The sequence below is a fragment of the Dactylosporangium sp. NPDC000521 genome, assembly GCF_042898305.1.
In the GTDB taxonomy this organism is placed as follows: Bacteria; Actinomycetota; Actinomycetes; order Mycobacteriales; family Micromonosporaceae; genus Dactylosporangium.
The window spans coordinates 878,383-936,053 of record NZ_JBIAYW010000001.1; the positions used below are offsets into that span (position 1 = coordinate 878,383).

Sequence of the window (57,671 nt, forward strand, 5' to 3'; positions counted from 1 at the left end):
CCACGACGACCGTGGCGGGCCTTCCGCGTCCTGCGAAGGACTGCGCGGGAACTGCGCGGGAACTGCTGTGCGAGACCCGGTTTACGTGTGCGGGGCCCAGAACCCGGCGAGGGAGCTGGTCGCCGGGTCGTCGGAGCCCAGCAGCGGCGACCACGGGTCCGTGCCCGCCGGGACGTGCGTGCCGTCGTACGCGGCCAGGTCCGCCGGGCTCGCCGGGTCCGTGGTCACGGCCGGGTCGTACGCGGCCGCCGTGTGGTCGGGGCCGCCGAGGACGTCGGCGTCGGTCCACGGGAACCCGTCGACAGGCTCGGGTGGGCTGTCCAGGTGCAGCTCCTCCGGGAACGTGTGCCCGGGCCAGCCGTCGGTGTCGCTGTGCAGGTCCGGGTCGCTGCCGAACGGCTCCGCCCCGCCGTCCGCGTCGACGTCCACCTCGGTGTGGTGGTCGGCGAGGGGTTCGAACTCGGCGTGCTGGGCCGGGTCGCCGTCCGCCCCCTCGAAGTGGGCGTCCGAGGCGTCCGAGGTGTCCTCATGGTGGACGGACTGGTCGTAGTCGTCGGCGGCGTGCTCGGTGCCGAGCGGCTCCTCCAGGTCGTCGGCGCTGTGGCTGTCGTGCCCGTCGCCGAGTGCGGTGTAGTCGTCGTGCCCGTCGAACCCGGGGTCGCCGAACGTGTGACCGTCACCGAACCCCTGCTCGAAGCCGTGTTCGAAGCCGCTGCCGGTGTGGCCGCCGCTGAGGTCGGCGGTGTCACCGGTGTCCGGTTCGTCCCCGGACTCCGACCATTCCCAGTGCCCGTCCATGATCCAACCCCCTTACGCTTCGGCCGGTGCGTCGGCCGCGTCCGCGGGTGCGTTCGGCGTCAGTGCCCGTACCCGCACGAGGACCTCGTCAACCTGTTTGATGCGGGCGCGCAGCGCTTCCCGTTCCGTGTTCAGCGCCGCCTTGCGCTTCGCGCGTTCCGCCTTGTCCTCCGCGAGGGACTTGTCGATGTTGGCGATGTGCGCGTCGAGCTGCTTGAGCCGCCGTTCGATCGCCTCGTCGAGGGCGAGGGTCAGCGCGTACTGCAGGTCCGTGAACCGGTGCATGATCTCGTCGGACAGCGCGGCCCGGGCTTCGCCGAGGACCTCCCGCAGCCAGGTGCGGGTCTGCTGCTTGTCGGTCATGCTCTTCCGCTTGAAGATCATGTACGCGCCGGCGGCGAGGCCGAGGCCGATACCGATGACGGGGATGACGAGCCCGGCACCGGCGACGCCGGCGAGACCGATCGCGCCGGCACCGGCCATCGCGCCGCGGCCGGCCATCATCGCCATACCGGCCGACGACATGACGACCATGGCGCCGTCGCCGCCGCCGCCGTCCCGGCGGGGTTTCGTGCCGAGCGCGTGCCGCAGCTTCGCGTTGAGCTGCCGCAGCACGTGCTGCAGCTCGTTGGGGTGGAACACCTGCGCGAGGACCCGCTCACCGACCTTGCGGAACCGGAACTCCAGGTCGTGGGAGAGGCGCACCGACAGCGCGTACAGGGCCTTGTCGACCTCCGCGGGCAGCTCGCTGATGTCGCTGCGGCCCCCCTTGTCGATCTTCTCCATGAACTGTTCCTGCAGCTGCGTCATGTACGAGCGCAGCCTGGTGGTCGCCTCGACGCGGGCCCGCTGCGTCTCGGTGGACAGGGCGAGGGACCACTGCCGGGACTCGGTGCGTTTGCGGGTCGCGACCTGCGCGCGTTCCTCCTTGGCCCGTTCGGCGTCCTTCGGGTCCGGGTCGGTCGCCTTCATCCGGTCGCCGAGCTCCTGGTCGATGCGGATGTACTCGGACCGCACGGACCGCAGCACGTTCGCCTGCTGCAGCAGGTGCCCCTTCTTCGCCAGGTCGATCAGCGCGTGCTGCAGCTCCGCGATCCGCGACTCGCGGATCAGCTCCCCCGCGGACTCCTTCGGCAGTGTCATCGCCAGCTCCGCGAGCCGCGCGGACACCGGGAACCAGGGCGCGGACCCGAACCGGGGCGCGTGCGTCTGCAGCTGCCCCTTGTTGTCGGCGAGGATCGTGCGCCACCCCGGGTACGCGTCGACCTTCGTCAACGCGAACAGCACGAAGTTGACCTTCTTGCTGGCCTCGATGAGGAAGTTCATCTCCGGCTTGGAGAACGGTGAGGACGAGTCGACGACGAACAGCAGCGCGGTGGCGCGTTCGACGGCGTCCATCGCGACCTCGGCGTGCATCGAGTCGAGGCCGCCGGTGCCGGGCGTGTCGGTCAGCGTCAGGTACTGCAGCAGCGGCGCCGAGTGGTGCACCTCGATCCGCCGCGGCGGGCGCATCCCGTCGGGGAGCCGGCCGAGGACGGTGCCCCAGTCGCGCAGGTCACCGAGGTTGATCGGGATCGGGTCCTCCCGGCCCGGCACGTACGCGCGGGCGCCGTGCTGCGGGTTGTGGGTGAACTCCAGGTAGGAGGCGGTGGCGACGGCCGCGTCGACCGGCGACAGGTTCGGCACGCCCATCAGCATGTTCGTGAGGCTGCTCTTGCCGCGTTTCGTCTCACCGACCACGACGATGCGGGGCCGCTGCACTTCGCGGCGGCGTTCGGTGTCGACGTCCGCGGCCGCGTCCGGGTCGATCTTGCGCAGGTAGGCGAGGGACCCGTCGACGCCGGCCTTCAGCAGCTTGCCGAGCGCCGCCTCGGGGCTCGGGGGTTTCGGCTTGCCGTTCGCGGGAGGCGCCGCGTTCTCGGTCGACGTCATCGTGGCTGCTCCCTGTGCTGGTTGTTCTGCGGGACGGTCGGGTGGGCGCCGGTCGGCCCGCCCGGGTTCCGGGCCGCCTGGTACACGGTGACGATCGGGGCGCGCAGCACCCGCCCGTCCCGGTCGAGGTAGCCGGGGACCTCGACGGCGGCGATCGACCCGATCAGCGCCGGGTCGTTGCTGGGGGCGGCGCCGCCGGCTTCGTGGTGTGCCGGGTCGAACCGGACCCCGGTCGGTTCGAGGGTGGTGACGCCGGCCTCCTGCAGGGCGGCGCCGAGCCGGTCGCCGAGCGCTTTGGACGTGACCCGGTCCCGGACGTAGATGCACGCCTGCACCAGCGCCCGCCGGTCCTGGTCGGCGGGTCCGGCACCGTTGGGGACGGCGACGGGGACCTGCACCTGCCGGGGGCCGCGGGAGGACAGCAGCAGGAGCAGCAGCAGCGCCGCACCGACGAGCAACGCCCCGACGAACGCGGTCGCCGCCGCGGTCACCCCGAACGTCTCCCGGGTCGTGCACGCCGGGGTCGCTGCCTGCACGACCTGCGCCGCGTGGGTCGTCGGCTGCTGTTTCGGCGGCTGCTCGGGGGCGCCACCGCCGCCGCCGATGGAGTCACCGATGCCGGCGCCGCCGTTCGCGGTCGTCGGCGCCGGCGGCGGCGCGGTCGTGGCGGCCGTCTGCGCCGGCACCGCCGGGCAGTCGGGGCCGCCGCTGAGCAGACCGGTCGCGACGCCGGTGAGCACGGCGACGATCAGGGCAACAGCCACGGCGACGAGGCGCAGGCTGTTGTTGGACGAGAGCATTCCCGGCTCCTGGGGGTAGGTGCCTTCAGTTGACACGGGCTTGGCCACGGATACGTTGGGACAGCAGGTAGAAGCCGCGGTGCGCGACGAGCGCGACCCGCGACTGGGACGGGCTGGCACCGGCGACGGCGTAGGCGCGCCAGCGGGTCGCGGCGTCCAACGCGGCGCGGACCATCTGGTCACGGTCGGAGCCCTGCAGGTTCAGGATCCAGCCGGGGTCGTTGGACAGGGCGAGGCGGGTCAGTTCGCCTTCCATCTGGTCGGGCAGGTCCACGGCGCCGGTCGTGACGAGCTGCGCGACTTCGAGCAGGCGCAGCCGGTGCGACTCCGGCTGCTGCAGGACCCGTTCGATCGCGTCGCGGAGCAGTTCCCGGTCGTGGGGCCGTTCGGCGTGGCTGGCGATCTTCTCCAGGCTCGACAGCGCCCACCCGGCCTTGATCGCGTCGGTGCGCCACCGGAACGCGTGGTCGAGGGTCTGCCGCAGCCGCGGGAACCCGGACGCCTGGAACAGCATCCGGACGAGCTCACCGGTGGCGAGGTTCGGCTTGTTCACCAGCTGCGCGATCGCGAACGAGATCCCGTACAGGTCCAGCAGCCGCAGCAGCCGCTCCCGCGACTCGCGGGTGATGCCGCATTCACGGGTCGTGAACAGGTCGACGGAGGCGAGCAGCACGGTCCGTTCGCCCTGCGGGAGCGCGGCGAGCTGCCGCAGCGCCTCGCAGTCCGCCGCGGTCAGCCGGCCGGCTTCGGTCGTCTCGGCGAGCAGCCCGACCACGGGGACGACGTCGGACACCACCCGGCGCAGCACCTTCGACTGGTCGCCGGCGAGCGGCGCGACGATCGGCCACGGGTCCTGCCCGCCGCCGGCGAGCTTGTCGACCTTGTTGAACAGGCCGAGGGAGTTGATCGGGTTGCTGGACAGCCGGGCGGAGATCGACCGGAACGCCTCCAGCGCCTGCACGTCGTCCTCACGCACCGACTGCGTGAACACGTAGATGATCGCTTCCGCGCCGGACAGGGCGCCGGCGGAGTCGGAGTCGAGGTCGTCGTCGATCGGCGCCTCGGAGAACAGGAACCGGCGTGCCTGGTCCGACACGGCCGTGTTCGCGCTGGACAGGCCGGGCGTGTCGACGACGGTGAGGTCCCGCAGGTGGTCGCTGGTGAGGGTCACGTCCACGTACGCGACCTCGTGGCGGGCGACGCCGAGCCGCTGCGGGATCATGCCGGCCTCGTCCAGCGGCAGGCTGACCCGGGCGCCGTTGCGTTTCACGACGTCGACCCGGTCGGACGTGCCGTACCGGAACTGGGTCACGATGCGGGTGCACTCGCCGACCTCGGTCGGGGCGACCCGGCGGCCGATGAGCGCGTTGACGAGCGTCGACTTGCCCGATTTGAGCCGGCCCGCGATCGCGACCCGCAGCGGCTCACCGAGCCGCCGGCGCACGTCGACGACCTGTGCCTGGGCGCCGCCGCCGAGCCGGTTGCCGACCTCGGCGCACAGGTCCGCGACCCGGGAGCTGAGTGGTCCTGGAGCCACGCCCGTCAGCCCTGGACCACGGTGCGGCCGGGCACGAGCCCTGAACCGGGCGCGGATACGTCGCCGGGGAGACTGATCACCGACTGCGCGAGGCCGGTGTGTTCAGCCAGAATGCCGACGTACCCTCGGGGTTCCAAGGGGTGGTCCTCGCTCATTACTCGCTCCCGGGTGGAATCAGAACCGTCATGTCACGCACGTACGGCACACACATTACGAATATCCTGCGCGCGCAGGATCCCATGTTCGTGCCACGAATGGAGGCGAGAAGTGCCTGAGGCACCGACTGACGAGCCAGTCGCCGGTGTACCGGCCGCGATCCCGGCTGCGGTGCCGGCCGGGATGTCGGCTGGGCGGGCGACGGTGGGTGCCGCCGTGTGGCCGCCCGCCGACCTGGTCGCGGCGGCGGTCGACGCCCTGCGTAACCCCGGTCTGGTGGTCATCGCGGGCGCGCCCGGCACGGGCCGCTCCACGGTGCTGAAACGGCTCGGTGAGACGTTCCGCGGCACCGTGTTCGCCGGTGGTGCCCTCGCGATGCTGCGTGGTGTGCCCGCGTTGCCGCTGTCACGGGCGGTGCGGGTGCGACTGCCGTCACATGAGGCGCCGCTGCTCGCCGAGGCCGTCCGTTCCCGGGTCCGTCACGGTCTGCTGCTGCTCGACGACCTGCAGTGGGCGGATCCGTTGACGGTGGCGGCGTTGCCCGCGATCGCCGAGCACTGTCGGATAGCCGTCACGTTACGTACGCCGCACCGGCTGCCCGGCGACGCCGAACAGGTCCTGCGGGCCGCGGCTGCTGCGTGGCTGAACGTGCCGGCGATGCCCGCGGACGCCGCCGCCGCGCTCGTCAGGCAGATCGCGCCCGGCGCCACCACCGCCGTCGTCGCCGACGTCGTGCGCCGCGCCGGTGGGGTCCCGCTCGCCGTGACCGCGATCGCGAAGCACGTCGCGCAGGGCGGCACCCCCCTCGACTCCGACAAGGGTCTCGCGTACACGGTCGCCGGTGCCCTCGCCGACCTCAACCGTCCCGCCCGCACCGCGATGGCCGCGCTCGGCCTGCTCGGCCGGCCGGTCACCGCGACCGTCCTCGGTGAGGGCATCACGGAGCTCACCGCGACCGGTCTCGTCGAGGTCGACGCCGCCGGGATCGCCGCGCCCGTGTCCCCGTACACGGCGGAGGTCGCCGCCGGTCTCCTCGAGCCTGCGGAGCGGGTCGCGTTGCACCGGCGGCTCGCCGGTCTGGTCCCGCCGCGGGAGGCGGCCCGGCATCTCGCCGCCGCCGGCGCGCACAGCGACGCGTACCAGGTCGCGGTCCGCGCCGCCCGGACGGCCGCGTCGACGGGTGAACGCGCGGAGCTGCTGCTGCTCGCCTGTGACCTGCCCGGTGTGACCCCGGCCGCGGACGTGCGCCTGGACGCGGCCCGGGCGGCGCTCGCCGCCGGCCGGCCCGGCTCGTGCCTGCGGGTCCTGCCCGCCGACGCCGTCGCCGACCCCGCGGTCGGGGCGGTCGGCGCCGTCCTGCGCGGTGAGGCCCTGCTGCAGCAGGGCAACGCCGTGGCCGCCGCAGACGCCGTCACCACCGTCGGCGACGGCGAACCCGGTGAGGTCGTCAGCGCCCGCGACCGGATCCGGCTCCTCGCGACCCTGGCCCGGGACCCGGACGCGGCGCTGACCCGCGCCGAGGAGCTGCTGCACGTCCACGGTGACGCGCCCGCCCATCCGGGGCTGCGGGCGGCGATCGCCGCCGTCCGCGCCGGCACCCGCCGCCCCGGCTGGGAGTACGGTCTCGCGTCGGCGGCGTCCGCGGCCGGGCAGGCCGGTGACGTCCTCGCCGCCCGCTGGTCGGCGTGGCTGCTCGTGGAGACCCTCACCGCCGACGCCAGGCTCACCGAGGCGTCCAGCGCCGCCGCCGCGGCGGCCGCGGCGTGCGCCGGTGACCTCGCCTACTCGTGGCAGACCCGGTTCATCGCCGCGCAGCTGTGGTGCGACGCGCTGCGCGGCGACGAGATCGACGAGGTCGTCCGCCGTGCCGGTGACCTCACCGACCGGACCCTCCCGGCGGTCGCCCGCGGCTACGCGGTCGCCGCCGCCAGCCTCGCCGAGGCCGACGGCGGGCTCCTCGCGCCCGCGCGGGCGCGGCTGGACGCGCTCACCGGCCGTCCGTCGTCGACCGGGCCGGTCCTGGACTGGGTGACGCGGGAGGCGGCGTGGCTGGACGGGCAGCCGGACCATGCGATCGGCCGCGCCGGTGACGTGCCCGCGCCGCCGCTCGTGGACGGGCTGCGCCGCATCACCGCCCGGTGGGCCGCGTACGACGCCGGCGACACGGCGTTCGACGGAGGGTTCGGCGGCGTGTCCGGCAGCGGTGACCGGCCCCTCGCCGCGGTCGCGACGACCCTGGACGCGTGGAAGGCCCCGGACCTGTTCGCCACCGCCGCAGCCGCCTGGCACGACCTCGCCCGCCGGGAGGAGGTCCGGTGCCTGCTCGCCCAGGGCACCCTCGAGGAGGACGCGGAACGGGCCGTGCCGCCGCTGCTGGAGGCCGAACGGCTCGCCGAGGAGGCCGGGCTCGTCGTGCTGCTCGGCCGGACCCGCCGGGCGTTGCGCCGCCACGCGATCCGCCGCGACACCCGCGGCCGCCGCGCCGGCGACGACCTCACCGACCGGGAACGTGACGTGCTGCGGCTCGTCGCGAACGGCGAACCGACCCGCCGGATCGCCGGGCAGCTCGGCATCTCCCGGGAGACCGTGGAAACCCACATCCGCTCCGGCATGCGGAAACTCGGCGCCCGCACCCGCACCGAAGCCGCCGCACTCGCAATCGAGGAACTTGGATGAGTATCGGTGTGCTCTTGTGCGGTGCCGCCCACGCACCGCATCGTTGGCGGATGACACCCGCTGCACCGCCCCGACCGGCCGGCCACGCGACTGGTCACGCGACTGGTCACGTGAACGGTCAGGGCCGCTGATGGCGGGCGACCCCGCTCACGCACCCCGCTACGTCGTCGCGTCCGGCGGCGACGCCACCACCGTGCTGCGCCGGCTCGCCCGCGCCGGCTGGAGCACCCGGGAAGGGTTCGCGCTCACCGACCAGGCGTGGGACGTGTCCGACGCGCGGCTCGCCCTCTACGGCCGGGTCGCGGAGGCCGACACCGCCGAGCTGGCGCTGCTCGCCGCGGCCCGCGGCGCCGGGATCGTCGCCATCTGCGACGCCGGCGGCGACATCGGCCGGGCGCTGCTCGCCGACCTCGCCCGGATCGGCCCGGTCAGCACCGACCCGGACGTGGACCTCGGCACCGGCCCCGAACCCGGCACCGGCGGCCCGCAGCTCGCCCCGGAGCAGCGGGCACTGCTGGACCGGCTCGCCGGCGGTGAGACGATCGCGGCCGCCGCCGCGGCGGAGTTCCTGTCGCTGCGGACCGCGAACCGGCGCATCGCGGAGGCCCGGGAGGCGCTCGGGGTCCGCACCACCCGCGAGGCGGTCCTCGCGTACCTGCGGATCAAACGCGAAGGCGGCTGACACCAGCACACACACAGAAGGGCCCGCCACGGACATCCGTGACGGGCCCTCGTTCTGTCGGTCTGCGGGTCAGTTGAACGCGGTCATCAGCAGGATCACGAACAGCACCGCCACGATCACGAGCACGACGACGATGACCGCGACCCAGTTCCGCTCGCCCTCGTCCGGCTGCGGCGCGGGCGCCGGCGCCGGGCGGGTCACCTGCGGCGGGAACGGACCCGGCCGCGCCGGCTGCTGCTGGACCGGCGCCGGCGACACCGGCGGACGGAACGGCTGCTGCTGCACGGGCGGCGGTGCCTGCCGCGTCAGCTGCACCGGAGGCTGCTGGACCGGCGGCTGCTGCCGCACCAACTGCACGGGCGGCGGTGCCTGCCGCGTCAGCTGCACCGGCGGCTGCTGCCGGACGAGCTGCACCGGCGGCGGCTGCATCGGCGGGCGGTTCATCCCCGGGGACACCGGCACCGCCGACACCGGCCGCTGCTGCTGAGGCTGCTGCGGCGGCGGAGGCGTCGTCGTGCGTGGCATCCCGGACGCGCGGGCCGGCGCCGACGGCGCCCCGATGCACAACGCGCCCTCCACGACGACGGTCTCCGGCTGCTCCAGGGTCGTCGGCGCCACCCCCAGCTCCGTGTGGATCAGGTGCGCCGCGAGCGGGATCCGGGACGACCCGCCGACGAGGAAGATCCCGACGAGGTCCTTCGGCTGCAGCCGCGCGGACTCGATCGCCCGCCGCAGACACGACACGGTCCGCTCCAGGTACGGCTTGACGAGCCCTTCCAGCTCCTCCCGCGTCAGGTGCGCGTCCACCTCCAGCGACGGCAGGTGGATGTCCGTCGACGCGGTCCGCGACAGCATCTCCTTCGCGCCGCGGACGTCCTCGTACAGCAGCCGCCGCTGCCGGCGCGCGTTCGCGTCGGACGGGTTCGCGATCGACGCCCACTTCTGCGCGTGGCTTTCGGAGTACACCTTGCCGAGGTGCTCGACGATCGCGTGGTCGAAGTCGAGGCCACCGACGTCGGGCAGGCCGTCCTCGGCGAGGACCTCGAACCCGGCCTGGGTGCGCCGCACGACGGTCGCGTCGAACGTCCCACCACCGAGGTCGTAGATCGCCAGGGACCGACCGACCGGCACCGCCGACCCGAGGACCGCCGTGAAGTACGACGCGGCACCGACCGGCTCCGCGATCAGCCGCGGGTTGCCGAGCCCGGAGATACGGGCCGCCTCGACCAGCGCCGACCGGCGCCGCTCACCCCACCGCGCCGGGTGCGTCATCCGCACCTCGTCCGGGGCGGCGCCGAGCTGCCGGCGGGCCTCGGTGTTGACCAGCGACAGCACGTGCGCGAACAGTCGCGGCACCGGCATCGGATGGTCACCGATGAACACCTCACCGTCGTCGATGCGACGCTTCGGGTTCGGTTCGAACCGGGCCGGGTCGAGGCGCGCGTTGCGCTCGGCATCCCGGCCGACCAGCACTTTCCCGTCGGTGTTGAAGTACAGAGCAGAGGGCAGCAAAGGAGAACCGTCGAACAGCAGCGGCCGCATCCGAGAGTCCGGGGTCCGGACCATCGCGACCGTGTTCGACGTGCCGAAGTCGATGCCGAGCACGCGCATGTGCGTCACCCTACCCGTACAGATCCACACTCCGCGTCGCCCGGCAAGCCTGCCGACAGTCTCGTGTCAGCACGAGGACAGCAACAGGTAACCCGCCGTTACGCAACCGCACCGGAAGATCACCGCATACTGTCGGCGTGGCCTATCTTGACCTGCCCGGACCGCTCGGATTCGCGCACCGCGGCGGCGCCGCCGCCGGTGACGAGAACACGACAGCGGCGTTCGCCCGCGCCGTCGACCTCGGCTACCGGTACATCGAGACCGACACCCACGCCACCGCCGACGGCGTCCCCGTCGTCTTCCACGACGACACGCTGCACCGCATGCTCGGCCGCCCGGGCCGCGTCGCCGACGTCACCTGGGCCGACCTGGCGTCGGTCCGGGTCGGCGGCGCCGCCGCCGTCCCCCGCCTCGACGACGTCCTCGAGGAATGGCCGGACATCCGGTTCAACATCGACTGCAAGACCGACGCGGCGGTCACCCCGACCGTCGACGCGGTCCGCCGCGCCGGCGCCGAGGACCGGGTGCTGCTCGCGTCGTTCTCCTCGGCCCGACTCACCCGCATCCGCCGCGAAGCCGGCCCGCGCGTGGCGACGTCGGTGGGGATGCGGGAGGTCACCGCCCTGTGGGCCGGGTCCATGACCGGCCGGCCCGTCCGGGTCGCCGGCGGTGTCGTCGCCGTGCAGATCCCGCCCCGGTACGGCCGGCTCACCCTCGCCCGTCCCCGCTTCATCGACTACCTGCACCGCCTCGGCCTGCACGTGCACCTGTGGACGATCGACGACCCCGCACAGATCGGGCACTTCCTGGACCTCGGCGTTGATGGCATCATGACCGATCACATCGAGGTGCTCCGCGACGTCTACCACGCCCGCGGCATCTGGAACCCCGCGTCGTAGGAGAGGCCCCCCGTGTCAGCTGTCGACACACCCGAGGCACCGCAGCTCAGCACGAAACGTGAACGGGTCGGCTGGTACTTCTACGACTGGGCGAACTCCGCGTTCTCCACCACCGTCGTCACCGTGTTCCTCGGCCCGTACCTGACGTCGATCGCGGAGAACGCCGCCGGCTGCGACGGCGACGCCTGCGACACCGCCGTCATCCACCCCCTCGGCATCGCGATCGCCCCCGGCGCATTGTTCCCGTACACGGTGAGCCTGTCGGTGTTCCTGACCGTGTTCGTGCTCCCCGTCGTCGGCGCGATCGCGGACCGCTCCCCCCGCAAGAAGCAGCTCCTCGCCCTGTTCGCCTACATCGGCGCGGCCGCGACCGCCGGCATGCTGTTCCTCACCGGCGACCGGTACCTGCTCGGCGCCGGCCTGTTCCTCACCGCGAACATCGCGTTCGGCGCGTCCGTCGTCGTCTACAACTCGTTCCTGCCGCAGATCTCCTCCGAGGAGGACCGCGACCGCGTGTCCAGCTTCGGCTGGGCGTTCGGGTACCTCGGCGGTGGCCTGCTGCTGCTGATCAACGTCATCGCCGTCCTCCAGAAGGACGCCCTCGGCATGTCCACCGGCGACATCGCCCGGTACAGCATCGTGTCCGCCGGCCTGTGGTGGGCCGGGTTCACCACGATCCCGCTGCTCACCCTCCGCAACCGGCCGCTGCTGGAGGCACCGCCGAAGGGCGTGAACCTCCTCACCGACGGATTCCGGCAGCTGTGGCACACCCTGAAGTCGTTGAAGGCGTACCCGCTCACCCTGTTCTTCCTCGTCGCGTACCTCATCTACAACGACGGCATCCAGACCGTGATCGCCCTCGCATCCCAGTACGGCACGAAAGAGCTCCAGCTGTCCGACGACGTCCTCGTCCCGACGATCCTCATGGTGCAGTTCCTCGCGTTCGCCGGGGCGCTGCTGCTCGGCTGGCTCGCCAACCGGTACGGGGCGTGGAAAACCCTCCTCGGCAGCCTCGTCCTCTGGACGGTGATCATCGTCATCGCGTACTTCCTGCCGGCGAAGCAGCCGCTGCTGTTCGTCGCGCTCGGCGGCGGCATCGGCCTCGTCCTCGGCGGCAGCCAGGCACTGTCCCGGTCGCTGTTCTCGCAGCTGATCCCGAAGGGCCGCGAAGGCGAGTACTTCGGCATCTACGAGATCTCCGACAAGGGCACCAGCTGGCTCGGGCCGCTGCTGTTCGGCCTCGCCTACGACACGACCCGCTCCTACCGGGTCGCGATCATCTCACTGCTGGTGTTCTTCGTCGCCGGGTTCATCGCCCTGCTCGCCGTCCCGATCCGCAAGGCCATCGAACAAGCCGGGAACACCCCACCGGCCCGCCTGTAACCACCCCGCCACCTGCACTACATTCACTTCCGTGCGATTCCGGCTCCTCGGCCCCCTCGCCGTCACCGTCGCCGACCGGCCGGTCGACGTGCCCGGCGGCCGGGACCGGGTGCTGCTGACGATGCTGCTGCTGCACCCGGGCCGGGTCGTCACCGTCGACCAGCTCGTCGACGCCGTCTGGGGCGACACCGCACCGGCGACCGCGCGGGCGCAGCTGCAGACGTGCGTGTCCCGGCTGCGCCGGCTCCTGCCGGACCTGATCCACACCGACACCGCCGGGTACCGCGCCACCGTCACCGACGACGACCTCGACACCGCCACGTTCACCGCGCTCGCCGCCGCCGGCCGTGCCGCCGCCGCGGCCGGGGACCTGCCGGAAGCGAGGACGCGGCTGCGGGCCGCCCTGGACCTGTGGCGCGGCCCGGCACTCGCCGGCGTCGACAGCGCCGCGGTCCGCGCGTACGCGGTCGCGTTCGACGAACGCCGCGACGCCGCCCTGGAGGACTGCGTCGACGTGGAGCTGCGCCTCGGCCTGCACGCGTCGCTGATCGGGCAGCTGACCGGGCTGGTGGAGCAGCACCCGCTGCGGGAACGGCTGACGGGGCAGCTGATGACGGCCCTGACCCGCGCCGGCCGGACCGCGGACGCGCTCGCCGTGTACCGGCGGCTGCGGGACACCCTCGACGACGAGCTGGGCCTGCCGCCGAGCGAGGCGCTGCAGCGCCTCCACGAGGATCTGCTGCGATCCTCTCCGGACGAGGTCCGCGCCGCCGCGCCGCCGCCGGTTCAGCCGGCGGCGGCGCGGCCGTGGACGCTGCCCCGGGACGTCGCCGACTACTCCGGCCGCGACGAGGTCGTCGCCGCCCTCGTCGCCGCCGGTCGTGATCACCGTCGACGGGATGGCCGGCGTCGGCAAGACCAGCCTCGCCGTCCACGTCGCGCACCGCGTCGCCGGCGGCTACCCCGACGGGCGGCTGCTACTGGACCTGCGCGCCCACAGCGACCGGCCGCCGCTGCCACCGCACGAAGCCCTCGGCAGGCTCCTCACCCACCTCGGCGCCGCCCGTATCCCCGACGACCCCGACGACCGCGCCGCCCGGTGGCGCACCGAAACCGCCGGCCGGCGGCTCCTCATCGTCCTCGACGACGCCGCCGACGCCGCGCAGGTGACCCAGCTGCTGCCCGGCGCGTCGGCGTCGCTGGTCATCGTCACCAGCCGGCGCCGCCTCGCCGGCCTCGACGGGGTCCGGCCGGTGTCCCTGGACGTGCTCACCCCGGCCGAGTCGCACCGGCTCATCACCGGGGTCGTCGGTGCCCGGGCCGCCGCCGACCCGGCCGCGACCGCTGACGTCGCCGACCTGTGCGGGCACCTGCCGCTCGCGCTGCGGCTCGCCGCGGCCCGGCTCGCGCACCGCCCGTCGTGGAGCGTCGCCGACCTCGCCGACCGGCTCCGCCGCGCGCACCCCGCCCCCGTCGGCCTCGCCGTCGACGGCCGGTCCCCGCACGCCGCGTTCGAGCTGTCGTACCGGCAGCTGCCGCCGGCCGCGCAGCGGCTGTTCCGGCTCCTCGGCCTGCACCCCGCCGGGGAACTGTCCCTGCGCGCCGCCGCCACGATCGCCGGCACCGACACCGACGTCGCTGAGGACCTGCTCGCCCACCTCGTCGACGCGCACCTGCTCAACGAACCCGTCGCCGGCCGGTTCCGCTTCCACGACCTGCTCCGCGAGTACGCCGCCCACCTCGCCGCGACCGACCCGGAACGTGACCCGGCGATCACCCGGATGCTCGACTTCTACCTGCACACCACCGCCGCCGCGACGAACGTGTGGGAGAACATCCCTGACCGGCACCCGATCGACTTCACCGACGTCGGCCCGCACGTCCCCACATTCACCGGCGTGATCGACACCCGGGCGTGGCTGGACGTCGAATGGGTCAACGTCGCCGCCGTCACGCACCTCGCCGACCGGCTCCACCGGCACCGGCACACCGTCCTGCTCACCCGCGCCCTGTGGGCGTACCTGTTCCGCAACTCGATCAACGACGTGTCCCTGGACCTGCACCGCCGCGCCCTCACCGCCGCCGAAGCCCTCCACGACCCGGACCTCGTCGCGATGGTCCACAACTACCTCGCGTCCGCGCAGGGCCGCAGCGGCCACCTCACCGCCGCCGCCGAGCACCTGCAACGCGTCATCGATGACCCCCGGTGGGGCGCCCGCGCCAATGTGAATCTCGCCCTCGTGTACCTCCACGGCGGCCGGCTGCGCGAGGCCCTCACCCTCACCGAACGGGCCCTCGCCACCAGCGAGGACTGGGAGCAGGTCACCTACCGGTCGACGCCGCTGGCCAGGGTGCTGCGGCTGCTCGGCCGCTACGACGAGTCGGTCCACGTCGCGCAACGGTTCCTCGCCTGGTTCCGCAGCAGCGGCGGTGGCGGCAGCACCTGGCCGGCCGCCGTCGGCGCGATCGAGCTCGGCGCGGCCCGCGCCCGCCAAGGCCGGCACCGGCAGGCGGTGCTGGTGTTGTCCTGGGCGCGGCGGCAGCTCGGCTACGGCACCGGTTCCGGCACCGGCATGGAGATCGAGGCCCGCGCCGTCATGGGCGCCAGCCTCGTCGCCCTCGGCGACCAGGACCGTGGCCTGCAACTGCTGCGCAGCGCGCACGACGACGACCAGCACCTCAACCCGACCACCGCAGGCTTCGCCGGCAACACCTACGGCGAGGTGCTGCGCACGATCGGCCGGCCGGCCGACGCCGAATCCGTCCACGGGTGGGTCCTGGACCAGGCGACCCGCACCCAGCACCGGTACGAACAGGCCCGCGCCCACCGGGGCCTCGGCATGTGCAGCAGTGACCCGGACGTCGCCCGGGAACACCTGACGGAGGCGCTGCGCCTGTTCGACGCGATGGGCACCCCCGAACGGCACGAGGTCCGCGCCACCCTCCAGCGGCTGGGTGGCCCGCCACCGGCCCAGTAGGCTGCCTCCCCGTGACGTCCTCCACCCACACCCTCGACGAAGACCCGTCCGCGTGCGTCGCCGCCGGTGACAGCCGGCTGCGCCGCGGCGGCTCCCTGAAGTTCTTCTACGGCCCGATGGACTGCGGCAAGTCGACCCTCGCCCTGCAGATGGACTACAACCACGCCCGGCAGGGCCGCCGCGGCCTGGTCCTCACCACCATCGACCGGGCCGGCCCGGGCCGCCTCTCCACCCGCATCGGCCTCGGCAAGGAAGCCGTCGACGTCGGCGCCGACCTCGACATCCGCGGCCTCGTCCGGCAACGGTGGGCGCAGGGCATCCGCGTCGACTACCTCATCTGCGACGAGGCGAGCTTCTACACCGTCGCCCAGATCGAGCAGCTCGCCGACCTCGTCGACACCTCCGACGTCGACGTGTACGCGTTCGGGCTCGCCACCGACTTCCGCACCAGCCTGTTCCCGGCGGCGCAGCGGCTGTTCGAACTCGCCGACGAGGTGACCCGGGTGCAGGTGGAGGTGCTGTGCTGGTGCGGCCGGCCGGGGCTGCTCAACGCCCGGGTCGTCAACGGCGGCATCGCCCGCGAAGGCGACCAGGTCGTCATCGGCGACACCGACACCGACCAGGGCTCTCCTGAGGTCACCGACGTCCGCTACCAGGTGCTGTGCCGCCGCCACCACCGCGTCGGCGACCTCGGCCCGGCCGCCCGAGCCGAGGGCCAGCTCCGGCTCGTCTGAGCATCCCCCTGGAGCGTCCCTGACCACTCTCCCCCCGACGATTACCGGACGGTAACCTTCGGGGTATGACGCGTTTCGTGCAGACCGGGCCGGCGTTGCGGGACCCGTACACCAGCGACTGGCAGCTGCAGGGCTGGCTGGACCGGCTCCTCGGCCCCGACGGGCACGCCGCCGCGAAGGCCCGCCTCGCCGCCGTGTCCGCCGACGTCCTCGGCCCGCTCCGCGCCGCCCACCACGACGCCGAAACCCACCCGCCGACCCTCACCCGGTTCGACCCGTGGGGCGCCCGCATCGACCGCGTCGACACCGCCGCCGGCTGGCAGACCCTCCGCGCGTCCGCGGCCCGGCACGCGGTCGTCGCCCTGCCGTACACCAGCGACGCCCGCACCACGTGGGGCGCCGGCACCCGCGTCGTGCAGCACGCCCTGCTGCACCTGTGGGGGCCGGAGTCCGCGACGTTCTCCTGCCCGGTCGCGATGGCCGACGGCGCCGCCGCCCTCCTCACCGCCGCCGACCCCACGTCACCGTGGCTGGCCCGCCTCACCAGCACCGACCCGGACGTCGCCGTCACCAGCGGCCAGTGGATGACCGAGTCGCAGGGCGGCTCCGACATCGCCCGCTCCACGACCACCGCCCGCCACGTCGACGGCCGGTGGGTCCTGACCGGCGACAAATGGTTCTGCTCCGCGATCGACTCGGCGATGGCGATCGCCCTCGCCCGCCCCGAAGGCGCCGGCCCCGGCAGCCGGAACCTCGCACCGTTCCTCGTGCCCCGCTACGCCCCCGGCAGCGACCTGCCCGCCGACGGCCTGCAGGTCCTCCGGCTGAAGGACAAGCTCGGCACCCGCGCCGTCCCGACCGGCGAGGTCCGCCTCGACGACGTCACCGCGATCCCCGTCGGCGACCCGGCCGTCCCCGGCCTCGCCCGCATGATGACCCTGGTCGTCGTCACCCGCCTGCACAACGCCGCGGCCGCCGCCGGCGGGATGCGCCGCGGCCTGGAGTACGCCCTCAGCCACGCCACGAACCGGCAGGTTGCCGGCGGGCCCCTCGCCGGCAACCCGCTGCACCGCGCCACCCTCGGCGGCCTCGCCGTCGACGCCGCCGGCGCCTACGCCCTCGCCGCGCACGCGTTCTCCCTCCTCGGCACCGCCACCTCCGACCCTGCCGGCGCCACTGCCGGCGCCTCGGCTGCTTCGGCTGCTTCGGCGGCTGAGGAGCTGCGGCTCGTCGCGCCGCTCGCGAAACTCCTCACCGGCCGGCTCGCCGTCGCCTCCGCCAGCGAATACCTGGAGGCGTTCGGCGGCGCCGGCTACGTCGAGGACACCGGCATCCCCAGGCTGCTGCGCGACGCGCAGGTCCTGCCGATCTGGGAAGGCACCACCAACGTCCTGTCCGTCGACGTGCTCCGCGCCCTCACGGCCGGCGACGGCGCCCGGCCGCTGCTGCACCGCGCGGAGGTCGCCGCCGACGCCGCCGCGCCCCGGCTCGCCGGCGTCACCGACACGGTCATCGCCGCGACCCGCCGCCTCGCCACCGACGTGGAGACCGCCGCCGCCGACCCCCGCAGCGCCCGGGTCGTCGCCGGCGCGCGGGAACTGGCGCTGCGGCTCGGCAACACCCTCACCGCCGCGCTGCTGCTCGAGCACGCCGCGTGGGCCGCGGAACGCGGCGACGACCGGCCGGGACTGCTGGCGTCGCTGTGGACCCTGCGCCGGCTCGGCGGCGCGGACGTGTCAGCGGACCTGCACACCCACTTCGACCAGCTCATCTGACCCGTCCAACCGCAGCTTCAGGCTCAGGCTCAGCTGATGTGCGCGTCCGGCCACACGATGCGGTGCTTGCGCGGGGCGCCGCGCAACCGGGCCGGCACCCCACCCGCCGACGCCACCACGGCGGTCCCCGCGTGCACACCACCACGAGCGGCGTAGAACCGCTGCGCCGCCGTGTTCTGCTCGAGCACCCACAGGTACAGCTTCGGCGACGCCGCCTGCTCGCGGACGGCGCCGGCGGCGGCCCGCAGCAGGCGGGTGCCGACACCACCGTGCCGGCGGGCGTCCGCGACGTGCAGGTTGTCGACGAGACTGCCCCACTCCACGTCGTCGTCCAGCTTCACGTGCACGAACCCGACCAGCTCACCGTCGTCGTCCGCGACGAACGTCACCGTCCCGCCACGGGCCGCGAACCGGTCCCGCCACACCGACAACCGGTCCGCGACCACATCACCGTCCAGGAACGCGTCGCTGTACGCACCCCGGTAATGCCGCCGCCAGCTGTCCGCGTGCAACCTCGCGATCCCGTCCACGTCGCCGTCCGTCGCCACCCGGATCCTCACGAACCGCCGTCTCCCCGCCGGGCCCGCGCCGCCGCGATCATGTACGCCGGGTCCCGGTCCAGGTTGTGCCGGTCCCGGTCATACCGGCGGGTCGTCCGCGGATCCGCGTGCCCCATCGCGTCCTGCACATCCTCGAGCGGGACACCCTCGTCCCGGGCCGCGGTCGCGAACGCGTGCCGCAGCGAATGCGGCGACAGCCGCTCCCACGCCGGCACCCCCGCCTCCCTCGCCAGCCGCCGCACCAGCCGGAACACCGCGTGCCGGTCCACCCGCGCCCCGGTCGCCGTCGTGAACAGCGGCCCCTCCCCGCCCGTACCGACGCCGACATAACCATCCAGAGCGGCCGTCACCGCCGGGGTCAGCGCCCGCCGGCGCGGCTTGCCGCCCTTCCCCACGAACCGGACCGTGCGGTGGCCACGCTCCACACCGAGGTCCGCATGGTCCAACGCGACGACCTCACCGACCCGCAACCCCAGATCCGCCAGCAACGCCAGGATCGCCAGGTCCCGCGCCGCCGTCACCCCCGTCTGCCGCGCCGCCGCCGCCAGGATCGCGTCGACCTCACCCGCGGACAACCCCACCGTCGAGGACGTGTCCCGGTCGATCCGCGGCCGGTCCGCACCCCCGACCGGGTTCACCTGCACCGCCTGCAGCCGCAGCAGAAACCCGTACCAGCTCGACAACGCCGACAGCTTCCGCGCCACGCTCGCCGGCGCCAGCAGCTTCCCCGTCCGCGCGTCCACCGTCGACTCCAGATCCCGCGCATACGCGTTCACCTGCAGAAACGACACCCGCAACGGGTCCAGGTCACGACCGGCGCACCAGCCGAGGAACTGGTGCACGTCCCGCCGGTACGCCGCCCGCGTGTGCGCCGACAACCGCCGGTTCGCCAGCCACGCCTCGGTGAAGTCCCCCGACGCCCGCTCCAGCTCGAGCGGCCGGTGCCCAGGCTGCGGCGGTACGGGCCGCGCCGTTCCAGGCTGCGGCTCTACAGGGTCGGCCGCCACACCGTCGTCCGTTTCACCGGCGTGTCCTCCAGCGTCTGCGGCACCGGCACGTCATACACGGCGACGAGCTCCAGATGCTCCTTCGGCAGGTACGCCCGCCCCGGATCCCCGACCAGGCACGCCGCGCCCCGCCGCGTGACCCGCCGCAGGAAGTCCAGGACCTGACCGGTCATCTCCCGGCTGTAGAACACGTCCCCCGCCAGGACGACGTCCGCGTCACCACCGTCACCCGGCAGCACATCCTCCAACCTGGCGTCGACCGTCACGTCGTTCGCGGCCGCGTTCACCGCCATCGCCGTCACCGCCAGCGGGTCGATCTCCACCGCCGTCACGTGCGCCGCACCGGCCTTCACCGCAGCGATCGCGACGAGCCCCGACCCCGCCGCCACATCCAGGACCCGCTTCCCCGCAACAAGGTGCGGATTGTCCAGAATGTACCGGGCGAGCGCCTGACCACCCGCCCACGCGAACGCCCAGAACGGCGGCGGCAACTGCACCCCACCAGCGAACTTCTCCGTGTACTGCCACAGCTCGATCGCCTCATCCGCCAACCGCAACCGGACCTCCGGCACGAGCGGGACCGGGGCGAGGCTGGTGTGCGCCAGAACGAATGCGGTGGACATCGGCTCGGACCCTATGTCACTCGCACGTGCGACGCCCCGCCGGGTCCGACCTCGGTACCGTCACCACCATGGGGGCAGGACCATGGGTCATCCTCGGCACGGCAGTCGTCGTGCTGGTCCTCATCACGCTCTACGTCGCCTCGATGCGCCGCTGACTATCGTCGACCCGGTGACCCTCCCACACATCACCGACGCACAACGCCGCGCCCGCCTGTACTGGCGGCACGGCTTCACCGCCCCCGACCCGGTCGGCGCCGCCACCGACCTCGTCGCACTCCACGCCACCGACCCGGCAACCGTGCACCTCACCGTCGCCGCCCGCACACACAGCACGGTCACCACGATCGAAGACGCGCTCTACGAACAACGGACCCTCCTGCGGATGCTCGGCATGCGCCGCACCATGTACGTCGTCCCCACCACCACCGCACCCGTCATCCACGCCGCAGCGTCCCTCACCATCGCCGCCGAACAACGCCGGCTCCTCACCAAACACCTGACCCAGTGCGGCGCCGGCGACGCCGAATTCCTCACCGACGTCGAAACCGCCACATACGCCGCGCTCGCCGCCCGCGGCGGCGCCGCCACCGCCGCCCAGCTCGCCACCGACGAACCCCGCCTCCGCACCGTGCTCGAATTCCCGCAGGGCAACCAATACATCACCAGCCGCGTCCTGCTCCTCCTCGCCGCCCAGGGCCGCATCATCCGCGGCCGCCCCACCGGCACCTGGACCAGCACCCAGTACACCTGGCACACCCTCGACAGCTGGACCCCCACCCTCGAACCGCTCGACCCCGCCACCGCCCGCACCGAACTCGCCCGGCTATGGCTCGCCCGCTACGGACCCGGCACCCTCAACGACCTCAAATGGTGGACCGGCTGGACCATGACCCACACCCGCGCCGCCGTCAACGCCCTCGACACCTGCACCGTCACCCTCGACGACGGCAGCACCGGCATCGTCCTCGCCGACGACACCGACCCAGTCCCCGAACCCGACCGGTGGGTCGCGCTCCTCCCCGCCCTCGACCCGACCATGATGGGCTGGGCCGGCCGCGACTTCTACCTCGGCCCCCACGCACCCGCCCTCTTCGACCGCACCGGCAACCCCGGCCCCACCATCTGGATCGACGGCCGTGTCGTCGGCGGCTGGGCCCAAACCCCCACCGGACACATCGCCACCGAACTCCTCGAACCCGTCGACGCCACCGGAGTCCGCGACACCGCCGACCAGCTCGCCGACTGGATCGGCGACATCCGCGTCACACCCAGGTTCCGCACACCACTCGAACGGCGCCTCACCGAAACTGTCACACCACCCCGATAACCTGACTGTCGTGTCCCGGATCACCGTCGTCGGCGCCAGACAGAACAACCTGCGCGACATCACCGTCGACATCCCCAAACACGCCATCACCGTCTTCACCGGCGTCTCCGGCTCCGGCAAAACCTCCCTCGTCTTCGACACCATCGCCGCCGAAGCCCAACGCCAGCTCAACGAGACGTTCACCACCTTCGCCCGGCAACCCCGATACGACCGGCCCGACGTCGACGCCATCCACAACCTGTCACCCGCCGTCATCGTCGACCAGAAACGCCTCGGCGGCACCGCCCGATCCACCGTCGGCACCGCCACCGACATCAACCCCACCCTCCGCCACCTCTACGCCAACTTCGCCCACCCCCGACCCGCCAACGCCCGCAGCCTCTCCTTCAACGACCCCCTCGGCATGTGCCCCACCTGCCACGGCCTCGGCTGCCCCACCTGCCACGGCACCCGCCTCAACGACACCGCCCGCGCCAGCCGCATCAACGGCTACTCCATCGCCGACCTCACCGCCATGGAAACCACCGAACTCGACGCCGTCCTCCGCCTCCTCACCGACGACACCAACACCACCCACGTCACCCACATCCGCGACCGCCTCGACCACCTCATCGACATCGGCCTCGGCCACCTCACCCTCGCCCGCCACACCAGCACCCTCTCCGGCGGCGAGTCCCAACGCGTCAAACTCGTCCGCCACCTCGGCAGCAGCCTCGTCGACATGCTCTACATCCTCGACGAACCCAGCATCGGCCTCCACAGCCACGACATCACCCGCCTCCTGGCACTGCTCCGCAGACTCCGCGACAAGGGCAACACCGTCCTCGTCGTCGAACACGACCGCGACGTCATCGAAACCGCCGACTGGATCATCGACCTCGGCCCCGAAGCCGGCACCCACGGCGGCCGCATCGTCTACGAAGGCACCCTCGAAGCGCTCCCATACGCCCGCACCCTCACCGGCCGGCACCTCCGCCACCGCCTCGCCCTCAACACCAACCCCCGCACCCCCACCGGCACCCTCACCATCACCGACGCACACACCAACAACCTCAAACACGTCACCGTCACCATCCCCACCGGCGTCCTCACCGCCATCACCGGCGTCGCCGGCTCCGGCAAAACCACCCTCATCACCCGCGACTTCCTCACCCAACACCCCACCACCACCGTCGTCGACCAGACCGCCCCGACCACATCCAACCGGTCCACCCCCGCCACCTACACCCGGATCATGGACCCCCTCCGCACCCTCTTCGCCCGCGCCACCGGCAAACCCGCCGCCCTGTTCAGCCCCAACTCACAAGGCGCCTGCCCCACCTGCCACGGCACCGGCACCACCCACACCACCCTCGCGTTCCTCGAAACACTCAAAACCACCTGCACCGACTGCCACGGCCACCGGTTCCGCCCCGAAACCCTCCAACACCGGCTCCGCGGCAAGACGATCGCCGACGTCCTCGCCATGACCGTCGAACAGGCCACCGACTTCCTCACCGAAGACACCATCCAACCGACCCTGCACGCACTCACCGACGTCGGCCTCGACTACCTCACCCTCGGCCAGCCACTCAACACCCTCTCCGGCGGCGAATGCCAGCGCCTCAAACTCGCCATCCACCTCAACACCGCCAACACCACCTACGTCCTGGACGAACCAACCACCGGACTGCACATGTCCGACATCACCCACCTGCTCAACCTCATGGACCACCTCGTCGACCACGGCAACACCGTCATCGTCATCGAACACCACCTCGACGTCATCAAAAGCGCCGACTGGGTCATCGACCTCGGTCCCGACGCCGGCCACCACGGCGGCATGGTCATCTTCGAAGGCACCCCCGAACAACTCACCCACGCCACCGGCTCCCACACCGCCGACGCCCTCCGCCGCGACCTCGCCACCTCCTGACCCGCGACGCCTGACCCGCCGCCCGGCGACCCGGCGCCCCTGCGCTCCGGGACCGGCGTGGATGGCGACCGCCCGCACCACGCCGGCACGGCAGGCCACGGCAGGGGATGGCGGTGCGGCAGCACCAGGCAGCACCAGCCGATGGACCGGCCTGGGCTGCTGACCCCCACGTCGAGCGTCAGGCCACCCACGCACGACCGGGCGTGCGCACACGTCACCGGGTCCGCCTCGCACGGGGCGCGAGGGGCGGGAACGATCGGGGTGCGACGCGCCGCCGCCGCCGAGGACGCCGGCGTCCTCGAGCAGTACCTGCACCGCGGCCCGGTCCGTGCCGTGCCGGTCAGGCGAGCCGATGGCAACGCAGCAATGAATGGCCGGACGCCACCACTGACGCCACCGCCCGTACACACCCGAACCTGCCGGCGCAGCCCGCTACCGCACGAGGCGGATGCTCAGCTGCGAACCCAGCTCCACGAACCCGAGCGCCCGCGCCACCCGCCGGGACGCCTCCGGGCGCGCCCGCCACTGCGGCAGCAGACCCGCCTCCAGCGCGGCAGCGACCGCCGCGCCGGCTGCCAGCCGCGCCAGGCCCCGCCCACGCTCGGCCGGAGCCGTCAACACACTCACGTGCGCGACAGCGCCCTCCCACACCCGGTAACCCGCCGCCGCGACAACATCCGGGCCGGCCCGGACCACGAACGCCAGCGACGTGATCTCGTCCAGACCCGCCTCACCGGCATCCGCGGCCGGCACCCGGGCCAGCAACCCGCGCACGCCGTCGTCAGCCGCACCGACCGCCGCGACAGCACCGGCACCGGCACCGGCACCGGCACCACGGAACCGTGCCGCGTCGCAGAACGCCAGCGTCGCCGGGCCCAGCACCGCACCGACCGGCAGCCTGCCCGACACCGCCACCGGATCGGTCAACGCCGACACAGGCAGACCACCCAACGCACGCCGCACCAAACCCGCCGCCCCGTCATCAGGCGCCGTCGCCACCGCCGCACCACCCAACGCGACGACACCCACCCAGCCCGGCGGACACAGCGACGACGACGCGGACACCGCCACATCCAACCCCGACGACGCGAACGTCACCGGAGCACCCGCCAAGGCAGCCCATACCAGCCGGGCACGACCCAGCACCGCGTCATCGGTCACCCCCGCAGGATCGCAACCCGGCGCCCAGACCCGCCACCCGAATCAGAGCGCCGGACAGCAGAAAGACGTGCGACGCACGCAGCAGGCAGAATCGCCTGATGGACTGGCCCGAACTGCTGATGCACGTCGAACACCGGCTCGGCATGTACGTCGGGCTCCCGACGTACGACCGGGCATGCGCACTGATCACCGGATTCGAGCTCGCACGAGGGCGCGGCGAACTCACAGCGTTCCAGCGGTGGATGGCCGGACGCCACCACGGAAGCAATCTCACATTCTCCGCGCTGATCCTCGTCGAAGCCCTCGGCGGCGAACCAGGCATGACCCAGCCAGTCACCGACGAAGAGCACCAGGCCGCCGTCCGCCACCTCTGCCTGCGGCTGCACGAGTTCCTCGACCTCGACCCAGCAGACCCGCCTCCACCAGCACCACTGACAGCCGGCTGACCCCGCCCACGATCCACTGCCCGACCCACGAACATCGCCGGGGGCGGCGCCGCACCCAACCGCAACACCCGGCACGGCAACCGAGGCTGCCAGGGCCGGCCGCAAACCAACCGGCCGGCCCTGGCAACCGGCCGCTCAGATCGCCGGACGGTAGAAGAACGTGCGACGCGCGCTGATCCGGCCGTCACGGAACTCGAACCAGTCCGCGAACGTCTCCACCAACGGCACACCGGCGTGCGACATACCCTCGAACCGTCCCCAGCAGAACGCCTGATCCGGCAGCTCCACACACCGCTGCACCGCATGCCGACCCGACATCACAATGCACCGGCGCTCATAGAACTCCACGAACGCCGCGACACCCTCGACCGGAGGACACCCCGGCCGGTGGTACACCACATCGTCCGTCACCAGATCCACCAGGCCGGCCCAGTCCCGCCGGTCGATCACCGTCAGCAACGACGAGACCAACCCCGACCGCACCGACCACTCTGTCAGCACCGCGTCAATTCCCATACACCCATGGAAATCCGCCGACCACCCACCGTCAACACACCACGACACCTTCTTACAGCCGGAAACCAGACCGTAACCCCCATCAACCCATCCGCGCCGCCACCGACGTACCGAACCGATCAGCCACCAAACGCTTCAAACCATGCGGAAACGCCGACTTCGCCGCCACATGCACCGCCGTCAACCGCAACTGCGCCGCGGCGTCACCCTCCCACGCCGCCACACAATCCTCCGGCGCCACATTCGCCACCGCCAGAATCGCACCCGCCGCACCCAGCATCCCCGCCGTCGACACCAACGCCGACGAACCCACATACACCGCCCCGTCCCACTCCGACAACAACCGCAGCAACCGCTCCGGATCCCCCGTCGAATCCTTCATCCCCGCCACCGGCAACGACGGCAGCACCTCCAACGGCACCGCACCACCCGCCACACCCGGGAAGTGATACGCCAGCACCGGCCGGCGATCCGCGGCCGCGACCACCCGCTCATAGAACGCTCGCAGATCCCCCACCCGCCGCGGCGGCGCCACCAGCACCGCATCCGCACCCACCGCCACCGACGCCGCCGTCAGCTCCGCCGCCGGACCCGCCCAAGCACCACTCGCACCCGCCACCACCGGCACCCCCGGACACGCCCGACGCACCGCCGACACCAACGCCACCCGCTCACCGTCACTGAGCGCGTCCGCCTCACCCGTCGAACCAGCGACCAGCACAGCTCGTACACCCGCCGCCACCAACCGCTCCGCATGCTCCGCGGTGCCGGTGACATCCACCGAACCGTCCTCCGCGAACAGCGTCACCAACGCCACCGCGACACCCCGCCACAACACCACCGGCTCCTGAGTCATACCAGAACCCTAAGCTGGATCCGGGTGCGCGGGCCGTCGGCGTGCCAGCGCACCCGCCCCGCACAACAAGAAAGCGCCGCCGGCCTCGGTCAGCCGGCGGCGCACGTCTCAAGCGGGGCGGACACCCCGGCGATGGAAGCGACCCGCCACCCACCGCATCGTGACCCGCTCGCGACCGCCGGTCTCCTGCGCCACCCACTGCGCCCGCAACCGCACCGTCGTCGCGAACACGCCACCACGAACACCGGACATCGTCAACTCCAACCGTCGCACCAGGTCACCTACACCCAGCACCACGGCGCGCCCGGCACCCGCGTTCACGCCCGCACGAAAGCCGACAAGCGCGCTACACCGTCACGTCGACATGCTCGACGCCGGTCACGTCCTTCGACGACGCTTCGTCCTCCACCGGCTGGCCCGCCGTCCGCGACGCCGCGAACGCCATGATGAACGACCACGGCGGCATCCCACCGACGTTCGTCACCGCTCCCGTCGGCGACAGGTCATACCCCGTCAACCCCGAGATCGCCGCGCGATCCCCCGGCGTCAGCCGGCTCAACACCTGTTGAGACCCCGGCAACCCGCCTTTCGGAGGCGGCGCGACCGGCTCGACCGCGTGTGGGTTCGTCGCCTTGGCCGGCACGGCGGCGTGCGCGGCCGGCGACAACTGTCGAATCTCCATGTGGTGCCTCCCGAAGCGTCCGTGCTCCACGCTTGATCCTCCCGTACATGACAGCATCACCGCAGGTGAACAGGCAGCCCGTTGACCGCAGGGACAAGTCCGGCCGATCGGATGACGCGACTCCCAACCACCACTCCAGCCCCGCCTCCCCTGTCGCAGACAGGGGTTTCAAAGGCGTGCCGTCAGGCACGTCGCCTAAGGCGTCCTAGGATGCTAGGATTTGAGGGTGGAAGCGCTAGAGGCACCGGACGAGACGACGACGCTGCGCGTACTGCGCGAAATCCGGCCCGACCTGGTCGACCCCTACGTGCGGGCGCTGCCCGCGGCACGCGCCGGCGTGATGCGCCGACTGTTGGGCGCCCTGTGGCGGGAGGGCATCGTCGACCCGCGGCGGCTGAGCGCGTCGCCGCAGCGGCAGCTGTACAGCACCGCGCCCACCACGGTCACCGCGGACGGCGTCGCGCACACCCATCCCGCCCGGCTCCTGGAGGCGCTGCGCCCAACCGGCCACACCGACCGGCTCGTCCGCGAGCTCGACAACAGCGTCGCCAACCTCGCCCTGGGCCTCGCCAACACATCCGCCAACACATCGGCCAACGGTGCGGCCCACGACCTCGTCGCCCTGGAGCAGTCCGTCGTGGACGGGCATCCGCTGCACCCGTGCTGCCGCACCAGGATCGGCATGAGCACCGCCGACGTGCTCGCGTACGCGCCGGAGCACCACCCGACCGTCCGGCTCCGCATCGTCGAGGTCGACCCCGCCAGGTGGCGCACGGCCGGCGCTCCCCGCCCGCCGCTGCTGCCAGTGCACCCGTGGCAGCTCGACCGGGCCCTCGCCACCGGCCTCGTCCGCGACACCGGCCGCGACCTGCCCGCCGCCCCCCTCATGTCGCTGCGGACCCTCGCCCCGCACGACACCCCCGGCGAGCACCTGAAGACCGCGGTCGAGGTCCAGATGACCAGCGCCGTCCGCACCCTGTCCGCGGCCGCCGTCCACAACGGGCCGCTCGCCTCCGACCTCGTCGCCACCCTCGCCGCCCGTACCGCCGGCCTGCGGGTGCTGGGCGAGACCACCACCGCGACCGTCCTCGACGACCACGGCGACCCGCAGCGCGCCCTCGGTGCCGTCTGGCGGCAGGCCCCGCCGCCAGACGCGTTCGTCGTGCCCCTCGCCGTCCTGCCCCACCGCCCCGACCTGCTCACCCCCGCCTTCTTCGGCCGGCTGGTCCGGCTGTTGCTGCCCCCGCTGTTCGCCCTGCTCCGCGACGGCGTCGCCCTCGAGGCCCACGGCCAGAACACCCTCGTCGAGCTCCGCGACGGCCGCCCCACCACCATCTGGTACCGCGACCTCGGCGGCCTGCACGTCCACCAGCCCCGCCTCGAGGGTGCCGGCCTCCCCATGCCGCCGCTCATCGGCGCCCTCCCCACCGACGACGAGGACGAGCTGCGCACCAAGCTCTTCGCCGCCGCCCTGTCCACCGTCCTCACCGAGCTCGTCCACGCCCTCGCCCCCGAGCACACCACCACCGCCTGGGACACCGTCGCCGCGACCCTCCACACCACCGTCACCGACCCCGACGACCGCAAGGCATGCTTCGCCGACACCTGGCCCCTGAAAGCGACCACCGCGATGCGCCTCGCCGACGACCCCCTCGACGACCTCTGGTGCCACATCCCCAACCCCCTCCGCTGAGACACCGCCGGGCCCCTACTCGTCGCGGGGGAAGAACGGCAGCTCGACGTGGACGCGGTCGGCGGCCGCGAGGATCTTCGCGGCGTCGTCGACCGCCGGGTGGGTGCGCCGGACGCGGGCCGACTTCAGCACGTCGCAGGACGTCCGAGCGGCCGGCGCGCAACCACACCTCCTGCGTCACGTCCTCGGCCTCGGCCACGGAGCCCAGGATGCGGTAGGCCGCCCCGAAGACCCCGGGGCGATGCGATGCCCAGTCGGCGTCCGGCACGCCCCTCAATCAGCGAACCGGCCGACGCTACTTCGGTAGCTCGGCCTGCAGCAGCGGGGTGAGCAGCTTGACGTAGCTGCTCGTGACGTGGCTACCGTCGCGGTACACGAGGGCGTTGCCGACGATGACCGGGCAGACCGTGTCGGTGCAGAACCAGGTGGTGGGGTCGATGACCGTGAAGCCGGCCGTCTTGGCGGCGTCGGCGTTGGCGGTCCTGCGGGTGGCGTAGATCGCGGTGGTGACCTTCAGCGCGCACTGCTGGACCGCGGCGGGGTGGGCGGCGACGCAGTCGGGGACGCTGGTGCCCCGCGGGTCCGGGGTGTCCTGCATGATGACCGGCTTCGCGCCCAGCTGCTGGATGCGCTTCGCGGAGCGGATCAGCGCGGCGGACCACAGGTCGTCGGCCTCCGCCTTGTCCCCGGCCGGCGCACCGGCCTTGTCGACGGGCGGGTCGGAGTAGGTGCGGGTCGACAGCAGTACCAACGCCGGCTTGAGCTCTTTGATCTTCGTGAACGCCTCCTCGCGCCACGTCGCGCACTCCGTGAACGCCCGCCGCGAGTTGATCTTGATCGTGTACGCGTCGGCGGGCGTGCACCCCGACTTCGTGAGCACCACGAGCCGCCAGTGCCGCTTCTTCGCGACCGCGTCGACCGCGTCGAACCACTGCTCGGTGTGCGAGTCGCCGAACAGCACCATCGTCGCCTTGCCCCGCGGGTCACCGTGCTGGTCGCAGTGCTGGTTCATGGCTGTCTTGATCGTCGTCTCGTCGAGCGACGCGAGGCAGCCCTTCGACCCTTCCGGGCGGTCGTTGGCGGCGGCGGTGACGGGCGGCGTCAGGTTCTGCGGCATCGCGGTCACGGCCGCGCTGGTCGTGATCAGGTCGAGCAGCTTCTTGCGCGCGTCGGCCAGCTGCTGCGCCTCGGACACCGCGGACGGCTGCGCCAGGGCCTTCGCCGTGTCCTGCGCGGTGCCCTTGCCCTTCACCTCGTTCGGCAGCCCGAGGAAGATCGCCGCGGCGCCGAAGGTCAGCGCGGTGAGGGTGGCACCGAGACCGAGCCCCCGCCCAGGGCGGCGCTTGAACACCGGGTTGAACCGGACCCGGTTCTCCACCAGCCGCAGCGACAGCCAGGCGGGGATCAGGCTGCCGGCCGCGACCGCCGCCTTCACCCACGTGCCGAGCTCCTGACCCGCGACGTGCGGGGCGAGCATCAGCGCCGGCCAGTGCCACAGGTACCAGCTGTAGGAGAGCTTGCCGATCGCCTGCATCGGCGCGGTTCCCAGGACCGCGACCGCGCCGTGCCTGGGCCGCGCGGCGCCACCGGCGATGACGAGCACCGCTCCGGCGACCGGGAGCAGCGCGGCCATGCCGGGGAACCTGGTGGTCTCGTCGAACATGACCGCGGCCGCGACGATGGCGGCGACACCCAGCCACGTCGCCACGGCGGCCCCAGGCACCGCCTTGAGGCGCTCCGCCGCGAGAGCGATCAGCGCGCCGGCGGCCAGCTCCCACGCGCGGGCCTGGATCCCGAAGTACGCCCAAGGCTGCGAGTGCCCGGTCTGCCACACGCACACCGCGAACGACACCAGGCCGAGCCCCGTGAGCGCGACCGCGGCCCGCCGCCGGCTCGCCGTCCTGCCGGCCGCGGCGAGCAGCAGCAGCGGCCAGATGAAGTAGAACTGCTCCTCGACCGCGAGGGACCAGAAGTGCTGCAGCGGCGACGGCTCCAGCTCCGCGGACAGGTAGTCGGTGCCAAGGACCGCGAGCCGCACGTTGATCCCGTACGCGGCCGCGGACAGCGCGTCGAACACCACGGCCTTCGCCTGCACCGGCGACATCCACGTCCAGGCGGCCGCGACCGTGGCGATGACCACGACGGTCGACGCCGGCAGCAGTCGCACGATCCGCCGCCCGTAGAACGCCCCGAACCGGATCCGCCCGGTCTGCTGCAGCTCCCGGAACAAGTGCAGCGTGATCAGGAACCCGGAGATGACGAAGAAGACGTCGACGCCCACGTACCCGCCGTGCACGAGCCCCAGGCCGGCGTGGTTGGCGACCACCAGCAGCACCGCGACGGCGCGGAGCCCCTCGATGTCGGGGCGGAACCGGTCCGCGGCCGGCGCCTGCGGCCTCCCCTGCGAGCGCTGCGGGTTGACGTCCGCGGATCGCCGTTGCGCTTGATAGGTGGTCAACAACCCCTCCCGCGGTTCGGCACCGGCACACGGTAGCGGGTCCCTCCAGGCGCCTGCCTGTCAGGTGAGCCGGCTCACCGCAGCGGTTCCCTCGTACCGGTGACGCTGCGGTAGCCCACGTCACAATCCGTAGTACGTGCTGGTAGCCGCTCGTACCGTCGATGGAGTTGACGCGTTCTCATCTTCCGGAGGTTGCCTCATGCGTCCGTACGACCACCCCGAATGGTGCGCCAGGGGTCACCGGTGCGGCCTCGGGGAGCACCGCGCCCACCCGGTCGTCATGGAGGTCGACGGCGTCGGCAAGGTCCTGGTGACCCGCGTCCTCGGCACCAACGGGCGCGAACGGATGGAGCTGACGGGCTCCGCATACGTCACCGGCAAGGGCCAGGCCGCCCGCCGCCAGGTCGACCGCACGCTGCGCGGATTCGCCGACGTCCTGTCCCACGAGGCCGCCCTGGCCCGCGCGTAATCAGTCCTACCTCTGGCTCGTGCCCACGAGGCCGCCCTGGCCCGCGCGTAATCAGTCCTACCTCTGGCTCGTGGCCCAGGCTTCCAGCCGCTACCGGGGCCAGGCTTTCAGCCGTTGCCGCAGCTCGGCGACGCGGTCCGGGGTCAGCCCGTAGTAGGCGAACCGGCCGTCGTCGAGCCGGTCCAGGTAACGGCCGGCCGCGGACACGTCCTCGTCCTCCAGCCCCGGGTCCTGCCGCCGGGCCAGCTCGAGCAGCTGCGGCACGGAGTAGTGCTGCAGCGCCGCGGCCACGTCGATGTAGTCCCGCACCTCCCGCCGGTTCACCAGCGCCGCCACCTTCGTGGCGATGAGGTCGTCACGGTGCATGACCGGCCCCACGTCCATCATCACTGGGCTCTCGCTCCGGTCGAGCCGGCTCAACGTCAGCCGCACCGTCCTGGCGCCGTCGCCGACGGTGAACTCCCGCTGGTCGAACCCGGCGAACAGGTCGAGAAGGTCATCGGCCTCCTCCTCCTGCACCGTGTACCCCGCGTCCCGCAACGCCCGGCACACCGCGTCGGCGGCCCGCCCGGCCCCGCCGTCGGTGTCGGTGAACAGGTCGACGTCCTCGGTCGGCCGCGACACGAGCCCGCTCATCAACCACGCGAACCCGCCCCCGAGCACGAACCCGTGCCGCTCCCCCACCGCGAGGGCGATCCTGGCAACCTCGGTGTAGAACGGGTCGGTCGTGCTCACCTCAGCCGCAACGGCTGATGGCGGGCCTCCCACGCCAGCCGGACCCCACGCGGCAGGTTCAGCTCCGGCCACACCCTGACCAGCCGCCGCCCGTTGACCCAGCGCCGCAGCTCCTCGACGCGGATCGCCTCGCGCAGCACGTTCTCATACATCCACAGCAGCAGGTCAGGGTTGTCCAGGTCGAAGTCCCGCCGCGGATTCCACATCAACCGCTGCGGCAGCTCGACGACTCCACGGACCGGTCCCCGCAGCTCAGTCAGGGTCCGCGAGACAAGCGCCGGCCGATGCGGCCGCGCGAGAAACGCGAGGCGCCCCGGATCCGTCTCGTCCTGCATCGTCCGGCCCTTCCATGGGTGGTAGGCGGCCAGTGTACCGCCGCGACGCTGTACTTCCGCCTCACCGCTCCCGCGGCGGGTCCCGGCGGGGACCCGCGGTGTGACGTCGCACCCTCCGCCTAACCTTCCTAGGATACTAGGTGGAAGGTGCGGACTCACCGTCCGCCGCCTACCAACGGCTCGGTCTCCGGTAGGCAAGGCCGAGCTTTTCGGCCGCGTCCTTGCTGCCACCGATCATCTCTGCGACGGATTTCGGGTCGGTGTCCTTCATCGACTCGATGAGCTCGCCGGCCAGCACGTCCGGGGCTTGACCACGAATCTCGACCACGAGGCCGAACTGTATGAACGGGTCGTCGAACGAACCGGTGCTGGCCGGATAGTTGAACGTCAGGCGGGCGAGGCCGTACTCCTTCAAATAGGCTGTGCACCAGCCGGGGGCGCAGTCCCACCGACCCAGGATCGTCGGATCAGCGCGGAGGCGCTCGGCGACCCGCCGGGCCAGCGTCCTGGCCGGCCACTCCCAGACGTGGTCCTGCTCGGCCCGGGTGATCTCCCGGTCGTATTGCGTCGCGTCGAACCGCATGTCCGGTGGCGGGTCACCCGGCGTGGAGGAGCGCCAGTCCCTCCAGACCACGTCGGATCCGTCGCGCACGATCGTGACGTACAGCCCGCCGCAGCACCCCTCGGTGCAGTACGCCTCGGCGAGCCGGACATCCCTGGGTTCGGCCGTGGCCCTGAGCCGCCCGCTGTAGATCAGCCGCTCTGGTTCCTCTGCGGGCCCTTTGTCGAAGGCGCTCGCGACGATCGGCAGCCCGTCGATGACGATCCTTGCCTCGACGCGCGGGAATCCGGCCGGATCCGGGTCGGGCACCACGAACCGGATGGCGAATCGCTCCTCGGGGATGCCGCTGCGGGCCGTCCGGTGGACGACCCAGGCCGCCCGCCTGCCCTCGACCGGATCGCCCGCACCCGCGCAACGGCGCAGCGCGTCGGTCCACGGCGCAGAGGTCAGCACCTTGTTGATCTGGTCGATGAGGCCTTCGCGGAGGTCGCCGGCCACCGGTGCGGCCGGCCCGGTGCAGAGGTCCTCAGCGATCATGGTCATGAGGGCCGCCCGTTCCAGCGTCGCCGGTCTCGTGCCGGCGAGCGCGACCCACCGCTGGTACGCGGCGGCCGCCTGGTCGTATCGGTTGATCTCGTATCGGTAGTTGCGGGTGCTGGTCATCGCGAGCAGGAGGTTTCCCGCCTGGTCCCACGTGACGTCGTCCACGGCGGGGCGGCCGAGCATCTCCGCCAGCGAACACCTTTCGGCGATCTGCCGTGCGACGTCGCTGGACAGCAGGCCCCGCGGCGTCGACAGCACCCACTGACGCACCGCCGGGTCGGCATGACCGGCCAGCGCGACGGCGGCGATGACCCGGGAATGGTTCCGCGACCGCTCGGCGAGCCAGATGAGGTCCCGTGCCGCGGCGGGGATCTTCGCCAGTGCCTCGACGGCCGGCCGTTCCGCGAAGTACAGCAGCCCGACGGTCCTGATCGAGGCGGCGTCGCGCTGTTCGGCGTTGCCGTCCAACAGCCCCAGCCCGAGCAGCACCGCCCGCCGGTCCGTGCCGTTCACGACGAGCCACCGGGCAGTCTGCAGAAGCCGTGGCGAACGTTCAGGTCCCAGCTCTTGCAGCGCTCGACGAACGTCCCCCTTGGCGCCGAACGCCAGATGGATGCACTGCCCGTGTAGGTCTTGCGCCGACAGCGTCTCGTTGCTGATGTACTCCTGCAGGACGGTCAGCAAGGCCCGCCTGCGTTCGGGGCTCGGGGTGTCCGAATGCTCGCCGCTGTACGGAAGGGGCCGTCCTCCGTCAGGCAGTGGCCCATTCGGGGTCAGCCGATGCAGCCGCTGGGCATGCTCGAACAGGGACACCGGGTGATCGAGCGCGCTGCGCTCGCCGGCCACGCTCACCGGACCGGGGAAGACTCGATTCTCTTCGTCATGTCCGCAACAGTACCGGCTCGATGATATTGACGGCGACCGGCTTTCTGTACTTCAGCGATCTCGCCTCTTGCTCGCGACGTCAGCCAGATGCGACCGCAGCACAGGCAGCGCGACGCACGCACCACGACCGCCATCGCGCCGTCCAGTCTGCTTCCGCCCCGCTGTCCCCATCGTGCGACGGCGGGTGGCAAGTGGGCGCTGCAGGGCGCGCCCATTGACCGACAGGTGCCCCGTGTCACCGTGCCACACCATCCCGCGACCGCCGCCTGCCGTCACCGAGCCGGCCCAGCCACATGCCGCCCCGCTCCGCCGTCGGCGCCGGGCGAGAACCATGGCGGCAAGGTCAGTGAGCGTGGCGAGGCCGCACCTCGCCGTGGGCGACCTCGTGCTCAGCCTCATGGGCACCGGCCGCGCGGCGCGGAGCATGGTCAGGGTACTGGTCAGCAGTGCCCTCGGCGGCGTGAGCGCCCGTCGCCGAGCCACCCCACCGCCACCGGAGCCGGGGCCGGGGCCGGGGCCGGACCATGGCGGCCGGGTCGGCGGGCAGCTGCGCAGCAGGCGACAGGTCAATGACCGTGGCCGGGCTGCGCCGTGCTGCGGGTGACCTCGCCAGCGGCCTCATGCGCGCCGCCCCTGTGGTGCGGAGCATGGTCAGGGCATGGATCGGCGACGCCCTCAGCGACGTGCGCGCCCGTCGCCGAGGCCTTGACGTCGGCGCATCCACCGGAATCCGGTGGCCGTGGCGTCGCCAAACCACCGGCCGGCAAGACAGGGCCGGCCCGCCGCCGCCAGCCGGGTGAGGGCGCGACGGCGGCGACGTCAGCGGACGGACGGGAAGCAGGCGGCAAGGTCAGCCGGCGTGGCGGGGCTGCGCTGTGGGTGGCCTCGCCGTCAGCCTCGTAGGCACTGGCCGCATGCTGCGGGGCGTGGTCGGGGTTTGGGTCGGCGACGCCCTCGGCGGTGTGCATGCCCGTCGCCGAGGCGTTGACGTCAGCGCATCCACCCGAGTCCGCTGGCCGCCGTCGCCAAGCCCAGTCACCTGCCGCCCATGACATCCGTTGCCGACGGAGCGGATAGCACGTCTGCCCGGCACCGCCGCGTCGGGACACCTGCCGGCGAGACGGGGCCGCCCCACCGCCGCCAGCCGGGTAAGGGCGCGACGGTGGCGACGTCAGCGGACGGGTCAGAAGCAGGCGGCGAGGTCAGCTGGCGTGGCGGGCTACACCCAGCCATGGGTGGCCTCGCCGTCAGCCTCATGGACGCCGTCACCGAGCCGCCCCGCCGCCGGGGTCGGGCAAGGACCACGGCGGCGAGGCCAGCGGGCGGACAGTTCAGCGGGCGTGGCGGGGCTGCACCTCGGTGCGAGTGGACTCGCCGTCCGCCTCGTGGGCGCCGGCGGCGTGGTGTGGAGCGTGGTCGGGGTGCGGGTCGGCGACGCCGTCGGCGGCGTGGGCGCCTGTCGACGAGGCCCTGACGTTGGTGGTGCGGCTCGAGCCGTTGGCGTCCCACGCGGCCGCCGGCCGGCCGTTGCCGGACAGGGCCGAGGTGGAAGCAGCGGACGAAGCGTCGGCGGCGGCGGGCGAAGGGCCACCGGCGGCGGCGGAGGCAGCGTCCTCGGCGGCGCGTTGCTGGGCGGCGGACTGGGAGCGGAGCGGGATCTCGGGCAGGAAGAGGATGACGATGAAGCCGACGACCATGATGCCGGCGGCCACCATGAACACGACGCTCATGGCGTCGGAGAAGCCGACCTTGAAGGGGTGGGAGAGGGCGTCGGCGAGCCGGTTGACGAACGAGGTGTCGTTGAAGGCGCTGGCGCTGCCCGCCGTGCCGGTCTGCCTGATGGCCTCGAGCTGGTCGGGGTGGGCGCGGGCGGCGGCCTGGAACTCGGGCGTGGTCTGGGCGGCGGTGAAAGCGGACTTGATCTTGTCCGGCAGGAGGCTGAAGAGGACGGAGAGGAAGACGGCCGCGCCGAGGGTGCCGCCCATGGAGCGGAAGAACGTGACGGTGGAGGTGGCGACGCCGATCTCGCGGGGGTTCGCCGCGTTCTGGGCGGCGGTGATCACGGGCTGCATGTTGCCGCCGAGGCCGAGGCCCATCAGGGCCATGACCAGCATGGTCTGCCACAGCGGGGTGTCGGCGCCGATGCGGGAGAACAGGGCGAGGGCGGCGACCATCAGCAACGAGCCGATGATCGGGAACTTGCGGTACTTGCCGGTGCGGGCGATGACCTGGCCGGAGATGATCGACCCGCTCATGATGCCCAGGACGAGCGGCAGGAGCATGAGGCCGGCCTCGGTGGGCGTGGCGCCCTTCACGATCTGCAGGTAGAGCGGGAGGGTGAGCAGGCCGCCGAACATGGCCATGCCGAGGATGAAGCTGCCCGTCGAGGCGACCGAGAACGTGCGGCCGCGGAACAGGCGCAGCGGCAGCAGGGCCTCGTCCTTGTAGGACCACTCGGCGACGAGGAACAGGGCAAGGCCGACGGCGCCGATGGCGAAGCAGAGCACGGAGCGGCCGGAGCCCCAGCCCCACTCGCGGCCCTGCTCGGCGACGGTGAGCAGGGGCACGAGGCAGACGATCAGCGCGACCGCGCCCGGCCAGTCGATGCGGTGGTCCTGCCGGCGGTGCGGGATGTGCAGCACGCGCATGACGACGAGGAACGCGGCGAGGGCGATCGGCACGTTGATGTAGAAGATCCAGCGCCAGCCGGTGACGCCGAGGATCTCGTCGGTGCCGGCGAAGAAGCCGCCGAGGACCGGGCCGAGGACGCTGGACGTGCCGAAGACGGCCAGGAAGTAGCCCTGGTACTTGGCGCGCTCCCGGGGCGGGACGATGTCTCCGATGATCGCGAACGCGAGGGAGAACAGGCCGCCGGCGCCGATGCCCTGCACGGCGCGGTAGGCGGCCAGCTGGTAGATCGACCCGGCGATGCCGCACAGCACGGAGCCGAGGATGAAGATGCCGATGGCGAAGAGGATGAACGGCTTGCGGCCGTAGATGTCCGACAGCTTCCCGTAGAGCGGGGTCGCGATCGTCGACGTGATCAGGAACGCCGTGGTCGCCCACGCCTGGATGGAGAAGCCGCCCAGGTCGTCGGCGATGGTGCGCATGGCCGTGGACACGATGGTCTGGTCGAGCGCGGCCAGGAACATCGCCATCATGAGCCCGCCGAGGATCGTCAGGATCTGGCGGTGCGTCAGCGTGTCTTCGCCTGTCGTCGAGCTCAAGGCGGTCCCCCAATATACGTTACGAGCCGATGGCGTTCCGGAAATCAGGCTACTCCCGCCTACCCAGTGACGCGCACTGAGACACAATATGCGCGGGGTACGACAGAAACTGCGGAGGTAACTGGTGAGCGCCACGCTGGTGGTGAAGGAGCTCGCGGCCGGTCACGGCGATCGGGCGTTGTTCTCCGGGCTCGATCTCGTCGTCGCGCCCGGCGACGTGATCGGCCTGGTCGGGGCCAACGGGGCGGGCAAGTCGACACTGCTGCGCACACTCGCCGGGCTGCTGCCGACCGAGGCGGGCGGCTTCACCCTCAACCCGCCGACCGCGATCATCGGTTACCTGCCGCAGGAGCCCGACCGCCGCGAGGGTGAGACGCTGCTGCAGTTCCTGGCCCGGCGCACCGGGGTCGCCGACGCGCAGCGGCGGATGGACGCCGCCGCGGAGCGGATCGAACAGGACCCGGACGAGTACTCCGACGCCCTGGAGCGCTGGCTGGCCCTCGGCGGCGCCGACCTCGACGAGCGCGCCGGAGCCGTCGCGGCGGACCTCGGGCTCGCCGTGGACCTCGACCTGCCGATGACGGCGCTGTCCGGCGGGCAGGCGGCCCGGGCCGGGATGGCGTCGCTGCTGCTGTCGCGGTACGACGTCTTCCTGCTGGACGAGCCGACCAACGACCTCGATCTCGACGGCCTGGAGCGGCTCGAACGGTTCGTCCAGGGCCTCAAGGCCGGCGCCGTGATCGTCAGCCACGACCGGGAGTTCCTGGCCCGCACCGCCACCGGGGTGCTGGAGCTGGACCTCGCCCAGCAGCAGGTCAACTTCTTCGGCGGCGGCTACGCGGCGTACCTGGAGGAGAAGGCGATCGCGAGGAGGCGCGCCCGGGAGGCGTACGACGAGTACGCCGACACGAAGGCCGACCTCGAGGCGCGGGCGCGGATGCAGCGCGCGTGGATGGAGAAGGGCGTCAAGAACGCCCGCCGCAAGCAGTCCGACAACGACAAGATCGGCAAGGGCAAGAAGATCGAGTCGACGGAGAAGCAGGCGTCGAAGGCCCGCCAGACCGACCGGCTGATCGAGCGCCTCGAGGTGGTGGAGGAGCCGCGCAAGGAGTGGCAGCTGCGGATGGAGATCGCCGCCGCGCCGCGCGCCGGGGCGGTCGTCGCGACGCTCAACCGGGCGGTCGTGACCCGCGGCGAGTTCACGCTCGGGCCGGTGGACCTGCAGGTCGACTGGGCGGACCGGGTCGCGATCACCGGTGCGAACGGCGCGGGCAAGTCCACGCTGCTCGCCGCGCTGCTCAAGCGGGCCCCGCTGACCAGCGGCACCGCGGCGCTCGGCCCGGGCGTCGTCGTCGGCGAGGTCGACCAGGCCCGCGGCCTGTTCGTCGGGGCGAGACCGCTGCTGGACGCGTTCTGCGAGGCCGTGCCCGACCAGCAGCCCGCCGACGTGCGGACGCTGCTGGCGAAGTTCGGGCTCAAGGCGCACCACGTGCTGCGGCCCGCTGCGAGCCTGTCCCCCGGCGAGCGGACCCGGGCGGCCCTGGCGCTGCTGCAGGGGCGCGGCGTCAACCTGCTCGTGCTCGACGAGCCGACGAACCACCTGGACCTGCCGGCGATCGAGCAGCTGGAGTCGGCGCTGGACGGCTACCCCGGCACGCTGCTGCTGGTGACCCACGACCGGCGGATGCTGGAGGCGGTCCGCACGACCCGCCACATCGACGTGCACGACGGAAAGGTCACGGTCAGGTGAGCGGGGAGTTCTGGACCGAACGGCACCTGTGCACGGTCACGACGATCCGCAGGGACGGCACCCCGCACGTCGCGCCCGTCGGCGCCACCTACGACGAGACGACCGGCATCGCCCGGATCATCACGTCGGGCACGTCGCAGAAGGTCCGCAACGTCCGCGCCAACCCGCGGGTCGCGATCTGCCAGGTCGACGGGCGTCGCTGGACGACCCTGGAGGGCACCGCCGTCATCGACGACGACCCGGCGGCCGTCGCGGACGCCGAGCGGCGCTACGCCGACCGGTACCGGACGCCGCGCCCCAACCCGGCGCGGGTCGTCATCGTCGTGACGGTGACCCGGGTGCTGGGGACGGTCCGGGTAGGTTCGCCGCATGGGGCTTCCTGACCACATCCGGACCATGCGCGCACATCGGGCACGACCTGCTGCTCCTGCCCGGGGTCGGCGGGATCGCCGTGGACGACCGGAGCCGGCTGCTGCTCGCCCGCCGCAGCGACACGGGCGGGTGGGCCGTCCTGGCCGGCATGGTCGAGCCCGGCGAGCAGCCGGGCGACACGGTCGTGCGCGAGGTCCGGGAGGCCGTCAGTTCTGCGGGGGCCACGCCGGCGGCGGGTTCTGCGGGTAGCCGGCCGGCGGGTCCGAGTTTGGCGGGCCGCTGACCGGCGGCGACACCGGCTGCGACGGCACCTGCGGCGCGGGGCCGCCCGCGCCGGGGACCGTCCACGGCTGCGGGATCACGCCCGGGTACTGCTGCGGCGGCCCGCTCGCCGGCGGCTGGCTGGGGTACGCCGGCTGCCCGAACACGGGTCCGCCCGAGGTCGGTGCCGGCGGTGCGGGAAAGCCGGTCGACTGCGCAGGAATTCCCGACGGCCCGGACGGTCCGGACAGCGGCGGGCTCACGTCGTACACCGGCGGCGGCGCGAAACCAGGAGCGGCCGGCGGCGCGAAACCAGGAGCGGCCGGCGGCGGCACGAGATCAGAAGCGGCCGGTGCCGCCGCCAGTGGTGCCACCCGGCGCCCCACCAGCTCCAGCAGCCACACCGCGAGCAGCCCCACCACCGCGAGCAGCCCGGTCGTGAGCAGCGTCGTCGCCGCAGGCACCCCCTCGATCAGCTGCCAGCGGCGCACCCCGTCGACGATGAACACGCCGAGGACCACACCGAACACGCCCGCCCGGCGGCCGAACACGCTGACCCCGCCGAGCAGCACCGCGGCGAGCGCAAACGGCAGCTGCCCCGACTCGGTGAACACGGCCGCGCTGGTCAGCCGGGTCGACAGCACCCCCGCGACCCCGGCGAGCGCCGCCGAGCCGGCCACCCCGACCAGCGCGCCGGTGAGCTTCGCCGGCCGCCAGCGCGCGGGGTCCTCCGCTCCCGAGGGGCGGTTCGCGGTGAGCCCGCGGCGGGCGGCCGGCAGCGCGAACAGGACGGCGCCCGCGATCGATCCGGCGACGAAGACGGTGACCCACCAGCCGAAGCCGCCGGACGCGTGGGCGCCGGTGACCTGGAGCAGCCGGCCCTCGGTGACCTTGAGCAGCACGGCGGAGACGACGAACCCGCCGCCGAGCGTCACCGCCCACGCGGGCAGCGCGGTCAGGCCGGTGAGGAGGGCGAGCACGACGCCGACGCCGAACGCGGCGAGGACCGCGACCAGGAACGCGGCCGGCACGGGCGTGCCGTCGTTCACCCGGCCGGCGTACACCCAGCCGGCGAGGACCGCGATCGAGCCGATCGCCAGGTTCGGGGTGGCGGTGCGCAGCGACAGGGCCAGGCCGCAGGCGGCGAAGCCGAGGATCGCGATGCCCGGCCACGACTGGCCCCGGCTGAAGACGGCGGCGTGGGCGTTGAGCAGACCGGCGGCGACGGCACCGGCGGCGAGCAGGAGCACCGCCTCCCAGACCAGGTGCGGTGCGAGCTCACGCATGGGTCGGGCCTCGGTCATGCGGCGACGCTACCGCGCATCGACGACCGGCGCTGCCCACACGCCGCCCGGCGTCATCCGTTCGGCGTGCTCTACTCTCCGCGGGTGGCCGACGATGTCGAAGATCCGGTGGCGCAGGCGCACGGTGAGCTGTCCCTGGCGCGGGTGGCGCTCGCCGAGGACGACCTCGAGCACGCCGCCAACCACATCGCCGGCGCGATCGCGTGGGCGCCCGGGCTGCCGGAGGTCCATGAGCTGCTCGCGGCGCTGACCGTCAGGGCCGGCGGTGAGGTCGCCGAGCTGTTCCCGCTGCGGGAGCCGGCGTTCATCGGCACGGTCGTGGCGCGGGCGCACGTGACGGCGCAGGCCGACCCGATCGGGGCGCTGCGGATGCTGGCGCAGGCGACCGGGTTCGACCCGGAGCAGCCGTGGGCGGACGTCAGCTGGGTGCGGGCCGCCGACCCGGCCGGCCTGGACCCCGACGACCTCGCCCGGCTCTTCGTCGGGGTGATGCAGCGGCTCGGCGACCCGGCGCCGCCGCCGGTGGCGAAGGCCAACGAGGTGTGGCTGGACCTCGCCCGCCGGTCGCTGCGCGCCCACCCCGGCCACGCGCTGCTGCACGGGGCCGCGGCCGGGCTCGGCCGCCGGTTCGGTGACACGGCGGAGGCCGTCCGCTGGGGCGCCCGCGGGCACCGGCTGCACCCGGACAAGCTGACGTCGGTCTGGTACGCGTACGCCCTGCGCGCCGACGGCCGCCTCGACGCGGCGCTGAAGGTGATGCGCGCGGCGTGGCGGGCGGCGCCGCAGGAGGTGGACCTGTGCGCCGACATGGCCAACTGGCTCGCCGACTCCGGCCGCGTCGACGAGGCGATCGAGCTGCTGGAGGAGGGGATGCGCCGCCGGTCGGACTACGACTGCGCCGTGCACACCGCGCACCGGCTGCGGTTCCAGCGCGACGGCGACGCGAACCACCTGGTGGCGCTCGCCGACTTCATCCGTGAGCACCCCGTCGTCAGCCACGAGCACTCCGACCTGGCGCAGGCGTGCGAGCGGCTCGCGTGGCTCGGCCGGGTCACCGGCCCGACGGAGGCGTGCGTGAACACGCTGCACCGGATCCCGGCCGCCGAGCGGGCCACGATGGACGGCGGGATGTCGCTGTCGGCGCTCGAGGTGCCCAGCGCCCTCGCCGTGCTGCGCCGCCAGGTGCCGGGCGTCACCGTGCGGGTGGAGGGCGCCCCGGCCCCCGACCTGGTGCGGCCGCTGAAGGAGGTGCGGGTGCTGTGGCGGTACGACGGGACCACCGCCTATCCGACGGTCGAGCCCGCCTCCGCGGCCGGCCAGGCCCTCCTCGCGGGGATCGCCGGTCCGGTGTGGCCGCACCCGGTCGCCGCCTACGACCACGCGATGCCCCTCGGCGAGCTGCCGGTCGAGCAGCTGCTGTCGCTGCTGGTGCACCCTCCGGCGCGGCCCGAACGGTTCGCGGACCTGCCCGACGGCTGGTGGGAGCGTTCGGCGCAGGTGTTCGCGTGCCTCGGCCTGCTGCACTGCGGCGAGCTGCGCAACCCGGCCGACCCCGGGGACACGGCCGCGCAGCGGCGGCTGCTGACCGACATCGCGTGGGGCGTGGAGGACTGGACGACGGAGGCGGCGCTCTTCGCGCTGACGGTCGCGGCGTGGCTGGACCCGGCGTGCCGGGTGGAGGTCTGTGACACGGTCGGCCGCCGGTTCCTGGCGGCGGTGCGGGCGTCGCGGACCAGGGCGGTGACGATCAAGGACTCCCTGGCGGCGCTGGTGCGGATCGTCCCCGGCATGGTCCCGGACATGCTGGCCCTGGCCGCTGAGGTGTCGGGTGTACCGGCGGCTCCCGCCCGCGCGGAGAAGCCGGCCTCCCCGTCACGGTTCGGCCGGCTCTTCCGGCGGCGTCAGCGGTAGCGCCGCGCACCGGTGGCGCGGTGCGTCGCGCCGGCGCTCCCGGCGTCAGCAGTAGCGGTACACGTCGGTGGCGCGGTTCATGGCGCTGCCGACGTAGGCGATCGAGCGGTAGCCGACGCCGACGGTGAACAGGCCGGTGCCGTAGTCGAAGAACTGCACGGCGCCCCGGTCGAGGTTGTAGTACGCGGACTCGACGCGGTCCTGCCAGTCGTACGTGGCGAGGCTCTGCCAGGAGCAGGACGACAGCTTGCCGCGGGGGTAGCCGAAGTCCGGGCGGTCGTAGAAGCAGAACCACCCCTTCGGGCAGTCGACGTAGGCGGTCGTGTGCTGCGGGTCCTGGACCGGCGGCTGGACGGGCGGCGTCAGGGTGACGACGAACCTGCCGCCGTCGTAGCTGATCTCGTTCGGGGCGACGATGGTCCCGCCCGGGTGTCCGGTGAGGTACGACGCGGTGCCCGGCGAGACGGGCGCGGCCGCCGCGGGCGCGGCGGCGGTGGTGACGGCGGCGGTGACGAGGCAGGCGAGTGTCAGGGCACGGAGCATGGCTGAACCCCCACGTTTCAGCGGACCGGGACGTGCTGCGGTGACCGCGTGTCACCTCGCGGATCCCCCCGGACCGGTCGTGGTGCACGCCGTCGCGGCGACGGTATGCGCGACGCTGCGTGGTCACCATCCTCACGTGCAGACTGTGGCATGAATGAATATGTGCCAGCTCTGCCCGGCTGTTCGGGTTGGCCGAATTCTCCACGATTTCTCCGCCGATCGTACGGACCGTAACGGCGGCGGGCGTGGGGCCCGACCTGCGCGGGTGCCGTGACGAAGGGCGGTGTGGCTGACGCACCGTGACGAACGGCCGGCCACTTCGAGGGCGGCCGGCCGTTTCTGCAAGTTGCAGTGCCGGTCAGTCCCGCAGGTCGTCCCAGGTCGACCGCAGGTAGATCACCCGCCGGGCGAGCAGGTAGGTCCGGTCCGCCTGCCGGCGAAGGGTCTCGTGCGACAGCACCCGCCCGTCGCGCTGGTCGAAGACCAGGGTCTCCCGGACGCCGTCGGCGGTATCCGCGCTGAACGCCTTGCCGGGCAGGCCGAGCTTCTCCACCGTGGTCTTGCCGGTGTACTGGAGATCGGGTGCGGCGCGCAGCATGCGCAGGACCGCGATGCGCTCGGCCTGTCGCAGCGGGTACGTGTCGCACAGGTCGGCGACGCCGAGCAGGAGCACGGTCACGCCGCCCGGCTTGCGGAGCCCTTCCAGGACGTGCTGCAGCTGGGCCGGGTCGGTGCTCGGCGGGCCGGCGGCGTACCGGGGCGGGCCGGGCGGCAGCGGGTCCGGGTTCGCCGGCGCCCCGGTGCCGGTGACGACGCGGCGCCCGGGGCCGTTCGGCGACCAGTCGAGCTCCTCGGTGACCTCGCTGACGATCCCGTCGTAGGTGGGTGCCGGGCCGAACGTGGTGAGGACGAAGTCGACGTGGGCGGTGCCGCCGGTGGTGTCCTGTGCCAGTTCCGCGGCGGCGATGAGGGCGTCGAGCTCGACCGCGGCGGGTCCGCCGGCGGGCGGGCTGATCGGCGGCGGTGAGGTGCCGGTCGCGCCGCGGCCCGGAAGGCCGCCTGTCCGCGCGCCGTCCTCGCCGGCGCCGAGCACGTACCCGCCTGCGGCCAAGCCGGCGCCGATGAGCACGGCCGCGCCCGCCAGCAGCGCCGTGCGGCGGGGCACCGGCGGTTTCCGCGCCGCCGGCGGCGGTGCCGGGTGCGGCTCCGGTGGCAGCCGGTCGAGGTGGGACCTCCAGTGCAGCACGTCGTCGGGGCTGCAGCCGCCGAGGTAGACGCGCCAGAGCAGCGCGGCGTCGGTGCACGCCTCGGCGAGCAGGTCCTCGTCGCACGGCACGGGGCCGGGCAGCTCCTTCGGCACCGGGTGCTGCGCGGCGTCGGCGCGGCGCTGCAGGAGCACCTGGTCAGTGACGCCGTCGGCGGCGAGCGCCGCGGCGGCCGCCGCCCGCAGCGCGGGGCGGTCCTTGACGCCGGCGAGGTCGGGGCGGAAGAGCGCCGCGCGCCGCTCGTATTCGGCGTGGTCGGCGCACCAGTTGGTGATCGGCGTGCCGTTCTGCTTGACGCTGGTGAGGAACGCGGCGCACTGCTGGGCGGTGGGGAGCCGCTTGGCGGGGCTGGCGATCTCGCACGCCTGGCTCTCACTCATCTGCGCGCCCTTGCCGACGACCTTGTACGACGGGCTGCCGGCGGCCACCCTGGCCTGGCGGAGCCGGCGGGCGTGTTGTGCGATGGGTCCGTAGCTGAGGATGGGAGCCTCACGCCGGCCGCGTCTCCTCCCCTCGTCCGGCGGGGGCTGGGCATGGTTGTTCGCGCCTCGGGGGTCGGTCATGACTTCCGTTTCCGGTGCGTGTGACTTCTCGAGTTCGGTGTCGTCCGGCGGGGACGCCCTACTGAGGGCTGGTAGGGCGTCGCCTCACCGGATCAGCGATCTTCAGGGGCGCGGGATGCGTCAATGTGCCGCCGTTTGCAGCCGTACGGCACGCTTCCCGACTCGCGGCAGTTTGCCACCAGGACTGTGGTGTTCGCCACTCATGCGACCACCCGGATAACCGACACATAGTCCGGGTTCGATTGCATGGGCGGCCGTCGGACCGTCAGCGCCGGATTGGCCGGGCGGTGGAGACGGACCGGCCCGTACGGCGCCGACCAGCGGCGACAGGTCCGGCGCCGCCGACCGCATCGGCGGTCGTCACTGGCCCGACCTCGGAGTGAACCGCGCCGTCCGACCCTGGCTGCGTTGACAACAATGAGGTAACGTCGCCGCATTCGGTAACGCCACGGTCACGCGACCTGCATTCAGGTGCGTCGCGGGGGCCGTTGAGCTCCCGGTCGGACCTTCTCGAGGGTTCAGCGATCTGGGGACGGGGGTCTTCCGTTGCAGCGGGAGGCCCCCACTGCCGTCCCGGTGCCCGGCCCCGCTGCCGCCGCTTCGGTGCCGCGCGGCGGCGCCGGATGAGCCGTTCGGCGGCGGTGGCGCAGGCCACGACGAGCGCGGTGACTTCCGCCGGTCCGGCGCCCCGGACGACGGTGAGCGCCGCGAGCCCGAAGACCGCGGTGAGCGCGGCGACGGTGATCACGGCGCCGGAGCGGTCCTCGGCGTGCCGGTCTTCGTGCGGGTCTTCCGCGTCCGATGTTCCCATGTGATCCTCCTGATGGGGGTGCCCCGCATGGTCTTCAGGCGAGGTGAACCAACATCATCGGAGGCTCGGGATGATCAAAAACAGAGATCAATCTCCGGGATTTCGCCGACGTCCAGCCCGGTTTCCGGTGCCATTCGCATCCGAATGAATCGGCGACGGATCCACAGGTGGATCCGGTTGTCCGCGGGACCGCAATGGAGAACGCGCGGAGAACTCTGGAGAACTCCAAGGCCTGCACGGCCTGCGCTCGTCACTATACCGCCTTATGGGCATAGCGACAAGGACCCGGAGACGCCGATGGCCGGCGGGGAGACCGCCGGCCATCGGATCGTGTGTGAGGGGGCTACCAATAATGACGGCGCCCGGCGAGCGGGCGGCCGACGGCGCCCAGGATCCACAGCACCGCGCCCACGATCAGCAGCACGATGCCGATCGTCTCCAGGATGCCGACGTGCAGGAAGAGCCCGAGCAGGAACAGGATCAGGCCTAGGACGATCATCTTCAGCTCCCGGGGAGGAGGGGGTATTGCATGGACGTTCTCCAGGTACCCCTCCCCCTCGACTTCTGAAACACGGTTCACCCGCGGCGGCCCCGGCGGGCGCGAATGTAGTCGGACACGACGTATTTGCCCAGGTCATCAGCGTCCGGAGTGAAAACCCGCCCGCCGCTGCGCCGGGCGACGGCGTCGACGAAGCGGCGCAGGCCGGGATCCTCGCCGAGCATGAACACATTGAGCACCGCGCCGTACCGGGTGAGCTGGTCGACCTCGTGCACGGTCGCGGTGACCGTCTCGCGGGTCGACGGCCAGCGGAAGTACGACGTGCCGTCCTCGAGCAGGTGCGCGGTCGGCTCGCCGTCGGTGACGACGAGGACGACCGGGTCGGAGCCCGGGTGCCGGCGCAGGTGCCGGCCCGCGAGCATGAGCGCGTGCTGCAGGTTGGTGCCCTGCACGTAGTCGGGCTCGACGGCGGCCAGCTCCTCGACGGACAGTTTCGTCGCGTACCGGCCGAACCCGACGATCTGGAGGGCGTCCTGCGGGAAGCGGGTCGCGACGAGGTGGGACAGTGCCAGCGCGGCCTGTTTCATCGGGCCCCACCGGCCGTCGGCCATCATCGAGAAGGACAGGTCGACGCAGAGCGCGACGGCGGCGGACACCCGCCGCTCGGTCTCGGCGATCTCGAAGTCCTCGACGTCCAGCCTGATCGGCAGGACGGCGGTGCCGCCGGTGGCCTGGCGGCGCACGGCGTTGCCGATGGTGCGCACGACGTCGATCGGCTGCTCGTCGCCGTACTGCCAGCGCCGTGACGCCCCGGTGAGCTCGCCCGCCGCTCCGGCGTCGCGCAGGTCGTGCTGCCCGCGCCGGCCGGCGGTGAGGTCGGCGAAGACGGTGCGCAGGGCGGTGCCGCCCAGCCGGCGCAGCGCCTTGGGGCTGAGCGTGAGCCCGTCGGCGCCGCGGGTGACCCAGCCCTGCCGGCGCAGCTGCTGCTCCAGCTCCCGCAGCCGGCGCAGGTCGTCGGCGGCGGAGCGGCCCAGCTGCCGTTCGACGGCCTCGACGTCGACGTCGTCCAGCGTGGCGCCGGGGTGCTCCTGGCCGAGCTGGTCGATGAGGTCGTCGAGGTCGCCGATCTCCTCCAGGGCGCCGGCGGCCTCGCCGTAGCCGAGGTCGCGGTCGCCGCGGACCCGCTCGCCACGACCCCAGTTCAGGTCGGGGCGCAGCGCGCGCAGGTTGTCGGTGAGGGCGGCCATCTCCCCGGCGAGGCCGCCGAGGGACTGCTCCATCAGCGACTGCAGCTCGGCGCGCTGCTGCGGGCTGAGCGAGCGCATGAGCCGCTCCCCCGCGGCGGCGCGGCGGGCGAGCGCGTCGACGAGCTCTTCCACCGATCCGGGCTGCTCGGGGAAGAAGTCGCCGTGCTGCGCCATGAACTGCGCGAACGCGTCGTCGGTGTTCTCCCCGCGGGCGTGCTTGGCGAGCAGCCCGTTGAGGTCCTGCAGCATGTCCCGCATCCGCGCGGCCATCGCCGGGTCCTGCAGCGCCTCCTTCATGCCCTGGAAGCGCTGGCCCAGGACCTCGTCGCGCAGCTGGTCGAGGATCTGGTCGTACAGTGCCTTCGCTTCCGGCGACGTCCACTGATATTCGGACAGTTCCGACACCGCCCGCGACGTGGAGCGCGGCAGGTTGGCCAGCTGCGCCTCCGCGAACCGGGCATCGTCGGAGTCGATCGCCGCCAGGGCGTCGCGCTCGGTGGCGACGGCCTGGTCGAGGAGCTGCTGGGCGCGGGTCACGGCGCCGTCGAGGTCGCCGCGGCGCATGGCCTCGCGCCGCAGCCGCCGCGCCCTGGCGAGGAGGTCGTCGAGGCCACGGCCGCCGTCAGGCCCGTTGCGCAGCAGGTTGCGCAGGGCGTCGCGGAGGCTGCCGCCGTCCAGGACCTCGGCGCCGACCTGGTCGACGGCGGCGCGCACGTCGTACGGCGGGGCGAGCGGGTCGGGCCCGCCTCGCCACGCCCCGTACCGGAACCTGTTGTGACGCACGCGCTCAGCCTCCGTAGACGGTGCGGCCGTCCTCGGTGAGGTCCTTGGACAGCCGTCTGGTGAGGTGCAGGCCCTCCAGGACGAACTCGATGCCGGCGGCGGCCTCGCCGCGGCTGGGCGCGTCGCCGAGCCCGAGCCGCTCGAGGACCTTCGCCAGGCCGGGCACGGTGCCGACCTGCTGCAGGATGTCGTCGGCGCCGGCGAGCTCGCCGGTCTCGATGACCTGCCCCTCGGCGACGAGGTCGGTGAAGCCGGACAGGTCCAGCCCGGCGAGCCGGGACCGGAACGTGTCGGCGGTCGCGGTGCGCAGCAGGTGCGCGAGGATCTCGATCTCGCGACCCTCCTCGCCGCTGTCGAACTCGACCTTGCCGCGCAGGGTGCTGGTGACGCTCACCGTGTCCCCGACCCGGGCGACGGGCTTGTCGTCGCCGAGCAGCCCGCCGCGGCGCAGCGCGGACGCGGCCACGGTCTCGGCGGCGGCGATGGCGAAGCGGGCGGACACGCCGGAGCGGGAGTCGACGGCCGGCGACTCGCGCACCGCCCGGGTGAACCGGGCCAGCACCTCGATCACATGGCTGGGGACCTGCGCCGTCAGCGAGGCCTCCTGCTGGATCAGGTCGATCTCCAGCTCGAGGTCCAGGGGGTAGTGGGTGCGGATCTCGGCGCCGAAGCGGTCCTTGAGCGGCGTGATGATCCGGCCGCGGTTGGTGTAGTCCTCCGGGTTGGCGCTGGCGACGAGCAGCACGTCCAGCGGCAGGCGCAGCTGGTAGCCGCGGACCTGGATGTCGCGCTCCTCCAGCACGTTGAGCAGCGAGACCTGGATGCGCTCGGCGAGGTCGGGCAGCTCGTTGACGGCGAAGATGCCGCGGTTGGTGCGCGGGACGAGTCCGAAGTGGATGGTCTCCGGGTCGCCGAGGGTCCGGCCCTGCGCGACCCGGATCGGGTCGACGTCGCCGATCAGGTCGCCGACCGACGTGTCCGGGGTGGCGAGCTTCTCCCCGTACCGCAGCGAACGGTGCAGCCAGTCGACCGGCAGCGCCTCGCCGGCCTCGGTCGCGAGGCGCCGCGACGCGGGCGTGATCGGCGCATACGGGTGCTCGTTGAGCTCCGACCCCGCGATGACCGGGGTCCACTCGTCCAGCAGCGACACGAGGCCGCGGATGACGCGGGTCTTGCCCTGGCCGCGCTCGCCGAGCAGGACCAGGTCGTGGCCGGCCAGGATGGCCCGCTCGAGCTCGGGCAGGACGGTGTCGTCGTAGCCGACGACGCCGGGGAAGCGGGGCTCGCCGCTGCGGAGCTTGGCGAGCAGGTTGTCGCGCAGTTCTTCCTTGACGGTGCGGAACCGGTGGCCGCTGGCGCGCAGCTCGCCCACGGTGCGGGGCAGGTCCAAAGGCTGGGTCACCGCTCGAACCTAGCGCGGCAACATTTCGGTTGGCGAAACGCCACGGAACGTGGCCAGCAGGCGGGTGCGGACCGCCGCCGCGCCGGGGGTGAGCGGACCGTCACGGTGGGCGAGGAACAGCGTGTTCAGCGGCGGCACCGGCGGGTCGTGCAGCAGCACCAGGCGGCCCGCCTCGAGGTCCGCCCGGACCAGGTACTCGGGGAGCACGCTGCAGCCGGCGCCCGCCAGGACGAGGGCGCGGACGGCGTGCAGGTTGGGCACGACCACGTCGGCGGTGCGGTGCTGCCGCTGGTCGAAGACGCTGCGCCAGTACCGGCGGATGATCGGCAGCTCCTCGGCGTAGCTGACCAGCGGGGTGGTCGCGGCGTCGCGGGCGGTCGCGGCGACGAGCACGAACTCCTCGTCGTAGAGCGGCTCGGCGCGCAGCTGGCGGCGGCGCGGGCGGCTGGTGAGGACGGCCAGGTCGAGGGCGCCGGTGCCGAGCGCGTCGGCGAGGTCGTCGGACAGGCCGAGCGTGACGCGCAGCTTGAGGCCGCCGGCGACGAGCCCGGCGAGCGCGGGCAGGACGAGGTCGGTGAGGAACTCGGCGGCGCCGCCGAGCCGGACGGTGCCCTCCTCGGGGCGTTCGGCGACGCCGGCGAGGTCGTCGAGCGGGCCGGCGACCTGCCGGGCGAGGAGGTCCGCGGCCGGGGTCGGGGTGACGCCGCGGGGCTGCCGCACGAAGAGCGGCCGGCCGAGCGCCGCCTCGAGGGCCTGGAGCTGGGCGGTGACGGTCGGCTGCGACAGGGCGAGGCGGCGGGCGGCGCCGGTGACGGAGCCCTCCCGGTGCACGGCGAGGAACGTGCGGAGCAGGTCCAGCGAGATCGCCATAGGATTTCCTATGGTACTGCCCGCCTGAGGCTATTGGCGCCGATGGCACTCGGCGGCCGAAGCTGTCCGCATGACAGCGACCCTGATCGTCCTGACCAGCCACGCGACCCTCGGCGACACCGGCCGGAGCACCGGCTTCTACGTGTCGGAGGCGGCCCACCCGTGGGAGGTGTTCACCAAGGCCGGGCACGCCGTGACGGTGGCGTCGGTGCTCGGCGGCGACCCGCCCCGCGACGGCGGCACCGACGGCCACGAGGACTTCCTCGCCGCCCTCGGCCACGACACCCCGGCCGTCGCCGACGTCGACCCGGCCGCGTTCGACGCGGTGTTCCTGGCCGGCGGGCACGGCACGATGTGGGACTTCCCCGGCAGCACGGCGCTGCGGTCGCTGGTGCGGCAGGTGTACGAGCGGGGCGGCGTCGTCGGTGCGGTCTGCCACGGGCCTGCCGGGCTGACCGGCGTCACCCTCACCGGCGGCGGGCACCTCCTCGCGGGCCGGGACGTCGCCGGGTTCACCGACGAGGAGGAGGCGGCGGTCGGGCTGACCGAGGTGGTGCCGTTCTCGCTGCAGCAGCGCCTCGAGGCGGTCGGCGCGCGGCACACCGGCGCGGCGCCGTGGCAGCCGCACGTGGTCCGCGACGGCCGCCTCGTCACAGGCCAGAACCCGGCCAGCGCGACCGGCGTGGCGGAGGCGATGCTCGACGCCCTCGCCGGGTAGTCAGCGGGTGCTGGCGGTCCAGCCGCTGAACCCGGTCCAGGCGTTGTCAGGCCCCTGGTAGTGGTAGTAGTCGTGCGCGGCATCCCGGCCGAGCAGCACGAACGCGGCGGTCAGCGCCACCAGCACGCCGGTGACCGCGGTCGAGGACAGCACCGAGAACCACAGCGGCAGCACCTTGTACAGGTGGGCCTCCTCGGCCGCGCCGTAGGCGAGCAGGGCGTTGTCGGGGTTGATGGCGACACCGAACAGCAGCACGACCCCGCTGAGCAGGGCGGCGGACCCGACAACGAAGCGGGTGCCGATGTGCCGGCGCGGGATCGCCGTCGCGGCGCCGACGAGCAGCAGGGCCATCCCGGCGCCGAGCACGACGGTGAGCGCCAGGCGGATGCGCATACTGTCGATCTGTTCCTGCTCGCGGATGCTCCACGGCGCGTGGGCGGCGTAGGCCGCGCCGAACCGGCCGAGCAGCACCGCCGCCGCGGCGGTCTGCCCGCCGAGCAGCCCGATCGCGCCCACCACCAGCCAGAACGCCCGCCGCACGGGGGCGGCCGGGCGCCGGCGCGGGGCGGGGTCGGCGGCCATCCCGTCCAGCGTAAGCCTCGGCAGGTGGGCGCTCATCAGCCGCGGCGGAGGAGATCCAGCCAGGAACCGTAGCCACCCCACCGGGCGCCCGGGTCGTAGTCCTGGCAGTACCCGGCCGCCGCCGGGCGGCCCATCCGGACGAACGCGATGCCGAACAGCGCCGCCACCCCGAACACCACCACCGCGGACAGCGTCTGGAACCAGGCGGGGATCAGCGTCTCGAGCCACGCGAGGGAGGCGGCGTCATCGGGGGTGACCGCGCTCTCGGGGCTGAACACCACGCCAAGGACGAGCGCGACGCCGGCGAGGAGCGCGAGGGCTCCGACGACGCTGCGGCTGGTGTCGGCGCGCCGGGCGACGGCGGCCGCGGCGAGGCCGAGCATGAGCGTCAGGACGGCGCCGACCAGCACGGCGACGGTGAGCCGCAGCTCGATGCCGTCGGCGACCTCGTCGCCGACGTCGAACGGGTTCGAGGGCTTGATGGCCTGGTAGGTGTCGTCGAAGCCGGCCAGGAGCACCGCGCTGGCCACGGTCTTGGCGAGGATCAGCAGGAGCCCGATGGCGGCGAGCCAGAACGCCTGCCGGACGGCGGCGGGCGGCGGGTCGAGCCGGAAGTCGTCGTTCATCGCCGTCAGCGTAAGGACCGCCGCCGCACCGGGCGACCCCGTTCACCAAGCCGTGATCACCGGTTGACGATGTCGTGCCAGGACGTGAACCCGCGCCAGCGCGTCGGCGGGCGGTGGTGCTGGTAGTACTCGACGGCGGCGTCGCGGCCCATCCGCAGCAGCGCGGCGCCGAGCAGGACGACGACGCCGGTGACGACGCCCGACGACAGCGCCGAGAACCACACCGGCAGCAGCCGCTCCAGGTCGGCGAGCTCCGCGGCGCCGGCGGCGAGGACGGCGTTGTCGGCGGCGAGGATGACGCCGAGCAGCAGCGCGGTCCCGGCGAAGGCGGCGGCGCCCCCGACGGCGGTGCGGGTGCGGGTGGTGCGGCGCGGGACGGCGAGCGCCGCGCCGGCGAGCAGGACGGCGATCCCGGCGCCGAGGACGACGGCGACGGCGAGGCGGGCGTGGACGCTGTCGGCCTGGGCCTGCTCGGCGACCGACCACGGCCCGTGCGCCCGGTGGACGGCGCCGAACCTGGCGAGGAGGACCGCGGCCGCGACCGCCTGCGTCGCGGCCAGCCCGAGTGCGCCGATGACCAGCCAGTACGCTTGCCGCACCGGCGCGCATGGGCGCTTGCCGTCCGTCATCGACTTCAATGTACGGCGTGCCCTCCGCCTCATCCAAGGGCTGTTTGCGGGGTGGTCGCGCGCCACACGGCAGCGCGTACGGCAGGATGGACGCTGCAATGTACTGCAGCAACCATCCCGCCGAGGAGTTATCGCATGGCGCTCAGCAAGCCCGACGTGACCCTGCCCGACGGCCCGCCGCCCGCCGACCTGGTGATCGAGGACATCACCGTCGGTGACGGCGCGGAGGCCCGCCCGGGTCAGCAGGTCAGCGTCCACTATGTGGGCGTGTCCCTGTCGACGGGCAAGGAGTTCGACGCGTCGTGGAACCGTGGCGGCACGTTCGACTTCGGTCTCGGCCAGGGCCAGGTCATCCCCGGCTGGGACCAGGGCGTGGCCGGCATGAAGGTCGGCGGCCGGCGCAAGCTGGTCATCCCGCCGCACCTGGGCTACGGCAGCCGTGGCGCCGCCGGCGTGATCAAGCCCAACGAGACGCTCGTCTTCGTGGTGGACCTGCTCGGCACCCGGTAGGTCCGGTTACCTGTCCATGGGTCCGGTATTCCGTGCCGGACCCATGGATCGCAATGTGGAAATTCACAGCTGACACACAGCCCGCACCGCACATCCAGGTGCGATATTGGACCATCGGCGTCGGCCGGCACTCGATCTCACCTGTCACAGAGCCATGAAAGGGTGTGCAGATGACAATGCAGTCGGCGGCACCGCGCGCCAAGCGGATCCTGATGATCGGCGCACCGGGAGCCGGCAAGGGCACCCAGGCGCAGCTCATCGCCCAGCAGTTCGGCATCACCCACATCGCCAGCGGCGACCTGCTGCGCGAGAACATCGCGGCGGGCACGAAGATCGGCCGCACGGTCGAGGAGCTGGTCAACAAGGGTGAGCTGGTCCCCGACTCGATCATCATGGACATGCTCCGCAAGCCGGTCCTCGCGGCGAACACCGGCGGCGGCTACGTCCTGGACGGCTTCCCGCGCACCGTCGAGCAGGCCGAGGCGGCGTACCGCACCGCCGGTGCCCTCGGCGTCGGCGTGCAGATCGCCGTCCACCTCGACGTCCCTGAGGACGAGCTGACCCGCCGGATGCTGGCCCGGGCCCGCGGCGCCGACGACACCGTCGACGTGATCAAGCACCGCATCAAGGTGTACGAGGAGAAGACCCGCCCGCTGCTGGACTACTACCAGCAGCGTGAGCTGCTCATCCAGGTCAACGGCGCCCGCCCGGTCAGCGAGGTGACGTGGTCGATCGTGGTGCAGCTGCAGCGGGCGTTCAAGCAGCGCCCGGCCGCGGCCCGCGCCGCCTGATCCGCCGTCGCGAAAGGCCCGGCCGCTGCTGCGGCCGGGCCTTGCTGTTGCGCGGGCCCGGTCTTCCCCGGCCCTGCTCGGTCAGCCTGACAGCGCGGCGGACACGACGCCGCGGGCCTCCTGCTGGATGCGCTCCAGGTGCTCCGGGCCCTGGAACGACTCGGCGTACACCTTGTACACGTCCTCGGTCCCGGACGGCCGCGCCGCGAACCAGCCGGACGCGGTGACGACCTTCAGCCCGCCGATCGCGGCGCCGTTGCCGGGCGCGGCGGTCAGCTTCGCCGTGATCGGCTCACCGGCCAGCTCGGTCGCCGTCACCTGCTCCGGCGAGAGCTTGCCCAGCACCGCCTTCTCCTCCCGGGTGGAGGCGACGTCGATCCGCGCGTACGCCGGGGCGCCGTGCCGCGCGACGAGGTCGGCGTAGTGCTCGCTGGGCGACCGCCCCGTCGTGGCGATGATCTCGGCGGCGAGCAGGCACAGCAGCAGGCCGTCCTTGTCCGTCGTCCACACCTGGCCGTCGCGGCGCAGGAACGACGCGCCGGCGCTCTCCTCGCCGCCGAACCCGACGGAGCCGTCCAGCAGCCCCGGCACGAACCACTTGAACCCGACGGGGACCTCGACGAGGGTCCGGCCGAGGTCCGCCGCGACCCGGTCGATCATCGACGACGACACGAGCGTCTTGCCGATGGCGGCGTCGCCGCGCCAGCCGTCGCGGGCCTTGAACAGGTACTGGATGGCGACGGCGAGGAAGTGGTTGGGGTTCATCAGGCCCGCGTCGGGGGTGACGATCCCGTGCCGGTCGGCGTCGGCGTCGTTGCCGGTCGCGACCTGGTAGTCGGCGCGCTTGCCGATCAGCGACGCCATCGCGTTCGGCGACGAGCAGTCCATCCGGATCTTGCCGTCCCAGTCGAGGGTCATGAAGCCGAACGTCGGGTCGACGTCGGGGTTGACCACGGTCAGGTCCAGCTTGTGCCGTTCGGCGATGGCGCCCCAGTACGCGACGCTGGCCCCGCCGAGCGGATCCGCGCCGATGCGGACACCGGCACCGGCGATCGCCGCGAGGTCGATGACGGACGGCAGGTCGTCGACGTACGCGGCGAGGAAGTCGAACCGTCCGGTGGTGTCGGCGCTCTTCGCCCGCGCGTACGGGATCCGCCTGACGCCGTCGAGCTTGGCCGCGAGCAGCGCGTTGGCCCGGTCCTGGATCCACTTCGTGACGTCGGTGTCGGCGGGCCCGCCGTGCGGCGGGTTGTACTTGAAGCCGCCGTCCTCCGGCGGGTTGTGTGACGGGGTGACCACGACCCCGTCCGCCCCGAGGTGCCGGTGGGTGAGGATCGCGTGCGACAGCGCCGGCGTCGGCGTGTACCCGTCGCGGCTGTCGACGAGCACCTGCACCCCGTTGGCGGCGAACACCTCGAGGGCGCTGACCGTCGCGGGCTCCGACAGGGCGTGCGTGTCCTTGCCGAGGAACAGCGGCCCGGTGTACCCCTGGGCCGCCCGGTACTCGCAGATCGCCTGGCTGACGGCGACGATGTGATCTTCGTTGAACGAGCGGCGCAGGCTCGAACCGCGGTGCCCGGACGTGCCGAACGCGACCTGCTGCGCGGGGTCCTCGACGTCTGGGTGCTCGGCGTAGTAGCTGGTGATGAGTCGCGGGACGTCGACGAGGTCGGAGCGCTGCGCCTGAGCTCCGGCGCGGGGATGGACGGACATACCGCATACGTTGCCACGTCACCGTTCCCGCTGCGACACGACTCGGTCATCGCCCGGAACAATCCGTGGCTGCACTGCCGCCCGTCGATGCCCGTTCACCCCGGTGAGGCGATGACGACGACCGCGGTTTCCAGGTACGCCTGGGTCGGCGGCGGGCCGGCCATCAGGCACGTCGTCGACCAGCTGTACACGTGGATCCTCGCCGCCGCCGAGGACACCCTCCTCGCGGTGCGGCCGGACGTCCTCGGCTGAGCTCCCGCGTGGCATGATCCGTCCATGACCTGGACCGCGCCTGAGCCGCCACCGTTCGGGGGTTCGCTCGTCGCCGACGAGCGGACCCTCCTCGAAGGATTCCTCGACTGGCAACGCGCCGTCCTCGTGGGCAAGTGCACCGGCCTGACCGGCGAGGAGCTGGCGCAGCGCTCCTGTCCCCCGTCGACGCTGTCGCTGCTCGGCCTGCTGCGCCACGTCACCGACGTCGAGCGCGAATGGTTCCACACCCGCTTCCGCGGCACGCCCGTGCCGTTCCTGTACCGCCGCGCCGACGCGAAGGACGCCGC

Annotated in this window: 51 protein-coding genes and 2 pseudogenes (1 of these 53 running past the window's edge); 23 read left to right on the forward strand and 30 right to left on the reverse strand. The window is 72.9% G+C overall.

Translation table 11 applies throughout. The features are described from left to right. Positions 1–81: 81 nt before the first annotated feature. Genes ACFY3L_RS04190 through ACFY3L_RS04205 form a run of 4 tightly spaced genes read right to left on the reverse strand, consistent with a single transcriptional unit; the run spans position 82 to position 5,067 of the window. A complete protein-coding gene (locus ACFY3L_RS04190) occupies positions 82–798 on the reverse strand; it encodes a hypothetical protein (protein WP_389318527.1) in 717 nt (238 codons plus the stop codon). 12 nt (positions 799–810) lie between these two features. Further along, positions 811–2,730, reverse strand: coding sequence for a dynamin family protein (locus tag ACFY3L_RS04195; protein WP_389318528.1), 1,920 nt, complete (start codon positions 2,728–2,730; stop codon positions 811–813). Then, positions 2,727–3,530, reverse strand: a complete 804-nt coding sequence (locus ACFY3L_RS04200) for a nucleotide exchange factor GrpE (protein ID WP_389318530.1) — start codon at positions 3,528–3,530, stop codon at positions 2,727–2,729. Before ACFY3L_RS04200 ends, ACFY3L_RS04195 begins: the two co-directional genes overlap by 4 nt. A 25-nt stretch (positions 3,531–3,555) precedes the next feature. After that, positions 3,556–5,067 carry a dynamin family protein gene (locus tag ACFY3L_RS04205; RefSeq protein ID WP_389318532.1) on the reverse strand — a complete coding sequence of 504 codons (1,512 nt, stop codon included), beginning with the start codon at positions 5,065–5,067 and terminating at the stop codon, positions 3,556–3,558. A gap of 267 nt (positions 5,068–5,334) precedes the next feature. Between ACFY3L_RS04205 and ACFY3L_RS04210 the strand changes: the two genes are divergently transcribed. Further along, positions 5,335–7,899, forward strand: coding sequence for a LuxR C-terminal-related transcriptional regulator (locus ACFY3L_RS04210; RefSeq protein WP_389318534.1), 2,565 nt, complete (start codon positions 5,335–5,337; stop codon positions 7,897–7,899). Positions 7,900–8,029: 130 nt separating this feature from the next. After that, entirely contained in the window at positions 8,030–8,581 is a 552-nt protein-coding gene (locus tag ACFY3L_RS04215; RefSeq protein ID WP_389318536.1) for a LuxR family transcriptional regulator, read from the forward strand. 69 nt (positions 8,582–8,650) lie between these two features. Here ACFY3L_RS04215 and ACFY3L_RS04220 read toward each other — a convergent pair whose 3' ends face one another. Further along, complete coding sequence (locus ACFY3L_RS04220; RefSeq protein WP_389318538.1) at positions 8,651–10,192, reverse strand: Hsp70 family protein; 1,542 nt, start codon at positions 10,190–10,192, stop codon at positions 8,651–8,653. A gap of 137 nt (positions 10,193–10,329) precedes the next feature. Between ACFY3L_RS04220 and ACFY3L_RS04225 the strand changes: the two genes are divergently transcribed. The 6 genes and pseudogenes from ACFY3L_RS04225 (at position 10,330) to ACFY3L_RS04250 (ending at position 17,961) form a co-directional block, all read left to right on the forward strand. After that, positions 10,330–11,091: a glycerophosphodiester phosphodiesterase gene (locus tag ACFY3L_RS04225; RefSeq protein WP_389318539.1), complete on the forward strand. Its 762-nt coding sequence runs from the start codon at positions 10,330–10,332 to the stop codon at positions 11,089–11,091. A 12-nt stretch (positions 11,092–11,103) separates the two neighbouring features. Continuing rightward, positions 11,104–12,474, forward strand: a complete 1,371-nt coding sequence (locus ACFY3L_RS04230; protein WP_389318541.1) for an MFS transporter — start codon at positions 11,104–11,106, stop codon at positions 12,472–12,474. A 121-nt stretch (positions 12,475–12,595) separates the two neighbouring features. Next, positions 12,596–13,156, forward strand: a pseudogene (locus ACFY3L_RS04235) (BTAD domain-containing putative transcriptional regulator); the annotation flags it as partial. Between the two features lie 199 nt (positions 13,157–13,355). Then, on the forward strand, positions 13,356–15,452 hold the full coding sequence (locus tag ACFY3L_RS04240; RefSeq protein ID WP_389318543.1) for an NB-ARC domain-containing protein: 2,097 nt from the start codon (positions 13,356–13,358) through the stop codon (positions 15,450–15,452). Between the two features lie 77 nt (positions 15,453–15,529). Further along, complete coding sequence (locus ACFY3L_RS04245; protein WP_389319156.1) at positions 15,530–16,186, forward strand: thymidine kinase; 657 nt, start codon at positions 15,530–15,532, stop codon at positions 16,184–16,186. 65 nt (positions 16,187–16,251) lie between these two features. Then, a complete protein-coding gene (locus ACFY3L_RS04250; RefSeq protein WP_389318545.1) occupies positions 16,252–17,961 on the forward strand; it encodes an acyl-CoA dehydrogenase family protein in 1,710 nt (569 codons plus the stop codon). A gap of 29 nt (positions 17,962–17,990) precedes the next feature. Here the strand turns inward: ACFY3L_RS04250 and ACFY3L_RS04255 are convergent, their stop codons facing one another. Genes ACFY3L_RS04255 through ACFY3L_RS04265 form a run of 3 tightly spaced genes read right to left on the reverse strand, consistent with a single transcriptional unit; the run spans position 17,991 to position 20,151 of the window. Further along, a complete protein-coding gene (locus ACFY3L_RS04255; RefSeq protein ID WP_389318547.1) occupies positions 17,991–18,521 on the reverse strand; it encodes a GNAT family N-acetyltransferase in 531 nt (176 codons plus the stop codon). Beyond that, positions 18,518–19,450, reverse strand: coding sequence for a tyrosine-type recombinase/integrase (locus ACFY3L_RS04260; RefSeq protein WP_389319158.1), 933 nt, complete (start codon positions 19,448–19,450; stop codon positions 18,518–18,520). Before ACFY3L_RS04260 ends, ACFY3L_RS04255 begins: the two co-directional genes overlap by 4 nt. Before the next feature lie 59 nt (positions 19,451–19,509). After that, entirely contained in the window at positions 19,510–20,151 is a 642-nt protein-coding gene (locus tag ACFY3L_RS04265; protein ID WP_389318549.1) for a class I SAM-dependent methyltransferase, read from the reverse strand. 26 nt (positions 20,152–20,177) lie between these two features. Here ACFY3L_RS04265 and ACFY3L_RS04270 point away from each other — a divergent pair, with 26 nt between their 5' ends. Genes ACFY3L_RS04270 through ACFY3L_RS04280 form a run of 3 tightly spaced genes read left to right on the forward strand, consistent with a single transcriptional unit; the run spans position 20,178 to position 23,393 of the window. Then, the gene (locus ACFY3L_RS04270; protein WP_389318551.1) at positions 20,178–20,306 is read left to right on the forward strand and encodes a hypothetical protein; all 129 of its coding nucleotides are present in this window, start codon (positions 20,178–20,180) and stop codon (positions 20,304–20,306) included. A 14-nt stretch (positions 20,307–20,320) separates the two neighbouring features. After that, positions 20,321–21,478 (forward strand): winged helix DNA-binding domain-containing protein, encoded by a 1,158-nt coding sequence (locus ACFY3L_RS04275; protein ID WP_389318553.1) that lies wholly within the window; start codon positions 20,321–20,323, stop codon positions 21,476–21,478. Between the two features lie 10 nt (positions 21,479–21,488). After that, positions 21,489–23,393: an ATP-binding cassette domain-containing protein gene (locus ACFY3L_RS04280; protein ID WP_389318555.1), complete on the forward strand. Its 1,905-nt coding sequence runs from the start codon at positions 21,489–21,491 to the stop codon at positions 23,391–23,393. A gap of 432 nt (positions 23,394–23,825) precedes the next feature. Here ACFY3L_RS04280 and ACFY3L_RS04285 read toward each other — a convergent pair whose 3' ends face one another. Then, the gene (locus ACFY3L_RS04285) at positions 23,826–24,554 is read right to left on the reverse strand and encodes a GNAT family N-acetyltransferase (RefSeq protein ID WP_389318557.1); all 729 of its coding nucleotides are present in this window, start codon (positions 24,552–24,554) and stop codon (positions 23,826–23,828) included. Between the two features lie 98 nt (positions 24,555–24,652). Here ACFY3L_RS04285 and ACFY3L_RS04290 point away from each other — a divergent pair, with 98 nt between their 5' ends. After that, positions 24,653–25,000 (forward strand): hypothetical protein, encoded by a 348-nt coding sequence (locus ACFY3L_RS04290; protein WP_389318559.1) that lies wholly within the window; start codon positions 24,653–24,655, stop codon positions 24,998–25,000. A gap of 135 nt (positions 25,001–25,135) precedes the next feature. Here ACFY3L_RS04290 and ACFY3L_RS04295 read toward each other — a convergent pair whose 3' ends face one another. From ACFY3L_RS04295 to ACFY3L_RS04310, 4 genes are all read right to left on the reverse strand, one after another. Further along, entirely contained in the window at positions 25,136–25,516 is a 381-nt protein-coding gene (locus ACFY3L_RS04295) for a nuclear transport factor 2 family protein (protein WP_389318561.1), read from the reverse strand. Between the two features lie 82 nt (positions 25,517–25,598). Next, on the reverse strand, positions 25,599–26,372 hold the full coding sequence (locus ACFY3L_RS04300; RefSeq protein ID WP_389318563.1) for a dihydrodipicolinate synthase family protein: 774 nt from the start codon (positions 26,370–26,372) through the stop codon (positions 25,599–25,601). Positions 26,373–26,480: 108 nt separating this feature from the next. Next, the gene (locus ACFY3L_RS04305; protein WP_389318565.1) at positions 26,481–26,624 is read right to left on the reverse strand and encodes a hypothetical protein; all 144 of its coding nucleotides are present in this window, start codon (positions 26,622–26,624) and stop codon (positions 26,481–26,483) included. Between the two features lie 94 nt (positions 26,625–26,718). Continuing rightward, entirely contained in the window at positions 26,719–27,084 is a 366-nt protein-coding gene (locus ACFY3L_RS04310; RefSeq protein ID WP_389318566.1) for a hypothetical protein, read from the reverse strand. A 196-nt stretch (positions 27,085–27,280) separates the two neighbouring features. Here ACFY3L_RS04310 and ACFY3L_RS04315 point away from each other — a divergent pair, with 196 nt between their 5' ends. After that, positions 27,281–28,747, forward strand: a complete 1,467-nt coding sequence (locus tag ACFY3L_RS04315) for an IucA/IucC family protein (RefSeq protein WP_389318568.1) — start codon at positions 27,281–27,283, stop codon at positions 28,745–28,747. 166 nt (positions 28,748–28,913) lie between these two features. On the opposite strand, the pseudogene ACFY3L_RS04320 reads toward ACFY3L_RS04315, so the two are convergent. Together ACFY3L_RS04320 and ACFY3L_RS04325 are read right to left on the reverse strand one after the other, a co-directional pair. Further along, positions 28,914–29,015 (reverse strand): annotated as a pseudogene (locus ACFY3L_RS04320) (sigma factor); the annotation flags it as partial. A 27-nt stretch (positions 29,016–29,042) separates the two neighbouring features. After that, positions 29,043–31,205 (reverse strand): acyltransferase family protein, encoded by a 2,163-nt coding sequence (locus ACFY3L_RS04325; protein WP_389318570.1) that lies wholly within the window; start codon positions 31,203–31,205, stop codon positions 29,043–29,045. 199 nt (positions 31,206–31,404) lie between these two features. Here ACFY3L_RS04325 and ACFY3L_RS04330 point away from each other — a divergent pair, with 199 nt between their 5' ends. Then, positions 31,405–31,674 carry a hypothetical protein gene (locus ACFY3L_RS04330; protein WP_389318572.1) on the forward strand — a complete coding sequence of 90 codons (270 nt, stop codon included), beginning with the start codon at positions 31,405–31,407 and terminating at the stop codon, positions 31,672–31,674. 90 nt (positions 31,675–31,764) lie between these two features. Here the strand turns inward: ACFY3L_RS04330 and ACFY3L_RS04335 are convergent, their stop codons facing one another. From ACFY3L_RS04335 to ACFY3L_RS04350, 4 genes are all read right to left on the reverse strand, one after another. Next, positions 31,765–32,409, reverse strand: a complete 645-nt coding sequence (locus ACFY3L_RS04335; RefSeq protein ID WP_389318574.1) for a nucleotidyl transferase AbiEii/AbiGii toxin family protein — start codon at positions 32,407–32,409, stop codon at positions 31,765–31,767. After that, positions 32,406–32,744: a hypothetical protein gene (locus tag ACFY3L_RS04340; RefSeq protein WP_389318576.1), complete on the reverse strand. Its 339-nt coding sequence runs from the start codon at positions 32,742–32,744 to the stop codon at positions 32,406–32,408. The genes ACFY3L_RS04335 and ACFY3L_RS04340 overlap by 4 nt, the downstream gene beginning before the upstream one ends. Before the next feature lie 169 nt (positions 32,745–32,913). After that, positions 32,914–34,362 (reverse strand): hypothetical protein, encoded by a 1,449-nt coding sequence (locus ACFY3L_RS04345; protein WP_389318578.1) that lies wholly within the window; start codon positions 34,360–34,362, stop codon positions 32,914–32,916. A gap of 1,703 nt (positions 34,363–36,065) precedes the next feature. Then, positions 36,066–37,961, reverse strand: a complete 1,896-nt coding sequence (locus tag ACFY3L_RS04350) for an MDR family MFS transporter (RefSeq protein WP_389318580.1) — start codon at positions 37,959–37,961, stop codon at positions 36,066–36,068. Between the two features lie 124 nt (positions 37,962–38,085). On the opposite strand from ACFY3L_RS04350, the gene ACFY3L_RS04355 reads away from it, so the two are divergent. Genes ACFY3L_RS04355 through ACFY3L_RS04365 form a run of 3 tightly spaced genes read left to right on the forward strand, consistent with a single transcriptional unit; the run spans position 38,086 to position 40,366 of the window. Beyond that, positions 38,086–39,711: an ABC-F family ATP-binding cassette domain-containing protein gene (locus ACFY3L_RS04355; RefSeq protein WP_389318582.1), complete on the forward strand. Its 1,626-nt coding sequence runs from the start codon at positions 38,086–38,088 to the stop codon at positions 39,709–39,711. Next, positions 39,708–40,094, forward strand: a complete 387-nt coding sequence (locus ACFY3L_RS04360) for a TIGR03618 family F420-dependent PPOX class oxidoreductase (RefSeq protein WP_389318584.1) — start codon at positions 39,708–39,710, stop codon at positions 40,092–40,094. Before ACFY3L_RS04355 ends, ACFY3L_RS04360 begins: the two co-directional genes overlap by 4 nt. A gap of 44 nt (positions 40,095–40,138) precedes the next feature. Beyond that, positions 40,139–40,366, forward strand: coding sequence for an NUDIX domain-containing protein (locus ACFY3L_RS04365; protein WP_389319159.1), 228 nt, complete (start codon positions 40,139–40,141; stop codon positions 40,364–40,366). On the opposite strand, the gene ACFY3L_RS04370 is transcribed toward ACFY3L_RS04365, so the two are convergent. Then, a complete protein-coding gene (locus ACFY3L_RS04370; RefSeq protein WP_389318586.1) occupies positions 40,290–41,648 on the reverse strand; it encodes a hypothetical protein in 1,359 nt (452 codons plus the stop codon). The genes ACFY3L_RS04365 and ACFY3L_RS04370 overlap by 77 nt on opposite strands. 84 nt (positions 41,649–41,732) lie before the next feature. On the opposite strand from ACFY3L_RS04370, the gene ACFY3L_RS04375 reads away from it, so the two are divergent. Further along, positions 41,733–43,559, forward strand: a complete 1,827-nt coding sequence (locus ACFY3L_RS04375) for a tetratricopeptide repeat protein (protein WP_389318588.1) — start codon at positions 41,733–41,735, stop codon at positions 43,557–43,559. Positions 43,560–43,604: 45 nt separating this feature from the next. Here ACFY3L_RS04375 and ACFY3L_RS04380 read toward each other — a convergent pair whose 3' ends face one another. From ACFY3L_RS04380 to ACFY3L_RS04405, 6 genes are all read right to left on the reverse strand, one after another. Continuing rightward, a complete protein-coding gene (locus tag ACFY3L_RS04380) occupies positions 43,605–44,102 on the reverse strand; it encodes a peptidase inhibitor family I36 protein (RefSeq protein WP_389318590.1) in 498 nt (165 codons plus the stop codon). Positions 44,103–44,460: 358 nt separating this feature from the next. Continuing rightward, positions 44,461–45,930, reverse strand: coding sequence for a hypothetical protein (locus ACFY3L_RS04385; RefSeq protein ID WP_389318591.1), 1,470 nt, complete (start codon positions 45,928–45,930; stop codon positions 44,461–44,463). A 1,154-nt stretch (positions 45,931–47,084) separates the two neighbouring features. Next, a complete protein-coding gene (locus ACFY3L_RS04390) occupies positions 47,085–47,240 on the reverse strand; it encodes a DUF6131 family protein (protein ID WP_203853177.1) in 156 nt (51 codons plus the stop codon). 77 nt (positions 47,241–47,317) lie between these two features. After that, complete coding sequence (locus ACFY3L_RS04395; protein ID WP_389318593.1) at positions 47,318–49,270, reverse strand: VWA domain-containing protein; 1,953 nt, start codon at positions 49,268–49,270, stop codon at positions 47,318–47,320. A gap of 4 nt (positions 49,271–49,274) precedes the next feature. Continuing rightward, positions 49,275–50,672 (reverse strand): sigma 54-interacting transcriptional regulator, encoded by a 1,398-nt coding sequence (locus ACFY3L_RS04400; protein ID WP_389318595.1) that lies wholly within the window; start codon positions 50,670–50,672, stop codon positions 49,275–49,277. A gap of 9 nt (positions 50,673–50,681) precedes the next feature. Next, a complete protein-coding gene (locus ACFY3L_RS04405; protein WP_389318597.1) occupies positions 50,682–51,542 on the reverse strand; it encodes a LysR family transcriptional regulator in 861 nt (286 codons plus the stop codon). Between the two features lie 70 nt (positions 51,543–51,612). Between ACFY3L_RS04405 and ACFY3L_RS04410 the strand changes: the two genes are divergently transcribed. Further along, the gene (locus tag ACFY3L_RS04410) at positions 51,613–52,260 is read left to right on the forward strand and encodes a type 1 glutamine amidotransferase domain-containing protein (RefSeq protein WP_389318599.1); all 648 of its coding nucleotides are present in this window, start codon (positions 51,613–51,615) and stop codon (positions 52,258–52,260) included. On the opposite strand, the gene ACFY3L_RS04415 is transcribed toward ACFY3L_RS04410, so the two are convergent. From ACFY3L_RS04415 to ACFY3L_RS04425, 3 genes are read right to left on the reverse strand one after another with little or no spacing between them, the layout of a single operon-like run. Continuing rightward, complete coding sequence (locus ACFY3L_RS04415; RefSeq protein ID WP_389318600.1) at positions 52,261–52,842, reverse strand: hypothetical protein; 582 nt, start codon at positions 52,840–52,842, stop codon at positions 52,261–52,263. Between the two features lie 35 nt (positions 52,843–52,877). Next, positions 52,878–53,468: a hypothetical protein gene (locus tag ACFY3L_RS04420; RefSeq protein WP_389318601.1), complete on the reverse strand. Its 591-nt coding sequence runs from the start codon at positions 53,466–53,468 to the stop codon at positions 52,878–52,880. 56 nt (positions 53,469–53,524) lie between these two features. Next, on the reverse strand, positions 53,525–54,097 hold the full coding sequence (locus ACFY3L_RS04425; protein WP_389318603.1) for a hypothetical protein: 573 nt from the start codon (positions 54,095–54,097) through the stop codon (positions 53,525–53,527). A 135-nt stretch (positions 54,098–54,232) separates the two neighbouring features. Here ACFY3L_RS04425 and ACFY3L_RS04430 point away from each other — a divergent pair, with 135 nt between their 5' ends. Both ACFY3L_RS04430 and ACFY3L_RS04435 read left to right on the forward strand, forming a co-directional pair. After that, positions 54,233–54,607 carry an FKBP-type peptidyl-prolyl cis-trans isomerase gene (locus tag ACFY3L_RS04430; RefSeq protein ID WP_389318605.1) on the forward strand — a complete coding sequence of 125 codons (375 nt, stop codon included), beginning with the start codon at positions 54,233–54,235 and terminating at the stop codon, positions 54,605–54,607. Between the two features lie 170 nt (positions 54,608–54,777). Then, on the forward strand, positions 54,778–55,398 hold the full coding sequence (locus ACFY3L_RS04435) for an adenylate kinase (RefSeq protein WP_389318607.1): 621 nt from the start codon (positions 54,778–54,780) through the stop codon (positions 55,396–55,398). 81 nt (positions 55,399–55,479) lie between these two features. Here ACFY3L_RS04435 and pgm read toward each other — a convergent pair whose 3' ends face one another. Further along, positions 55,480–57,111 (reverse strand): phosphoglucomutase (alpha-D-glucose-1,6-bisphosphate-dependent), encoded by a 1,632-nt coding sequence (pgm, locus tag ACFY3L_RS04440; RefSeq protein ID WP_389318609.1) that lies wholly within the window; start codon positions 57,109–57,111, stop codon positions 55,480–55,482. Between the two features lie 111 nt (positions 57,112–57,222). On the opposite strand from pgm, the gene ACFY3L_RS04445 reads away from it, so the two are divergent. Continuing rightward, positions 57,223–57,363, forward strand: a complete 141-nt coding sequence (locus ACFY3L_RS04445; RefSeq protein ID WP_389318610.1) for a hypothetical protein — start codon at positions 57,223–57,225, stop codon at positions 57,361–57,363. A 24-nt stretch (positions 57,364–57,387) separates the two neighbouring features. Beyond that, a protein-coding gene (locus ACFY3L_RS04450) for a DinB family protein (protein ID WP_389318612.1) crosses the window boundary here: on the forward strand, positions 57,388–57,671 show its 5' portion. The gene runs 232 nt beyond the window's last position; only the first 284 of its 516 coding nucleotides appear in the window; it begins with the start codon at positions 57,388–57,390; the stop codon falls past the right edge of the window.

What these genes read in the sequence shown, in the direction of transcription:
- ACFY3L_RS04250 (WP_389318545.1), top strand. Translation starts at nt 16,252, where the DNA reads ATGACGCGTTTCGTGCAGACCGGGCCGGCGTTGCGGGACCCGTACACC.
- ACFY3L_RS04435 (WP_389318607.1), top strand. Translation starts at nt 54,778, where the DNA reads ATGACAATGCAGTCGGCGGCACCGCGCGCCAAGCGGATCCTGATGATC.
- ACFY3L_RS04415 (WP_389318600.1), bottom strand. Translation starts at nt 52,842, where the DNA reads ATGGCCGCCGACCCCGCCCCGCGCCGGCGCCCGGCCGCCCCCGTGCGG.
- ACFY3L_RS04340 (WP_389318576.1), bottom strand. Translation starts at nt 32,744, where the DNA reads ATGCAGGACGAGACGGATCCGGGGCGCCTCGCGTTTCTCGCGCGGCCG.
- ACFY3L_RS04425 (WP_389318603.1), bottom strand. Translation starts at nt 54,097, where the DNA reads ATGACGGACGGCAAGCGCCCATGCGCGCCGGTGCGGCAAGCGTACTGG.
- ACFY3L_RS04265 (WP_389318549.1), bottom strand. Translation starts at nt 20,151, where the DNA reads ATGTCCACCGCATTCGTTCTGGCGCACACCAGCCTCGCCCCGGTCCCG.
- ACFY3L_RS04200 (WP_389318530.1), bottom strand. Translation starts at nt 3,530, where the DNA reads ATGCTCTCGTCCAACAACAGCCTGCGCCTCGTCGCCGTGGCTGTTGCC.
- ACFY3L_RS04215 (WP_389318536.1), top strand. Translation starts at nt 8,030, where the DNA reads ATGGCGGGCGACCCCGCTCACGCACCCCGCTACGTCGTCGCGTCCGGC.
- ACFY3L_RS04370 (WP_389318586.1), bottom strand. Translation starts at nt 41,648, where the DNA reads ATGACCGAGGCCCGACCCATGCGTGAGCTCGCACCGCACCTGGTCTGG.
- ACFY3L_RS04445 (WP_389318610.1), top strand. Translation starts at nt 57,223, where the DNA reads ATGACGACGACCGCGGTTTCCAGGTACGCCTGGGTCGGCGGCGGGCCG.
- ACFY3L_RS04385 (WP_389318591.1), bottom strand. Translation starts at nt 45,930, where the DNA reads ATGACCGACCCCCGAGGCGCGAACAACCATGCCCAGCCCCCGCCGGAC.
- ACFY3L_RS04195 (WP_389318528.1), bottom strand. Translation starts at nt 2,730, where the DNA reads ATGACGTCGACCGAGAACGCGGCGCCTCCCGCGAACGGCAAGCCGAAA.
- ACFY3L_RS04430 (WP_389318605.1), top strand. Translation starts at nt 54,233, where the DNA reads ATGGCGCTCAGCAAGCCCGACGTGACCCTGCCCGACGGCCCGCCGCCC.
- pgm (WP_389318609.1), bottom strand. Translation starts at nt 57,111, where the DNA reads ATGTCCGTCCATCCCCGCGCCGGAGCTCAGGCGCAGCGCTCCGACCTC.
- ACFY3L_RS04405 (WP_389318597.1), bottom strand. Translation starts at nt 51,542, where the DNA reads ATGGCGATCTCGCTGGACCTGCTCCGCACGTTCCTCGCCGTGCACCGG.
- ACFY3L_RS04420 (WP_389318601.1), bottom strand. Translation starts at nt 53,468, where the DNA reads ATGAACGACGACTTCCGGCTCGACCCGCCGCCCGCCGCCGTCCGGCAG.
- ACFY3L_RS04300 (WP_389318563.1), bottom strand. Translation starts at nt 26,372, where the DNA reads ATGACTCAGGAGCCGGTGGTGTTGTGGCGGGGTGTCGCGGTGGCGTTG.
- ACFY3L_RS04380 (WP_389318590.1), bottom strand. Translation starts at nt 44,102, where the DNA reads ATGCTCCGTGCCCTGACACTCGCCTGCCTCGTCACCGCCGCCGTCACC.
- ACFY3L_RS04220 (WP_389318538.1), bottom strand. Translation starts at nt 10,192, where the DNA reads ATGCGCGTGCTCGGCATCGACTTCGGCACGTCGAACACGGTCGCGATG.
- ACFY3L_RS04190 (WP_389318527.1), bottom strand. Translation starts at nt 798, where the DNA reads ATGGACGGGCACTGGGAATGGTCGGAGTCCGGGGACGAACCGGACACC.
- ACFY3L_RS04410 (WP_389318599.1), top strand. Translation starts at nt 51,613, where the DNA reads ATGACAGCGACCCTGATCGTCCTGACCAGCCACGCGACCCTCGGCGAC.
- ACFY3L_RS04305 (WP_389318565.1), bottom strand. Translation starts at nt 26,624, where the DNA reads ATGTCCGGTGTTCGTGGTGGCGTGTTCGCGACGACGGTGCGGTTGCGG.
- ACFY3L_RS04330 (WP_389318572.1), top strand. Translation starts at nt 31,405, where the DNA reads ATGCGTCCGTACGACCACCCCGAATGGTGCGCCAGGGGTCACCGGTGC.
- ACFY3L_RS04390 (WP_203853177.1), bottom strand. Translation starts at nt 47,240, where the DNA reads ATGATCGTCCTAGGCCTGATCCTGTTCCTGCTCGGGCTCTTCCTGCAC.
- ACFY3L_RS04290 (WP_389318559.1), top strand. Translation starts at nt 24,653, where the DNA reads ATGGACTGGCCCGAACTGCTGATGCACGTCGAACACCGGCTCGGCATG.
- ACFY3L_RS04295 (WP_389318561.1), bottom strand. Translation starts at nt 25,516, where the DNA reads ATGGGAATTGACGCGGTGCTGACAGAGTGGTCGGTGCGGTCGGGGTTG.